Below are 57,671 nucleotides of genomic sequence, written 5' to 3'. Positions count from 1 at the left end.
CGCCGTGCCTGGGTGGATGACGGGCAATTCGATCTCGACGATCTGGAGCGGGTCAGCGGTAACGAGGATGACTATGCCCCGCGGTTCGAAGTGAGGCTGGACGGCGAGGGGCGCCTGCTTTCGTCCCGTAGCCGGTATGGGGATTACGCGGTGGCCTGGCGGCCGCCGGCGGCGAGGGCCGCGCTCCAGTTGCAGGCGTTCGCGGCTGACCGGATCGCAGGGTCACTGCGGATCGACGACCCGGCGGGAAAGGCCATGATCGATTTCGATCTGCCGTTGATGGCCCGCGGTCCTTCGTCGCGGCCGGGAGCCAGCCTCCCGGAAGACGGTGGCGAGCCGGGACGCTGGCTGATGGCGCGCTCGGCGGCAGTATGGGGCGGTGATCTCGATGGCCTGTTGCGATTGATGGCGCCGGCCGAACGCGCGAGCGCGACCGGCACGGTCCGCTTCGACCCGTCTGACTACATCGAGTATGTACCGGGTGACATCGAGACCAGCGGGTCGTCGTTCTTCATGCTCAAGCAGCGCATGTCGACGCCCCGCATCGATCGAATCCTGGGTGGCTCCTGGGACGGCGATGTCGCCTGGATCGATTTCGCCGGCAGCGACGGGGCGATCGCCCACGAGGCGGTGACCGGAACGGCTGTCCTGCACCGCGACCGGCGCGGGCACTGGTCCATGGTACGGATCGACACGCGCGAACCGTCTGCCCAGGTCCATGCCGACCGGTCAAACACGATCGACCGGTCGGCTAAAAAGAAGGAGTCAGGCGGCGGCACCGGGCGCGAGGGCATTCCCGGCAGCGTCTGTTTCGGCCGCAACGTGCTGGTCAACGGGCGACCGGTGGAGCCGGGCTGCTCGAAGTCCGGCAGGGATCTGCAGGGCGGCGACTAGATGCAATGCGTGGCGGTGCCTGCCGGCGCATCCGCGCAGTCATACACCGGTATCAGCTGGCGGCATCCAGTCGCGAGATGATCCAGTCTTCCAGGCGCATCCCGCGTTCGGCGCTGGCCGACTGCCATCGTGCCTTCGTGATGGCCGGGACGCGCAATTGGACGAAGGCGGTGTATTCCAGCGGCAGGCCGCCCGGCGGCTTGCCGGCCAGTCCTTCCTGGAAGCCCAGCGCGCGATCGCCGAAGCGCCCCCGGTCGGAGCGTTCTTCCGGCGTTGGCGGCAGCGGGTAGCCATCGCCGAGCTGGAAGCGGCGCAGGCCCAGGGCGTAGCCGATCGCATATTCGATGGACAGACCCATCGCGGCGAGCATGTACTGCCGGAAGGCGGCCGCCTCCCGTTGTACGCGCGGGCGGATGCCCGGCGCGCTGCAAAATGCGTGGGGACTGTAGCCGTGAGGATGCGGACCGTCACTCACGGAAGATTGCAGGGCCTTTCAAGTCATGGGCGGCTGTCTGGAAGGCGCCGACCTCCCGACACCACTTGCGGTCTGTCATGTTCCGGCCGTTGTCCGGGCGGCACGCGGTGGTGATCCGGGTGTGGTCCGGTTGCCGGATTCGATTTCGTGCCGCGAAGCGGGAACGTGCGGAAAACCGTGTCGATCAAAGTGAGGCAGTGTGCGCAATCGTGAGCTTGGGTTATCCTCGAAACGCGCATCAGGGAGTGGGTCCCGATGGGACGACGACATTCCAGCCGTATGTGTGCCTTTGCCTTCGCGGCGATGGGCACGCTGCTGTCCGCGCTCGCGGCCTGCAGCGGCAGGACCAGTCAGGACCAGCGCGAGCTGCGCATCGGCCTCTACGACAATCCGCCAAAGATACACATCGATGGCCGTAACCGGCCGGCCGGCCTGTTCGTCGACCTGATCGAGGCCGTCGCCCGCGAAGAGGGCTGGCAGATCCGTTACCAACGCTGTGACTGGGAAGACTGCATGCGCCGGCTCGAGAACGGTGGCCTGGACCTGATGCCGGATGTCGCCTGGACACCGGATCGGGCCACACGCATGGCCTTCCACGATGTGCCGGTCACGTACTCCTGGTCGCAGGCCTACCGCCTGCCGGGCACTGATGTCCAGGGCATGACGGGCCTGGAAGGTCGGCGCGTGGCGATCCTCAGTGCCAGCATCCAGGCCACCGAGCTGGCGAAGGTCCTGGCCGGGCTGGGTGTGTCGTGGACACCCGTGTACACCGCGACCTACGACGCCGCATTCGCCGCCGTCCGCGACGGCGATGCCGATGTCGCCGTCACCAACAATTTTTTCGGCAGCCGCATTTCCCGTGACTACGGCCTGACGGAAACCGCGGTCATCTTCAATCCGGTCTCACTGTTCTTTGCAGCGCCGAAAGGGCGGCATGGCGACGTGCTTGCCCGCATCGACCACTGGTTACGGTACTGGCAGACGCAGGAGGGATCGGTCTATTTCAGCGCGATCAACCGCGCGCTGGCGCCGGAACCGATGACGGTGGTGCCGCGCTGGCTGCTGCCGTCACTGGTGGTGGCCGGCGTACTGATCGTCCTGCTGGGCATCTTCGCTGCCGTGCTTCGCTGGCGTGTCCGCGTCGCGAGGGCCGCCGCCAGTGGTGCCCATGCCCGTCTGGTGCACGTGCTGGAAACCAGTCCCGTCGTGCTGGCCCTTGCCGTCGAACGTGACGGTGAACTGGTGGCCGAATGGGTGAGTCCGAACGCGACGCGACTGTTCGGATTCGGCGCCGAGGAGATGTCTGCGCCGGGTTTCTGGATGGGCAGGGTCTATCCCGATGACCTGGCGCCGCTGACTCCCGCCCTTGCTCACCTGAAAGAGCACCCGGCCCTGAGCCGCGAGTACCGCATCCTTGATGCCGGCGGTGCGATCCGCCATGTCCGCGAGGAACTGCGGGTGATGCCCGGTCGCAAGGACGGTCCCTTGCGCATCATCGGGACCTGGACCGACCTCACCGCGATGCGCGCGCAGGAGGCGGAGCTGGTCTATCTCAGCCAGCATGATGCATTGACCGGCCTGCCCAACCGCACGCGACTGCAGATCATGCTGGACGAGTCGCTGCGGCTGGGTCTTCCGCACTGGGTGCTGGTGGTGGACATCGATCGCCTGCGCCGGATCAACGACACGCTGGGGCATGCCATGGGTGACGAGGCACTGCGCGTCGCCGCGCAACGCCTGGCGCGCCTCGTGCCCGAGGACGGCATGCTGGCGCGGATCAGTGGCGACGAGTTCGCCATCGTCGTGCCGGTCGCCGGCCCCCATCCGGAATCCTCCGTGGACCACGTCGTGCACGCCGTGCAGGGCGCGTTTGCGGCACCGCTGCTGGCGCACGAGCACATGGCCGTGCTGGCGGTCAGCATCGGTGCCGCGCGCAATCCGCAACATGGCGATGATGCGGCCAGCCTGCTCAAGCATGCGCAGCTCGCCGCGCATGAGGCGAAGCGTCGCCCGCATGTGCCGTACCTGGAGTTCGACACCTCGCTGTCGGAGGGCGCCACGCGCCGCCTCGTCATCGACAGTGCGCTGCGCGTGGCGATGGCACGCCGCGAGTTCACCCTGCACTACCAGCCGCAGGTGGACCTGCAGGACGGGCGCCTGCTGGGTGTGGAGGCGCTGCTGCGCTGGCAGCATCCGGAACTGGGCCGCGTGCCGCCCGACGAGTTCATCCCGATCGCCGAGGAAAACGGCCTGATCACCGAGATCGGCCTGTGGGTATTGCGTGAAGCCATCCGCCAGTTGCGGGCCTGGGACGATGCCGGCATCGAGGTGCCCATGGTGGCCGTGAACTGTTCGGTCCGGCAGCTGGATCCCGACCGCTTCCCGGCTCAGGTACAGGCGATCCTCGGCACGGCGCGTCTGGATCCTTCACGGCTGGAACTGGAGATCACCGAATCGATGCTGATGCAGGATCCCGACCGCGCGATGTCGGTGCTCAATGCCCTGAAGGCGCTGGGTGTCAGACTGGCAGTCGATGATTTCGGTACCGGCTATTCAAACCTGGCCTATCTGCGCCAGCTGCCCATGACACGGCTGAAGATCGACCGCGCCTTCGTCAACGGCATCGGCCAGCACGGCAATGACGAGCAGATCTGCAGGACGGTGATCGCACTGGCGCACAGCCTGCAACTGGAGACGCTCGCCGAGGGCGTCGAGCATGCGCACCAGGCCGGGTTCCTGATGCAGGCCGGCTGCCTGCTGGCGCAGGGTTATCTCTATTCGCCGCCACTGCCGGTGGCCGCGCTGGAGGCCTGGATCGCCGATGGCGGCGTCCGCTGCGGGCGCGCATCGGCAGCCCCGGTCGGTCCTTGATGGCCCTGTCCTTGCCGCAGGCGCTCAGGGGCAGGAAGGTGCAGTCGGAGTGGCAGCGGTCGATCTGGATGTCGGAGACCGGTGTGTATTGCCGCTGCAGTCGGGGAAACGTGGGCAGGCCTGCGGGGCAGGCGTCGGTATCGGCTGCGGCCGGCGGCGGGGCCGGGTGGGCCCCGCTGCTAACGTCTTCGCGCCCGGTGGAACAGGCTCAGTTGCAGCGGAAGTGGGGGGCTTCGACGGCGGTGCTGAAGTTGCCATCTTCGTCGTACAGCTCGATCTCGCCGGTACGCATCAGGCGGGCGTAGGTGTAGCGCCATGCATTGCCCCCGACCTGGATATGGCCGTTGTCGAGCAGGCGAGCGTTGATCTCGTTGCCGAAGCGGTCGAGCAGGTTGAGCTTGATCATCAGGTTCATCGCAATGTTTTCCGGGAGGTTGACCGGCAGGCGCCGGACGCTGCGAATCATGGGCACGTGGCGTTGAGGCAGCAATATGGCAAATGTGTCAACCATGCATGCACTGCGATGCCAGTCACAGTCCAGTTGAAAACAATTGTCACGCGGCACAGGTCTTCTGGACCGGATTCAGAATGCGGTCAGTTATCGGCGCTCCGCCTGCCAGGGAACTTGCAGGGCACAGGCTGACCGCGTGCCGCGGTATCGCATGCCGGGACGGCCGGAGCGCATGCTACGTTTCCGGCGCCGTCGATGCCGCGGCGGCAGGGATACGAAGGACATCACCATGCAAACCGTCGAACTCCACCGTGGTCGGCTGATCGACCATATCCAGATTGTCGTCCGCGATTTCCAGGCCAGCCGCGCGTTCTATGCCGCCGTATTCGACGCGCTGGGCGTGCCGCTGGTCGATGCCGGTCCCGGCTTCTGCTGGGCGGACGAGTTCTGCATCACGGCGCTGGACAGCGAGGCGGCGCTGGGCGAACTGACGGGACGCGCGCATGTGGCCTTCCAGGCCGGCAGCCGCGCGATGGTCGAGGCTGTCCACGCGGCGGCGCTGGCCAACGGTGGCCGCGACAATGGCTCGCCGGGCCTGCGTTCCTATCATCCGGGCTATTACGCAGCTTTCATGCTCGATCCCGACGGCAACAACATCGAGGTCGTCTATCACGGCGAGGCGCGGCGCAGTGCTGCGTCGGTGAAGATCGCGTTCGAAAGCTGAGTCGGCAATACGGCGTCGGGACGCGGTCCCGTCGCCCGCCGACGCGGCGGCTGGTCGCTACGGATCGCGCTGGTGGCCCTGCGCGGTGCTGTGGTCCGCAGGGTGCTGCGCTGCCATTCGTCCGGGCGGTGACGGTAGATGATCCGCCGATGCAGGCGCGTCATGCCTTCAGGGTCGGGACGCGGCGAGCCGCTTTGCCTGCGAGTCCGGGTCGCGCGGTGAGTGGAGGTTGCCCAGCCATCATTGCGCGGTCTCCATGCCGGCCAGTCCGACGCGCGACCGGGCGCCAGGCCCTGCCTAAGCAGGCCGACCCGGGCTGCCTGGTGGCGTGGCGCCTCAGTTCACGATGCGGCCGTCCACCAGCGTGATCGTGCGATCGCAGGTTTCCGCCAGGCGCGGATCATGCGTCACCAGCAATACCGCGCAGCCATGCGTTTCGTGGAACCGGCGGAACAGCTTGAACACGTCGGCCGCGGTCCGGGTGTCGAGATTGCCGGTCGGCTCATCGGCAAGCAGCAGGGCAGGGCGCGTCACCAGCGCGCGGGCGATGGCGACGCGCTGCTGCTGTCCGCCCGACAGTTCGGTCGGCCGACGGTCGGCGAACTTCTCAAGCCCGACATCGGCGAGCAGGCTGCGCGCGCGATCGCTGGTTTCACGGTCCGGACGGCCGTGGCTGACCATCATCGGCATCATCACGTTTTCCAGCGCGGTGAAGGCGCTGATCAGGTGATGGAACTGGAACACGAAGCCCAGGTGCCGGCCGCGCGCGGCGGTGCGTGCATGGTCGTCCATGCGGCTGGTCGGCTCGCCGAGCAGGTACAGCTCGCCACCGGTCGGGGTATCGAGCAGCCCGATCTGGTTGAGCAGCGTGCTCTTGCCCGAGCCGGACGGTCCGACCAGTGCGGCGAAGTCGCTGCTGTCCACGCGCAGGTCGATGCCGTGCAGCACTTCGACCTCGTTCGGTCGCCCGACATTGTAGGACTTGCGCAGGTTCTCTAGCCGCATGACCTCGCGTGGCTCAGCCATAGCGGATGGCCTCCACCGGGTCGAGTCGAGCCGCACGCGATGCCGGGACGGAGGCCGCGACGACGCCCGCCGCGGTGGCGAGCGCCATCGCCGCCGGCACCAGTGCCGGCGGCATCGGGATGTAGAACAGTCCGGGCCCGAAGTTGTTGAACGCTGCGACCAGGCTCCAGCCGGCCAGTGCGCCGATGGCCGATCCGACCAGCCCCAACACCGCGCCCTGCACAAGGAACACGCGCAGCATCTGGCCGCGACGCGTGCCCATCGCGCGCAGGATGCCGATCTCGCGCGTGCGCTGGCTGACGCTGACGGCGAGCACGCTGGCAATGCCCAGTGCCACCGAAATCGCCACGAAGAAGCTGATCATGTTGGTCGACATGCTCTGCGAGCTGAGCGCGTTCATCAGCTGCGCATTGCTTTCCATCCAGCTCTCGGCATGGACCCCGGTTAGCCCGGCGATATGCGCAGCGACCTGGTCGGCGGCGAAAAGCTGGTCGACGGTGACGTCAATGACGGTGACCCCGCCAGGCAGGCCGAGCAGCGACTGCGCCTGCTTGAGATCGAGATAGACATAACGGGCGTCCAGTTCCCGCACGCCCAGTTCGAACAGGCCGGCGACATTGACGATGGCATCGCGGCCGTCACCCGCTTCCAGGCGCAGCTTGCTGCCCGTGCGCAGGCCAAGGTCGTTGGCGAGTTGTCGCCCGATCACGGCGTTGCCGGAGCCGACGTCGAGACGGCCATCGATCATGTTGCGGTCCAGCGGGATCACGCGCAGGTAGCGCGACAGGTCCATGCCGACCAGCGCCACCGAGGCCACCGCGTCGCCGCGACGTCCGAAGGCAGGGCCGGACACGACGGGCGACACCGCGGTCACGCCCGGAAGGCGTTCGAGGACGTCACGCAGTTGCTGCCAGTTGTTGATCGGACGCAGCGACTGCGCGCGCCGGTCCTCCAGCACCAGCTGCAAGGCGCCGGGTGGCGGCGGTGCAATCCGGTTGACCTCCTCGGGTGCCTCGATCCTGATGTGCGCCTGGGTGCCCAGCGTGCGTTCAATGATGTTCGCCTGCAGGCCGGCGATCAGCGCCACCACGAAGACGATCACCGCAACGCCGACCGCGATACCGACCAGGATCAGCAGCGTCTGCGCCTTGCCCTGGCGCAGGAAGCGCATGGCGATGGTGCTTTCGATCCACATCGCTCAGTCCAGGCGCACGGGCAGTTCGCCGCGCGTCGCATCGTTCGCGGTGGGCGATTGCCGGGCCTTGATGCGCACGCGGCTGCCGTCTTCCGGCCAGGTATCCGCGGCCAGTGCGCCGGCCGCGACCACGACGTCGCCGGCGCGCACCCCTTCCAGCACCTCGCTGCCCGCCAGGCCACGCAGTCCGAGCCGGACGGCAGTCCGTTGCACGCGGCCGTCGCGGACGACCAGCACGCTGGCGCGGTCGCTGCCCGCGCTGGCATCGACCAGCGCGTCATTGGCAACGACCAGCGCCTGGTCGCGCTCGCCGGTGAGGATGGTGGCGGTGACCGTCATGTCCTGTCGCACGAAGTCGGCGCCCGGGTCGATGCGCAGGCGCAGGTCGACCGTGCCGCGTGTCGGATCGATGCCCGGCGCGATGTGGTGGACCGTGGCACGGAACGGACGCTCCGGGAAGGCATCGGCGATGCAGGTCGCCGACTGGTCGACTTCCAGCAGTCCGAGGTTCTTTTCGTCGACCGGGACGAGGATTTCGCCCGGTGCATTCCCCGCGATCACCAGCAGCACGTCGCCGGGATTCACCGTGTCGCCGTGTTCGACATGGCGGCTCAGTACGGTGCCGGAGACGGTGGCGCGGATCTCTGCGCGCGCAAGCGCCGCTTCGGCGGCGGCCAGTTCCTCGACGGCCTGCGTTTCGCGTGCGCCGCCGGCCAACGCGGCGACGGCAAGACGCGCCTGTTCGGCCGTCGCACGTGCGGTAATGACCGCCTGCCCGGCCTGCTCGACGTTCTCGCGCGCAATGACGCCGCGTTCGCCCAGCTCCCTGCGACGCTCGAATTCCTGTTCCGCCTGTGCGAGCTGCGCGCGGGCCTGCCGCAGGCGCGCCTGCGCATCAGGCAGTTCGGCCTCGCGCAGGGCGGCGAGGGCCGCCTGAGCCTGGTCACGGCGCGCCTCCAGGTCGCGAGCGCGCAGGCGCACCAGCAGATCGCCCGGCTCGATGCGGTCGCCTTCGATCACCGTGCGCTCAAGCACGAGTCCGGAGATCTCCGCGCCTACCTGCACGCGCAGCGGCGTCGCGACGCGCCCGGTCGCGACGACATTCTGCACGAGGCGGCCGGTCTGGATCTCGTAGCCGGGCAGCACCGGTCCGCGCATCTTGCCGATGCCCCAGAGCAGGAGCAGCGCAGCGAGCACCGGGATTGCGATGTACCAGCTGCGCCAATGCCTGCGGGACTCGGCCATGTTCGGGGCTCCTGGGACGGTCGCACATTCTTGCGCAAAGCGTTGCCGGGCGGACAGCGTCATACCATCGGCCGCCGGTCGCGTGATCCTGCCCGACTGGATGCCGGGCGCCTCTCCGGACGGGCGGGTCGGAGGCGTTCGCGTAATCGGAAGCCAGGGATTCATCACGCACTGCCGATATGGAGACGCAGCGGGTCCGTTTCCAGCCATCGGGGGGCATCTGGAAGAGCGGCGCACCGGGCTGCGGATCGGATCCTGCATTTCGCATCCGGCGACGTGCCAGACAAAACGCATGCTGAATATTCCGACAGTCTGTCGACCCATCCAGTGCATTCGGCACGACACAGTCCAAAACTTCGCAAACATTGGTGTCGAAAGGGTTTTTCTGTCGACCGATTCCTTGAAAAGGAGAACGGCATCCCCGAAGCTGGAGCGGTGCCTACGCAAACATTGAATTCATTGTGGACAAAAGGTAACTGCAATGGATGACGACAGGCGTTCCCCCGTACGCGTCGGTGACCAGGCCTGCCTGGCGCTCGGACGCCGGGCAATGCGGCGCCGACGCCGGGCCCGGACACGGCCGGCGCAGGCTGCCGGGCTTGCGGCGGGTACGCGGCGGGTATTCCGCCAGTTGCAGACCCGCATGCAGGAGGATTTCCGCCTTGGCGTGATCGCCCTGTGCGGCCTGGTGTCGGTGGCCGCCCTGGGCGGCTTCTCGGTCTACCGTTTCGTGCGCGGCGATATCGCGCTCGGCGTGGTCGACTTTGCCCTGGTGCTGACGATCATCGCCGCGGGTGTGCATGCCTGGCGCAGCGGCGACAGCCGCATCGCAGGCCTGATGATGATCGTCGCCAACACCATCGGCTGCGTCGTCGTGGCGGCACTGGCGGGCTTCACCGGGCTGTTCTGGGCCTACAACGCCGTGGTGATGAATTTCTTCCTCGGCGACCGGCATCCAGCTGTGTTCGCCAGCATGGCCCTGGTCATCGTCATCGCGTTCCTGCCGTTGCCGGGCGTCGAGCCTGCGCAGCGGCTCAGCTTCTGCGCCACCTGTGCGCTGGTGAGCCTTTATGCGTTCGTGTTCGCCGCGCGTGCGAGCCGGCAGGCCGTGCGCCTGGAACGGCTTGCGGTGCGCGATCCACTGACCGGCGTGCGCAACCGCCGGCTGTTCGACTTGGACCTGCCACGCGCGGTCCACGATGCCCGGGCGGGGCGATCGACTCCGGCGCTCGCCGTGCTGGATCTGGATCATTTCAAGCGCATCAACGACCGCCACGGCCATGACGCCGGCGATCGTACGCTGGTTGGGTTCACCCGCATCCTGCAGGCCGGACTACGCCAGGATGATCGCCTGTACCGGGTCGGCGGCGAGGAGTTCGTCCTGCTGCTGAAGGATGTGCAGGTGGCCGGACTGACCGTCCTGATCGAACATCTGCTCACGCTTACGCGCACACGGCTGCGCAGTCCCGACGGTCCGGTGACGGTTTCGATCGGCGCCGCGCTGCTCAGGCCGGACGAAGACAGCAGTGAATGGCTCGCGCGCGCGGACAAGGCGATGTATGAGGCCAAGACGCGGCGGGACTGTGGAGTGATCTCCGGATAGGGCGGCGGTCGCAGTTGCGGTTCGTCGCTGGATTCCGTCTGTCGGGGGACGGCGCGGTGCGTGCGGCTGCCGCGGCTGTCGAGGCGCGGCCAGGGCGATGTAGCATGCCGGCGGGTGCCGGCAATGCCGGTCGTCGTTTCAACGGGCGCACAGCCGTGCGGAAGTTCCGCTGCGTGCGCCCCATTTCAGGTTTTCCCCATGCGCAACGCATTGCAGGAACAGCTGCTCAAGGCCGGCCTGGCCAGCAAGGGCAAGGTGGACCAGGTGGTCCGCGAAAAGGCGAAACAGCGCCAGGGCAAGGCGCCGGCAGCGCCGGATAGCGCACGCCAGGAGGCCGAACGTCGTCGCCAGGAGCAGGTCGAACGCGATCGCGCGCTCGCCGCGGAGCGGAAGGCGGCCGCCGAAGTCCGCGAGCGCCTTGCGCAGGCGCGGCAGATCATCGACCAGAACCGGATCGCCCTCCGCGGCGACGAGCCGTACCGGTTTGTCGATGGCGGCGTGATCCGTTCGCTGTTTGTCGATGCCGCCACGCGGTCGCAGCTCTCACGCGGCAGCTGCGTGATCGTTCGCGACGGAAGCGAGGCCTTCGCAGTCGTTCCACGCGCCGCGGCCGACAAGATCGCCAGCCGTGACGCCGCCCTGATCGTGGTGGACCATGCACGCGGCGAGCCGGACACCGCTCAAGGGCGGAGTGATCCGGACGACGAGCACTACAGCCGCTTCAAGGTTCCCGACGACCTGGTCTGGTAGGAACCGCTGCCAGCACCTGGTCCAGTTTGGAGGGCCAGCATGGTCCCCCGGAGTGCACGGCCGTTCCAGGGCATCACATCCGGTTCGGTCCGAGGCCTGCTTGGAGCAACGATCGCGAAGCGGAGGGTCCTGGAGGACGGTCAGACGGGAGGTGTCGCGGTGATCATCCGCTCGAACTGCGCAAACACGTCCGGGTCGACGCGGCTGCCGCATTCTCCGCGCAGGATGTCCAGCGCCACTTCCGGCGGGCGTGCCGCGCGATAGGGCCGGGTGGTGGTCATGGCGTCGTAACCGTCGACGATGCTGATGAGGCGCGATCCCAGCGGGATGGCGCTGCCGGACAGCCCATCCGGATAGCCACCGCCGTCGAAGTCCTCGTGGTGATGCCTGACCATCCGGGCGATGCGGTCCGCATCCGGGCGCCGCAGGCGACTGCAGACCAGGGCGCCGGCCCCGGCATGCGACTGCATGAGGGCCCGTTCCTCGGCATCAAGCGCGCCTGGTTTGAGCAGCACCCGGTCGGGAATGCCGATCTTGCCGACGTCATGGAGACGCGCCGCCAGGCGCAGGCTCTCCGTTTCATCGGCCGAAAACCCGCAGAGCGCCGCCAGATCGATGACGAGTGTTTCGACCCGGTGGCAGTGCTGGCCCGTGTAGGGGTCGCGAAGCGCGAGGGCCGTGCTCAGCGGGCCGCGCGCGGTAGTGGCTGGATCCGACATCCGCGAATTCTATTCCGCGCCTGGCGATTCCCCGCTCGGCCTTGCGTTGCGTTGCGTCGTAGTGAGGCAATTCCACGACGGGATCCGTCGGCCGGTTGTCGTGGCAGTCGCCCGCTTTGAAAAATTTCCATGCGGTTTTCGATCTTGGGCCGGTACTGATCCACGCGGGCTTCAGCCAGGCGACCCTAGTGTGGGGTTTCTGCCGGAGAGGTTGATCCGGTGCCGGAACGGAGAACCCCATGGTCGCACCACCCGTCGAGCATCGCGTTGGCGATCGCCATGTCGATCACCGCTACGTCATCCGTGTCGGGATGCGACCGCTGCACGCGCTCCTGCTGGGTGCGGCGATGGCGTCTTTCTCCGGCACGCTGGCCACTGACATCGCTTACGCCTCGACCTACGAGATCCAATGGAGCAATTTCGCCGCCTGGCTGCTCGTGGGTGGACTGGTTTTCGGGGCAATGGCGATGGTCTGCGCGCTGCTGGGTCTGCGCCGCGCGCACCGGACACGGTTTGCGGGCACGCATTTCCTGCTGTGGCTGGCGACCTGGGTGCTCGCCTTCTTCAATGCCCTGGTCCATGCCAGGGACGCCTGGGCGATCATGCCGGCGGCGCCGGTCCTGTCGGCGGCAACGCTCATCGCAGGCATCCTGTCGCTAGTGCTGGGTATGGTTGCCCGCACGGGAGGTGAAGCATGAGCGGAATGGCCACCAGGATTCTCGCACTGTCGGCGACCACCCTGCTCGCCGCCTGCAATCCGGAGCCGCAGCCGTTGCAGTACGGCGCGAATCCCGACCTGCCGGCGCCACAGCGCGGGCTGCTGCCGGATATGGTGATCGCCAAGCCGGTCGAGTGGGGGGATCGCCTGCCGGTCGTACCCGATGGCTTCGAGGTGCGGGCGATCGCGCGGGACCTGCTGATACCCCGGCAGACGCTGCTGCTGCCGAATGGCGACATCCTGGTCGCCGAAGGGCGGGGCGGCAACGCGCCGGCCCTGAAACCCAAGGATGTCATCGCAGGGCCGATCAAGGCGGCCGGCACCACCCGCGTGAAGAGCGGCAATCGCCTGACACTGCTGCGTGATGCCGATGGCGACGGCGAGTACGAGTTGCAGACGGTATTCGCCGACGACCTCAACGCACCCTATGGCCTGGCCTTGATCGGCAACCGCATCCATGTCGCCAACCAGGACGCCGTGGTCGTCTTTGACTACCGCGAAGGACAGACCCGCGCGGAGGCCGCGCCGCGCGAATTGACGCGCCTGCCCTCGGAGATCAACCACCACTGGACCAAGGCGATGACCGCCAGTGCCGATGGCCGCCATCTGTATGTCGGTATCGGTTCGAACAGCAACATCACCGAGCGCGGCATGCTCGCGGAAGCGGATCGCGCGATGATCTGGCAGATCGACGCCATGACCGGCATGCACCGGCCTTATGCCACCGGGCTGCGCAATCCGACGGCGATGGCGATCCAGCCCGGAACCGGAACGCTTTGGACCGTCGTCAACGAACGCGACGAGATCGGTCCCGACCTGGTGCCTGACTATCTCACCTCGGTCCGCGACGGCGGCTTCTATGGTTGGCCCTGGGCCTACTGGGGGCAGAACGTCGATGATCGCGTGCGACCTCTGGCGCCCGACAAGGTGGCCGAGTCGATCACCCCCGACTACGCACTCGGCGCGCACGTTGCGGCCCTTGGCCTGGCGTTTTCGGTGCCGGCATTCGGCCCGACCTTCGCGGAGGGTGTCTTCGTCGGCGAGCACGGCAGCTGGAACCGCTCGCAGCCGGTCGGTTACAAGGTGGTATTCGTGCAGTTCCGTGACGGCGCCCCGACCGGAGAGCCGATCGACTTCATGACCGGTTTCCGCGATGACGACGGCAGCACGCGCGGTCGTCCGGTCGGGGTGACGGTCGATCCGCGTGGTGCGCTCATCGTTGCCGATGATCTCGCCAACGTCGTCTGGCGTGTCACACGTGCCGGCGGGATCGGGCCGATGCCTGCACGGCCACCGCGTGCGGAGTCGATCGAAACCGGACAGGCAGAGGGCCAGGGCGAAGCGCTCGGAGCGTTGCCTGACGCCGCAGGGGGGCAGGACGCTGCCGACGAACAGGAACCGGAAGAGGATGGCGCCCCGCGGTCCTGAGGACGAAGGATGGCGTACGTAGGCTGCAAGGCGCGTGGCCCTGGATCCTGGATCGAACGCGAGTGATTGCCCGCCCGATGGCCGCGTAGGCGCGCGGCGGATCATGGTCCGGACTGGCGCAGGCGGTCACTTCTGGAGTCGGTGACGTGTGCCGGGAACTCCGGCTCCTGATCCCGGGTCTCGCGGTCATCGCCTGCGCGGGAGAAGACCATGGCCATGATGCGGATTGCGGCAGCCGGTTTCCTGGTCGTCGGCGCAGGAGGCCTTGCCGCCGAATCCGGCACACCCACGGCGAATGTCGATTACGACGGTTACGCGCGCCTGGTTGCCGAGGTTGAACCGCATCGCGCGCAGCGCCTGGTCGACCTGGATGCGTTCCTGGACCTGGCTTCCCGTCCCGACGTGGTGATCCTGGACAGCCGGCCCGCCTACCGCTTCGAACGGCTGCATATCGAAGGGGCCCAGCACCTGGATTTCTCGGATTTCACCCGCGAATCGCTGGCGGCCGTCATTCCGTCGCCGGACACGCTCGTGCTGATCTACTGCAACAACAACTTCGCCGGCGATGCCCCCGATTTCCCGACGAAGGTCGCGCCGGCCGCCGCCGCTTTGGCCAGCGTGTCCCCCGGCGACTCGCCGGCCCCGCTGATGCTGGCGCTCAATGTGCCGACCTATCTGCACCTTTACGGTTACGGCTACCGCAACGTCTACGAGCTGTCCGAGCTGGTGGCGATGGACGAGACCCGCGCATCCGCTTCGCCGGCAGCAGGGCAGGGCGGCTGGCCGTCCCTGGCGGGCTTTCCCCGGTGTCGGGCAATGTTGGCAGCACGCTCTCCATGCCCAAGAAACCGTGATCGAAATCACATTGAATCGGCTGGGCCGGCATCGGAAACCCGCGTTCCGGCGGTTAATGTGACTTAGCGCACACAAGTTATCGGGAATTGTTTTCAGCGGCGACACAATTGTGTCGGAAATGCTGCTAACGTCGCCGGCGGTCGGGAATGGTTCCGTGTCGGTTCAGGGGCCGCGGGTTTGGGAGAACCCTGGTGTCCCGGCCGGGACAAGGATGGCCTGCGTACCGGCCAGCTACAGAAAGTGGGCCGGAGATCAAGCCACAACTCCGGAGGGTTCACATCAATGCAGCACCTTCATATCCGCGGCGCCGTTCGTGGATGGGTTATTGCCTGCACCCTGACGCTGGGCGGCCCGATTCTTGCCGCCGACCACAACGATTACCAACGTCTCAACCTGGCCGCACTGGAAACCGGCCAGCGCCTTGACGGATTCATTGTCCATTTTCGCGAAAATTCCCGCGCTGCCGCCAGCGAGCAGGCGGTGGCCAGCTATCTGGATTCCACGACGCGTGCGCTGGGCGCCCGGGCGCGACATGTCCGCCGCCTCGCCGCAGGTGGCGACCTGATCGAGTTCGACACCGCGTATGACAGCCGCAGCGCCGTCACCGTGATGGAGGCGCTGGCCAACCATCCCGATGTCGCCTACGTCGAACCGAATGCGTGGATGCGCATTTCCATGACGCCGAACGACACCCGCTACGGCGAACAGTGGCACTACTTCGAGGCAGCCGGTGGCCTGAACCTGCCGCCAGCCTGGGACCTGGCCAATGGCAGCGGCATCGTCGTCGCCGTCCTGGACACCGGCAGTACAAGTCATCCGGACCTCAACGCCAACACCGTGGCGGGTTACGACTTCATCTCCAGCGCAGCCACGGCCCGTGACGGCAATGGCCGTGACGCCAATCCGCAGGACGAGGGCGACTGGTACGCCGCCAACGAATGCCAGGCCGGCTGGCCGGCGTCCAACTCCAGCTGGCACGGCACGCATGTCGCCGGAACCATCGCCGCGGTCACCAACAACAGCAGTGGTGTCGCGGGCGTCGCCTACGGCGCGAAGATCCAGCACGTGCGCGTTCTCGGCAAGTGCGGCGGAACGCTGGCGGACATCGCCGACGGCATCGTCTGGGCATCCGGTGGCACTGTTTCGGGTGTGCCCGCGAACGCCACGCCGGCCAAGGTCATCAACATGAGCCTGGGTGGCAGTGGCACCTGTGGCACGACCTACCAGAACGCCATCAACTCTGCGGTGAGCCGTGGCACGGTCGTGATCGTCGCTGCCGGCAACGAGAACATGAATGCCAGCAATTCGCGCCCGGCGAACTGCAACAACGTCGTCGCGGTGGCTGCGGTCGGCCGCAATGGCGGCCGCGCCTCGTACTCGAACTACGGCGCCGTCGTCGATGTCGCTGCACCGGGTGGCGGTGGCACGGGCGTGCTGTCGACACTCAACACCGGCACGACCGTTCCGGCATCGGCCAGCTATGCCTTCTACCAGGGCACCAGCATGGCGACGCCGCACGTCTCCGGTGTCGCCGCGCTGATCCTCAGCGTCGCCAGCAAGACGCCGGCAGAGGTCGAGTCGATCCTCAGGAGCACCACGCGCGCGTTCCCGGCGACGTGTTCGCAGTGCGGCACCGGCATCGTCGATGCGCTCGCTGCGGTGCAGGCGGTGACCGGCGGTGGCGGTCCTGCGCCGGGTCCGGGCGTGTTGGCCAATGGCGTGCCGGTGACCGGCCTGTCCGGTGCGGCGGGCGCGGAACTGCGCTACACGCTGACGGTGCCGGCCGGTGCCAGCAACCTGGTGTTCCAGACCTCGGGCGGCACCGGTGATGCCGACCTGTACGTGCAGCACGGTTCGGCACCGACGACCAGCAGCTACAGCTGCCGTCCGTATCTGTCCGGCAACAACGAAACCTGCACGGTCGCCAGTCCCGCGGCGGGCACCTGGCATGTGATGGTGCGCGGTTACAGCGCCTTCTCCGGCGTCAGCCTGACCGGCAGCTACGCGGCTGGTGGCGGTGGTGGCACGTCGTTCTTCCAGAACACCACGGACTACCAGATCCGTGACCTGCAGACGGTGGAAAGCCCGATCACGGTCAGCCGCAGCGGCAATGCGCCGAGCAACCTGCAGGTGGCGGTGCGGATCATCCACACCTATCGCGGTGACCTGGTGGTGAACCTGGTGGCGCCGGATGGCAGCACCTACCTGTTGCACAACGGTACCGGTGGCAGTGCCGACGACCTGATCGGCACCTACACGGTCAACGCATCCAGCGAGCTGGCCAATGGCGTGTGGAAGCTGCGCGTGTACGACCGTGCCAACGGCGACACCGGCTACATCGACAGCTGGAGCCTGCAATTCTGACAGCAAGACACGCCGGATTGCGTCGCCGCAGCCGCGGTCCGCACGCCGGCGTCCCGACAACGAGCAATGGAGTCCGTTTCATGGCGAGTTTCCGTATTGCCGCCCCGCTGGTCATCGCCGCCTTCTCGGCGAACCACGCGCTGGCCCAGTCTGTTTCGATCAACGAGTCGCTGGCCGATCCGCAGCTGAGCACGCTGCTGGCCGCGCCCGATTTCGCCAAACTGTCGATGGAAGACAGCAAGAGCGCCGGCGGTCCCTGGCGTTATGGCGTGCAGATTCCGGTCGATGGCGTGCACATTGACGGCAGCAGCAAGCGCGGCCTGGACTGGCAGCGTCTGTCCGACGGGCGCCTGAGCTGGACCTGGCGACTGACCGCGCCGGGTGCCAAGACGCTGGACCTGCATTTCGCCGACCTGCGCCTGCCGGCGCGCGCCGAGCTGGTGCTGCGCGGCGAGGGCGACGACAACGTGCGCCGCATCGCGGCCGAGTCGCTGGCGAAGGATGGTGGCGAATTCTGGTCGCCGTACGTGGCCGGCGAGGTCGTCGATGTGCAGATCATCGTGCCGGCGGAATCCACCGGTGACGTACGCATGCAGCTGGCTTCGGTCACGCACGGCTATCGCGGCCTGTTCGAACACGTCGATCCGGTGCAGAAGTCGGGTTCGTGCAATGTCGATGTCGCCTGTCCGGCCGGCGCCGGCTGGCAAGACCAGATTGATTCGGTCGGCCATTACACCTTCAGCAAGAGTGGCAGCTCGTACGTCTGTACCGGCACGCTGGTCGGCAATACGGCGCAGACCACGACGCCGTATTTCCTGACCGCCAACCACTGCGTCAGCACGCAGGCAGTGGCGAGCACGATCGTGGTGTACTGGAACTACCAGAGCGCGACCTGCCGCACGCCGGGCTCGAGCGCCAGCGGCACGCCGCTGTCGCGTTCCATCGCCAGCCACAGCCAGAGCGGCACCACGCTGGTGGCGAACTACTCCAACAGCGACTTCGCGCTGTTGCGACTGAATGCGAACGTGCCGACCGGCGCCAATCCGTTCTTCTCCGGCTGGGACGCCAGCGGCACGACGCCGACTTCGGCGGTCGGCATCCACCATCCGGCCGGTCATGAGAAGCGCATTGCCGTCGAGAACAATGCGCTCGCCATTACCGGTTACGGAGGCGGCTCCGGTTCGACGCACTGGCGGGTGATCGACTGGGACCAGGGCACCACCGAGGGCGGCTCCTCGGGTTCCGGCCTGTGGAACCAGAACAAGCTGCTCGTCGGCCAGCTGCATGGGGGTTCCGCGGCCTGCGGCAACGACCTGTCGGACTACTACGGTCGCCTGTCGGTGTCCTGGAACGGCGGTGGCAGCAGCACGTCGCGCCTGCGTGACTGGCTGGCGCCCAGCAGTTCGGCGACCACGCTGGCCGGTTACCGCACCGGTGGTGGCGGTACGCCAGGCCCGGGTCCGGGCGTGTTGGCCAATGGCGTGCCGGTGACCGGCCTGTCCGGTGCGGCGGGCGCGGAACTGCGCTACACGCTGACGGTGCCGGCCGGTGCCAGCAACCTGGTGTTCCAGACCTCGGGCGGCACCGGTGATGCCGACCTGTACGTGCAGCACGGTTCGGCACCGACGACCAGCAGCTACAGCTGCCGTCCGTATCTGTCCGGCAACAACGAAACCTGCACGGTCGCCAGTCCCGCGGCGGGCACCTGGCATGTGATGGTGCGCGGTTACAGCGCCTTCTCCGGCGTCAGCCTGACCGGCAGCTACGCGGCTGGTGGCGGTGGTGGCACGTCGTTCTTCCAGAACACCACGGACTACCAGATCCGTGACCTGCAGACGGTGGAAAGCCCGATCACGGTCAGCCGCAGCGGCAATGCGCCGAGCAACCTGCAGGTGGCGGTGCGGATCATCCACACCTATCGCGGTGACCTGGTGGTGAACCTGGTGGCGCCGGATGGCAGCACCTACCTGTTGCACAACGGTACCGGTGGCAGTGCCGACGACCTGATCGGCACCTACACGGTCAACGCATCCAGCGAGCTGGCCAATGGCGTGTGGAAGCTGCGCGTGTACGACCGTGCCAACGGCGACACCGGCTACATCGACAGCTGGAGCCTGCAATTCTGATCGCGGGTTGACTGCACAGGGTGCGGTCCTTTCGACCCTGTCCCGGCCATGCCGGGACAGGGTTTTTTTCTGCGACCGCGTCGCCTTCCGTTTGCTGGCGACAGGTCAGCGCGGCAGTTCGAAGTCGTACCATCCGATCCGGTCGGGATCGCCGGCAAGGCCCAGGATGGCGAAATCCTGGTTGCCGGACTGCTCGACGTAACCACCGGCGAGGATGCGGCCGGAAGGCTCCACGGCGACCGCATGGGCTTCGTCCGTGGGATGCGCGAGGCTGACGATGACGCGGGCCTGGCCATCGCCGAAGCTGGCGTCGGGCGTGCCGTCGGCGTTGACGCGAGCGACGAAGAAGTCCTTCTGGGGCGTCCCGGACGCACCATTGATGGCATAGCCGGCGGCGACCAGGCGACCATTGCCCTGCAGCGCCAGGGCGGCCGGCTCGTCATTGCGCGACGGGTCGCTGAACTTGATGGTCGTGCGGCCGTTGCTGCCGAACGTCGTATCGATGGCGCCATTGGCGGCCAGGCGCATGAACGTAAAGCCACGATCACCGGCCGTGCCGACCAGTGCCAGGCGGCCATCCGGGAGCACGCGCGCGCCGGTGATGGTGTTGAGGCCGCTGTGCACGCCGCCGCTCACCGACCATTGCAGCGTCCTGCGTCCGCCGGTGCCGAAGGTCGGGTCCAGTTCGCCATCGGCGGTCAGTCTCGCGATGAAGGCGTTGTTGGCGGACGCCGTGTAACCGACGACAGTGACGCTGTCGTTGCCGGGCAGGCGGCCGCGCTGGTCGAGCGCGATCGCGGTGAGGTAGTCGCTCTGCTGCTCGCCGGCGAAATGATCCAGCACGACGATGCCGTCATGGCTGGCGCCGAAGGTGGGATCCAGTTGTCCGTCGGTCGTGAAGCGCATTACCGCGACACGGTGGTAGTGGAAGGGGCCGGCGGGGCGAAGCGTCCGGGCGGCGACGATGAGCCGGCCGTCGCGCTGCATGGCCACGGCGATGCCGTCGTCGTGGATGGTGCTGCCGCCGAGGTCGACGATGTTCCAGCCGGTCCGGCCGCCGAGTCCATCCGGTCGCCCGAACGTCGTGTCCAGTTCACCGTCCGGCGTCAGCTTCACGATGGCGGCATCGGCATGGAACTGCGGCGACAGGTTGCCGACCGCGACGATGCTGCGGTCCGGCAGGACCGTGAGGTCATGGGCGGCATCGACGCCGCCGCCGATGTCGAGTTCGAAATGACCGTTGTTGCCGAAGCTGGGGTCGGGGAGGCCACTGGACAGGAAGCGGGCGACGACGAAGTTGGGCGAGCTGCCGGGGCCGCTGATGTTCGGGCCGACGACGTAGCCTGCGGTCAGGAAACGCCCGTCCTTCAAGGGCACGATCGCGTTGGCGCGATCATTGGCATCGTGGAAGTCGTGGATGATGCGGCCGCCGATGCCAAAGTCCGGATCGGGCGTGCCCGGAAGCTGGGCATGAGTGAAGCTCGACGCCAGCCCCAGGACCAGGGCGGCGGCAAATGCGGTGACGGGATGAGCCATGTTGCGTGTACTCCGGGAGGCGGGTGGTTCGGGCATGACGACCGGCTCTTGCACCGGCGCCGTCATTGCTCTCGAATGCGGACTACGGCCCGCGCCGGCTCGGCCTATCCTTCCGCTGCCGTTCCATTCATCCTGTAATTACGTGAGTGACGTGTGAGTGAGCTGACCCGCTGGTTGCGACTGCAGGAACTGTTCGACCGCGCCGCCATGCTCGATGCCGCGGACGTGGCCGCCTTCCTCGAACGCGAGGAGCCCGATCCCGGCATGCGCGCCGAGGTGCAGGCATTGCTGCGGGCGGATCGCGGCGAAGACGCGCTGGAAGGCATCGTTGGCCGCATCGCCGACCATGCACAACTCGACAACCTCGAGTCCGGGACACGGGTCGGCCCGTGGCGGCTGCTCGATGAGCTGGGTGCGGGCGGCATGGGCACGGTGTTCCGTGCCGAACGTGCCGACGGCGCCTACGAGCGCCTCGTCGCCATCAAGTTCCTGCGCGGCCTGCCCACGCGCGATGCGGCCGAACGCATGCGTCGCGAACGGCAGATCCTCGCGGACCTGGATCATCCGAACATCGCCGGCCTGATCGACGGCGGCACCACGGCGGACGGGCAACCCTATCTGGTCATGGACTACGTCGAAGGCGTGTCCATTGTCGAATTCGCCCGCGGTTGCGATATCGACCGGCGCCTGAGGCTGGTCGCCGACGTGGCGCGTGCGCTGCATTTCGCGCACCAGCACCTGGTCGTGCATCGCGACCTGAAGCCGGCGAACATCCTGGTTCGCAACGATGGCACGCCGATGCTGCTGGACTTCGGCATCGCCAAGCTGCTTGAAGCCGATGCCGGCGACGATCCGGGCCGGACCCAGGCCTGGTTCACGCCCGGCTATGCCAGTCCCGAACAGCGGCGCGGCGATCCGGTCAGCACCGCCAGCGACATCTACGCACTGGGACAGGTGCTGGCGGAAGTCCTCACCGGCGTCTATCGCGCACCCGACGCGGATGGCCTGGTCACGCTGCCGGGCCAGCGCGGCCTCAAGGGACTGCCGAAGCCGCGCCTGCGCGAACTGGATGCCATGGTCGCGCAGGCCTGCGCGCCGCGCCGCGCCGCGCGGTACCGATCGGCGGAAGCACTCGCCGACGACATCGACCGTTACTTCCAGCACAAGCCGTTGCGTGCCGCGCCGGCGCGACCGGGCTACCTGCTGCGCAGCTTCCTGCATCGCCATCGGCTCGCCGTCGCCGCCGTCGCCGTCTTCCTGCTGGCGATCGCCACCTTCGCGTGGCGGCTGGTGATCGAGCGCGACCGGGCCTTGCAGGCCGAGGCGCTGGCGCAGGCCAATGCCACCACGGCCGAGCAGGTCGTCGATTACCTGGTGTCATTGTTCGAAGCGGCGTCGCCGGAGCAGGCCGGCAACCAGGCAATCCTGCCCGGCGACCTCGTCGATCGCGGACGCGAGCGCATCCGCGGACAGCTCGTGGACCAGCCGCAGCAGCGTGCGCGCCTTCTCGCCGTGCTGGGTCGCATCGACAGTGAGCTGGGCCGCACCGCCGAAGCGGTCCAGAGCCTGCGCGAAGCGATCGCTATCGAACGCGAAGTGGGCACAGCCGCGCATGTCGTCGACCATTACGTGTCCATCGGGGTGCTGGAAAACCAGAATGAGCGGCCAGAGGAGGCAACGACGGCGTTCACCGAAGCCTTGTCCCTGATCCAGGCAGGCCAGGGGAACGCAGCGCAGCAGGCGAAGGCGCTCGGCGGCCTGGCGCTGGCACAGCTGCGCATGGGGCAGGGCGATGAAGCACGTGCCTCCGCCGCGGAAGCGCTGCGCCTGGCCGAGAGGGTGCAGGGCCCTGACAGCGAGCTGGCGGTCGAGGCACTTCAGGTCGTCGCCGAGGTCGACAGCCGGACAGGGCGCGGAGAGGCCGCTGTCGCCGCGGCATCGCGTGCGCTGGCCATCGTGCGCACCTGGGGCGCAGGGCATGCACAGGATGTCGCGACCGCGATCGGTTTCCTCGCCAACACGCATGTCCAGCAGGACGAATACGCGCAGGCGATCCCGCTTCTGCGGGAAATGCTGGCGATGCGCCTGGAATCGCTGGCGCCGGACAGTGCCTGGGTCATCACTGCGCGGCATAACCTCGCCCACGCGCTCTACCTCGGCGGATCGACCCTGGAAGCGCTGCCGTACATGCAGGAGAACGTCGACCTGCTGCGCGCCCGCGGTGAAGACGACACGCCGTCGTATCTGGTCGCCATCAACAACATCGCTTCCCTGCACGAGGCCACCGGCAACTACGGGCGTTCGATCCCGCTGTTCCGCGAGCTGTACGAAAAGGCGCTGGCGGCATCCGCGGTCAGCCTGGAACCCAGGCTGTACCAGTACCGTCAGAACTACGGCCGCAGTCTGATGCTGGCTGGTCGCCTCGACGAGGCACGGCCGCTTTTGTGGGCAGAAGTGCCCTCGGCCGCGGATCCACAGACGAATGCGCTTGAACGCGGGCGGCGGTTGCTGCACATGGGTGAATGGCTGCGGCGCAGCGGACGCTTCGAAGAGGTGGAAGCGCACCTCGTCCAGGCCGAGGGGGTTTTCGCGACCATCCTGGAGAAAGGCCACCCACGATTCGCCGCAGTGCTGCGCGTGCGTGCGCAGGTCGCGCTGGACCGCGGCCAGCCGGCGCAGGCGGTGCCGATGCTGCGCGAGGTCGTGGATGTGCTGGAAGGCACCATCGGCGCCGATGCACCGGCGACCATGGAAGCGCGCGCGTTGCTGGCCCGCGCGCTGTACGAATCCGGCGCGCAACAGGAAGCGCGCAGCCTGCTTGCCGCGGGTTTCGAGGCGCTCGAGCAGCGCTTCGTTCCGCAGGCGCCGATCCGCGACGAGCTGGCGCAGCTGCGCCAGCGTCTGCGGGGGTAGGCGCGCAATGCGGAGGGTCGCGGCTTCGGCGATGGTCGATCGTCCGCGGATGGACGCGCCGGTTCTGGACCACGCCGCCGCGCGCGCGCTTCACCTGGCAGCGCAGGGCCTGCTGCGGCCCTGGCCACGTCGCGCGCGCAAGGGCGATGTCCTTGCCGCCATCGAGCGGATGCAGTTGTTGCAGATCGACACCATCCAGGTCGTGGCGCGCAGCCCGTACCTCGTCCTGTACTCGCGCCTGGGCCCGTACGATCCGGCCTGGCTGGATGGTTGCCTGGCCGAAGCCGGCATTTTCGAGACCTGGGCGCACGAGGCGTGTTTCGCACCCATGTCGTCATGGCCGCTCTTGCGGCAGCACACGCTGGACAGGCGTCACCACTGGGCCATCCAGGCCGCGCATCGCGCGCAGGGCAAGGCGGATCCCGGGATGGCCGCCGTGCTGCAACGCATCCGAGAGCATGGCGAGATGCGCTCTGCCGATTTCAGGGACGGCGACTGTCCACGCGGCGGCTGGTGGGGCTGGAAGGACGAGAAGCGCTGGCTGGAGGCGTGGTTCGCGCTGGGCGAACTGATGGTTGCGCGCCGCGATCGCTTCCAGCGCGTCTACGACCTGAGCGAGCGGGTGCTTGCCCGGGCCGGCATGGATCCGGCGGCGCATGCGCCGCTGGCACCTGCGGAACTCCGGCGCGAACTCGTCGCCCGCACTGTCCTGGCGCTGGGAATCGCGAAACCGGAATGGGTGGCGGATTACTATCGATTGGGCGGTCGCGTCAGCGCCGGCGAACTGGAGGACCTGGTCGAACGTGGTCTTCTGCGACGGGTGTCGGTACAGGGTGTGCCGGGGACTGCCTACGTGCACGTCGGGAACGAGTCGCTGCTGCAGGCGGCGATGGGCGGGCGCCTTCGCGCGAGCCTGACCACGGTACTTTCACCCTTCGACCCGGTCGTCTGGGACCGTCGGCGTGCGCGCGAACTGTTCGGATTCGATTACCGGCTGGAATGTTACGTACCTGCGGAAAAACGCCGGTTCGGCTATTTCGTGCTGCCGTTGCTGCATCGCGGTCGACTCTGCGGGCGCATGGATGCCAAGGCGCATAGGGCGGATGGCGTTTTCGAGATCCGCCGCCTGGCCCTGGAAGAAGGCGTTGATGCCGATGCGCCCCTGTGTGAAGCCGTTGCCGGCGCACTGCATCGCTTCGCGCGCTGGCATGGTTGTGAATGCATCAGCGTGGCGCGTGGCGCCCTCGGTCCCGGCCTTGCCCGGCCGCTGCGGCAGGCGATCCGGGAATCGACATCGCGCTAGGTACGGCGATCGTCGTCAGCGGTATTTGCTGCGCGATACCCCGCAAGCGCGGGCCGCCCGCATCTTTCGCCTTAGTGTTTCAAACCATCACACCCGGCCTCTGAAACGGCGACGCCGCCCGGGGGCGGCGTCGCTTCGGACCTGCAGGGCAGGTGATGCGGGAGATCAGCGTTCCTGACGCGCGCGGTCGCGGCCCCGGCTGTCGGTGCGGTCACTGCTGTTTCCGCGTGCGGGCGCTGCCGGACGCTCCGGCTCAGGTGCGGAGCGGCTGCGCGGTTCCTGCGCCGGCGCGCTGCGTACTGGCGCCGACGGTGCCGCGCTGCGCGGGGCCGGCGCGGGCGCGGCGCGCGGAGCGCTCGCGGGTGCAGACCGCGCCGCAGGTGCCGGGGTCGAGCGCTGCGCCGGCGGCGCCGACGGTGTCGAGCGCGTAGCCGGTGCCTCGCGGACGGTTGTCGTGGTGCGCGGTGCCGTCTGCGGTGCGGTCGGCGCAATGCCGCGGGCTGGCGCCGCGGTGCGCTCGCGCGCTGCCGGTGCGACAGTGCCGGGCGTGCGCTGGTCGCGTGTCACCGGTGCGCCCTGGCGCTCGTTGCCGGCTGGCGCGCGGGTGCGCGGCAGCGGAACGCCCTGTTCCGGCTGCGCCTGCGGGGTGGCACGCGACGTATCGGCGGCACGGGAGCGCGCGTTCTCCGACGCAGGCAGGCCGCGGCTGCGCGGTTCGGTCGCACCCGGCGTTGCCGCCGGTGCACGCACCTGTTCGCCAGTGCTGCCGGGCGTGCCGCGCGCGGCCGGTGCGGGCGTGCCCTGTCCGGCGGCAGCGGCCGGTGCACGGGACGTGTCGCCGCCCGGCTGCCCGACCACGGCGATGTTGCGGGAACGGGGCTTGGCGTTCTCGGCATTGACGCGGCGCATCTGGTCCGCCGCCAGCGGCTCGCCGCCGTTGCGCACGATGGCGCTCTGGCGCACGTTGAACGGCGCGACCGGTTCGGCGGGACGCGTGCGCGCGATCACGCCGCGCTCGAAGCTGCGTGCCGGCGGTGCGATGTTGCGGCTGGCACCGGCGACCAGGCTGTCGCGTGTCGGCGCAACCGGGGCCCTCGTCAGCAGCTCGGCATCGCCCAGCTGGGCCGGACGGAGGCGGCTGCGCGCCATGGCCTCGGCGGCATTCTGCGCACTGACGAAGCTGTCACGCGGGACCACGGTCATGGCGTTGGCCGCGCCGCGGAAGGTGAAGTCGCGGCGCAGCGGACGACCCTGCACGTAGTAGTCGTTGTAGATGTTGGTGACGTAGGTGTTGTTGATGATGGTCGTGTTGTGCACGTTGACGCGGCCGAAATAGTCGCGGCTGCTGCGGTACCACGGCACATAGACGTCGCGCGGACCCAGCGGGAACCAGCCGATCGGAGGACCGGATGTCACGGTCACGCTCCAGTTCGAGCCGCCCACGAAGGCGACAAGCGCCGGAGCATAGACCGGGCGGACGTTGCGCGGACCGGGCAGCCAGCCCCATCCACTGCTGACGTACACCCAGCGCCCGTAATGGAACGGTGCGAAACCCCAGGGTGCGTTGTCGACCCAGGTCCAGCCCCACGGCTCGATCCAGCTCCAGTGGCCGTCGCGGTAAGGTGCCCAGCCAGCGGCCACGCGGCGCGGGAACCACACATGGCCGTAATCAGCGACATGGCGCCAGCTGCCGTATTCATCGAGGTCGGCATAGCCGATCAGTTCCTCCGACACATACTGGCGCGACGGCGAACGCAGGTAGCGGTCGTTGCGGGCGAAGGCCCAGCGGTCGAACTCGTCGGCGCGCGGCATCGCAACCCGCTCGACATCGCGCAGGCCCGGATCGAAGAACCGCGTGCTGCTGTTCGCGAAGACGCGCTGGCTGCGGCCGTACTCGCCGTAAACCTCGGCGGCGCCGTCGAACACCGTCACCTGCGTCATGTCCGCATTGCCGCTGACATCGAGGCGGTACTCGCCCGGCTGGCTGACCACGAAGGCCAGCGTCGGGGTATCGATCTCGTAGATCTGGCCCGGATGGATGTAGTCGACGCGCAGGTTGATCGTGCCCTCGGTGAGCTGGATCTGCGCCAGCTCGTCGTCGAGGTTCAGGAATTCGAACCCGGTGTTGCGATCCAGCCGCGCGACCGCGCCGCCAAGCTGCAGCTCGACGCGGCCGTTGCGTCCGGTCCACAGGCGGTCGCCATGGACCAGCGGCCGGTTCAGGTGCGCGTCGAACCAGGCGTCTTCGCCGGCGGGTGCGAAGCTGACTTCGCCGCCGAGGTAGGCCAGGCGGGCGACCCGGCCGGGCGGATCGGCCAGGACGACACCGGCGACCACGAACAGCATGGCTGCGATGAGGGCCTGCGAACAGCGCAGACGGAACGAGTTGATCGATTTCATGTGGACCTCCGGACGGGCGGGTCGAATGCCATGCCGGTCGCCACTGCTCGGGGCAGGGCCGTTTCCGGCACGTCCATATCAACCGAATTCGGCTTAATCATGACCCTACCCCCGACGGGCGGGACTCCATGGTTTCGCCATTGTTGCCGCGGGTTAATCTGTGCGCGGCGCGTTCGACCCCGATCCGTGCCGCAGCGGCTGTGCACGCTACCATGACCGGACAACGGCTTGGGGGAACGATGTCCATCCATGACATCAAGGTGCTCGACATCAACGGCAACCCGGTGGCGCTGGCGGACTGGCACGGCCAGGTGTTGCTGATCGTCAACGTCGCTTCGCGCTGCACGTTCACACCGCAGTACAACGGACTGGAAGCCCTTTACCGGCGCTACGCCGGGCAGGGCTTCGCAGTGCTCGGGTTTCCCTGCAACCAGTTCGGCCACCAGGAACCCGGCGACGAAGCCGCCATCCGCTCCTTCTGCGCACTGGACCACGGCGTCAGCTTTCCGCTGTTCGCGAAGATCGAGGTCAACGGGCGTGGCGCGCATCCGCTGTACCGTCACCTGAAGGCGGCTGCGCCCGGTCTGCTCGGCAGCCAGACCATCAAGTGGAACTTCACCAAGTTCCTGGTAGGCCGCGACGGCGCCGTGCTCGGCCGGTACGCACCGACCCGGACGCCGGAATCGCTGGCGGCGGACATCGAGGCCGCGCTGGCGGCCAGGGTGACCGGTACGGTTCATGAAAACGCGCCGCCGACGTCCTAAGATCGGTATGACACACAGGAGAAGGCAGTGGCGACGGGTTGGGCCGGTGACGGCGCAGTGCAGGAACAGATCGACGCGACCGTGCAGGATGCGATCGCGCGTGCGCGCAGCCGGCTGCAGAATGGACCCGGTCTGAGCCACTGCGAGGACTGTGATGCCGCCATTCCGGAAGCCCGGCGCCGGGCCGTGCCCGGCGTGCGCCGGTGCGTGAATTGCCAGGAAGCGGCCGATCGCGACGAACAGACGAACGCCGGCTACAACCGTCGCGGCAGCAAGGACAGCCAGCTGCGCTGACGCCTTTCGGGCGTGTCCGCGGCTTGTTGTCGGCAGGTTCGTCCGCCCAGGCCCCGTACGCCCATCCAACCGGGCTGCCGCCCGGCCTGGTCTGCCCATTGCAGAAACCGCGCTGCCGTCGGCAACAGGCGGACCGCGGAGTGCCCGGTGTCGGTTCCCGCTGCGGCACCACTGCCGGATTCCCGCACGCCCCGGCGTCCGCCTCGGCTCCCGGGCGGGCGGGTCATCCAGCCGCAAGGTCGCGACGGTCCGGCCGAAATCGGCGCCCCTTCGGCATGCGCCCCCGCACACGCGTCGCCGCGTCCAGTCAGGCCGGATCCAATGACCGAAGGTGCACGCGTTGCCGGATCGGTCACAAAAATTTGCGCTCCGGCATGGCCGTTTCGGTCAAATCGCGGGATACTCGGTAAGAAATATTGCATCGGCTCACACGAGTGACAGTTGTCCAGCTGTTCCCAATTCAGCCGGGGGCGAGGTGGAGCGCCTCCTGGCTGGCCCCCGCCGTGGGGCTGGCGCTGGCCCTGTTCATGCCTGCAGCCGGTGCCGAGGATGACCTCCACGTCAGTCTCGAGACTTACGGCATTGACCAGGGCCTCTCCCAATCCGGCATCAACGCGCTGGTCGAGGATGACCTGGGGCATCTGTGGATCGGTACCCAGGACGGGCTGAACCGGTTCGACGGCCACGAGTTCCTGGTCCTGCGCCGATCGCCGGGAGGACTGGCGAGCAGCAGCATTGAAGCCCTGAGCTTCGATTACCATCGCCGCCTCTGGATCGGCAGCAATGACGCCGGTCTGGACGTGCTGCACCTGCCGAGCGGGGCGCTGCGCCATTTCGGTGTCAGCGACCAGCTGTCGCACAGCCGTGTTGGCGCCATCGTCCTTGATGCCGCCGGCGGCGCGTGGCTGGGCACCGATGCCGGCATCGACCATATCGACGACGCCCTCGAGCGCATCCGGCCGCTGGGACGTACCGGCGCCGTCGTCGCGCTGGAGCAGCGACCCGGCGATACCGGCCGGGCCTATGCGCTCGACCGTGACTGCCGATTGTGGCGCGCCGGCGTAACCGACCTGACGCCGATTCCACTGCCGGTGCACATGGGTGGCTGCATCGCGCTGGTGGTGGAAGCGGATGGCCTGTGGATGGCCAGTCGCGATGATGGCCTGCTGCGGGTGGATTTCGAAGGCCGCCTCTTGCAGCACGTCGAGCCGCGTCGCCTGCGCACCGGTGGCATCGCACTCAGTGGCCTGGGCCGACTGGCCGATGGCCGGCTGCTCGTCGGCTATGCCGATGGCGCTGTCCTGCAACTGGATACGCAGTCGCGGTTCGAGGCCCGCACCCTGCGCTTCGACCGGCCGCCGGACAGCGCCGTGTCCGGTTTCTTCGAGAGTAGCGGTGGCCTGCTGTGGATAGGGACGTACACCAGCGGTCTCCAGCGCGTGCGCCCGCTGTCCGGCGCCGTGCGCACCGAGTGGACGGAAGGCCATGGTCGCCCGCCCTGGCGTGATCGCAGCGTCAGGGCCATCCGTCGCCAGGGCGACGGCCTGTTCGTCGGAACCGATTCCGGCCTCATGTACCGCCATCGGCCCGGGGCCCCGTGGCAGCGCATCGAGACCTTCGATGGCATGAGCGTGCGCGCCATCGAGCCGGCCGGCGCGCGGCAGTTCTGGATCGGCACACAACAGGGACTGTGGCGATGGCAGATCGGTGGTCCACTGCAAGGCGTCGATGGCCTGCCCGACCGTCGGGTCGACGACCTGCTCACCGTCGGCGACACGCTTTGGGTCGCGACGCGGGGTGGGCTGGCGCGGGTCCGGAACGGTGTTGTCGATGACGAAGGCGCGCATCGCCAGCTCGAGGGTCGTTTCATCACCACGATGCTGCCGGATGACGCCGGCGGTCTGTGGATCGCCACCAATGAGAGTGGCTTGTGGCGACTGCAAGCGGGGGGCGAACCGCGCCGCTACCAGCCGTCGGAAGGCGGCGAGCTGCATCACTCGCTCTGGGCGCTGCACATTGCAGGGCGGTCACTGTATGCCGGCAGTTTCTCCGCCGGACTGTTCCGCATCGATCTCGATACCGACGAGGTGGCCTCCATCAGCGAGCGCGATGGACTGTCCAGCGATGTCGTCTATCGCATCGTTCCCGATCGGGACGGACGACTCTGGCTGAGCACCAACAATGGACTGTCGGTCCTGGATCCTTCCACCGGCATCATCCAGACACTCGGACGTCGCGACGGACTCAACAACATCGAGTTCAACAGCAGTGCTTCGTGGGCGGATGACGCCGGCGTACTCTACTTCGGCGGCACGCAAGGCCTGGATGTGCTGCAGCCCAGCCGCCTGCGCCATACCAGTCCGCCCGCGCGACCGGTCATTGCCGGTGTACGGCGACTTTCGGGTGCAACACTCGCCCGCGGCGGCGTGACCGAATTCGACCACCAGGTGGTGTACGCGAACGAACTGGAACTGGCGCGCGACAGCGACCTGCTTTCGGTCGCCATGACCGCGCTGGATCTCAGTGCGCCCGGTGCGGCACGGCTTCGCTACCGCCTGGGCGGTTCCGAGGATGACTGGTTCTATCCGCGTTCGGCGCGCACGGAACTGTCGATCAGCCGACTGCCGCCGGGCACCTACAGGCTGGACGTCCAGGCCGCAGGCCGCGACGGCCAGTACGGCGAAACCCGCACGCTGCGCATCCGCGTGCCGCCGCCGTTCTGGCGGCACCCGTTCGCCTACGTCGTCTATGCGCTGCTGGCGGGTGCGCTGGCGGTGTGGTTGCGCTCGCGCATCGGCCGCACCGTGCGCAAGGAACGCGAGCGCGTCGCGCTGCTCAACCGCACCGTCGCCGAGCGCACGCGCCAGCTGGAACAGGCCAACCGGCTGCTGCGGCAGAGCAACGAACAACTCGACGTGGCGACCCGGCGCGACCCGCTGACACATGTGTCCAATCGCCGCGACCTTGGCGACTGGCTGGAACGCCACGAACAGTCCATCCTGGACTCGCCGGAAGCGGTGCGCGAGCGACTTGTGTTCTTCATGATCGACGTCGATCACTTCAAGCGCATCAACGACGACTACGGTCATCGGGTCGGCGACCACGTGCTGGTGGCGTTTGCCGACCGCCTGCGCCGCCTGTCCCGTGACCAGGATCTGCTGGTGCGCTGGGGTGGCGAGGAGTTCCTGCTGGTCGTTCGTGGCATCGGCGTCGAGGCTGCGGCCACGGTCGCCGAGCGCGTGCGCAAGGCGATCGCCGACCGTCCGGTGTCACTGGAAGACGGGCTCAACCTGTCGATCAGCTGCTCCATCGGCTTTGCGCCGTGGCCGTTCCATCTGGAATGGCCCGACCTCGGCGACTGCGAGCAGAGCATGCATCTGGCCGATCGCTGCCTGTATGCGGCGAAGTCGGGCGGCCGCAATGCCTGGGTGGGTGTGGTGCCCGGCATCGGACCGGACCGCGACGGCGTCCAGGCCTTGCTCGCGGGGGCGCGTCCTGACGACCTGCCGCCGGCCTGCGTCCGCATCCTGCATTCGTCTCCGCGCCGGCCGCGTTTCGAAACATGAGCGATGCGCACAGGTGCGGGCGCCCTGCGGCGCCCGTACCCGTTTGCGATCGGTGTACCTCCGGTTACCGCGGCACTTCGAATCCGTCGGCGAAGATGCGGTCTTTTTCAAGCGTGGTGCAGGCCTGGATGCGGATGTCATCCAGGTGCCAGCCTTCGGCGCCGACCGAGTTGTCGGTGCCGAGCCGCCAGCGGAACTGCACGGTCTGCCCCGCAAAGGCAGCCAGGTCCACGACGTAGTTTTCCCAGTCCCGGTCGCCGCACCAGGCCGGCTGGCCGGCCAGGGCATTGCCGAAGTTGCCGGCCACGGGATCGTCATAGGCGCGGTGGATGATTTCCGGCTCGTCGATAAGCGTCCACGTGCCGCCGCCGTCGCTGGAGATTTCAAGGATGCCGGCGTCGTAGCAGGTGTCGATGCCGGCCTCCAGCGCCTGGTGGTTCCAGAACTGCAGAGTCAGCGGCGCACTGCCGGGCGGCAGCGTGACGGGCGGTGACATCAGGCGCTGGTCCGAAGCGGTGTGCAGGTCCACCGCCAGCACCGCGTTGCCACCGGAGGGTGATCCGGCCGGTGCCGCCGCGGTGATCGCCCATGTCGAGCTGCCCGTGCTTCCCACGGTGCTGAAGGCGCCCATGCCCGCGCTGAAGTCCTCGCGCATCAGGTCGACGGCGAGTTGTCCCGATCCGCACGCGCCGGGTTGAACGCCGGTCCGGAACGTGTACACGCTCGATTCCGCACCGGTGCCGCAGGAATTCGATGCGCTGACCCGCCAGTAGTAGTCGCGGTCGAAGTCGAGCACGCCGGCATCCAGTGCAAGGCTGGAGGAGGTGACGAAGATATCGACCAGTGGCGACGAGAACGCGGCGTTGTCGGCCAGCTCGAAGCGGTAGCCCTCCGCGGCACCGACGGCCTGCCAGGAGAACAGCGGCGCCAGCGGTTGGCCGGTCGCCTGGTTTTCCGGCGACAGCAGCGTGGGCGAACCCGGGGAAGCCGGGGCGATGGTGAGGTGAAGCTCCAGCGTCTGGTCCTCACTGCCTGCGGCCTCGCCCTCGACCATCAGCGTGTGCGTGCCGGTTGCCGAGCCAGTGCCTGTCGTCACCGTGAGCACGCTGTCGCCATCCGGGATTACCGGATTGGCGCTGAAGGCGGCGGAGGCGCCGGCCGGCACGCCGCTGGCCGCGAGGGTGACGGGACTGCTGAAGCCGTTCACGCCGGTGGCCGAGATCGTGTAGTCGGCGCTTTCGCCGGCGCAGATGGCGGCCTCGCGTGGCTTGGCCTGGAGTGAGAAACCGGATTTGCCGGACTCGGTACACGCCGGGCGTGCACCGCAGGCGATGCCATGGGCGTTGAACGCATCCCAGATGCGGCATGCATTCGGGGTGCCGTCGGCGAGATTGCCGTTGTCGTCATCAATGGCCAGGTAGACCGTGTACCAGTTGTTGCTGTTGCAGCCGTCCACCGCCGCGGAAGCATTGCACTGGCCGCCACTGGCGACACGGTAGGCGCTCTTGGAGGGCACCAGGCTGCCGTACCAGATGTTGTCCATGCGCTGCCAGCCGGCTTCGCCGAATTCGCTGACCAGGGCATTCTTCAGGTCCCAATTGGCGGTGCTGGCGATATAGCTTTCGCAGTGGCCTTCGTACCCCATCGGCCCGCGGTAGGGACTGATGCCGTTCTGCAGGTAGGGGCAGGCCAGGCGGTCGCAATTGAGGCCGGCATCGGCGGTGACGTTGGCGGGACTGGCAATCGGCCGGGTGCCTTCGAGCGAGAAGTCGGCCAGGTCGCGCACGCCTGTGCAGCTCGTGCAGTTGTAGCAGATGCCGCCCGGGTTGGTGAAGAAGCCCGGGCCGATGCACGAGTCGCGCGTCTCGAGGAAGGCGAAGGTGTCGCCCACCGCTTCGCCGCTGCCGTTCTCGTTGGCGGCGCCGCCGGTGTTCTGGTCCATGCCGTGGCCCCATTCGTGCAGGAACACGGCGGCGATCTCGCCGGTATTGCCGCAGGTCGTCGTCGGCTGGCTGGCGGAAGCGCCGGACTTGAAAAAGCGGGCCTGTCCGCCGCCCCACGAGGCATTGCAGGTCTGGTTGACGTTCATGTTGGCGGTGACCTTGGTCTGCAGCCAGCTGTTGGCCGGCAGGATCGAGCGCGCCTTGGTGTTGATCAGCGTCAGGTGGTAGAAGCCGGTCCGCGATGCGTTCGTGTTGCCGGCGCCGCCGGATCCGGGCGTCGCGCAGTTCGTGCCGGTGTTGCCGCCCAGGTCGAGGATGCCATTGCTGCTGTTCGACAGCGAGATCGAGCCGCAGGTGTCCGCCATGCGGAAATACTTGCCATCCAGCGTCACGGTGGCGGTGCCGCCGCTGTAGTCGTAGATGCCGTCGATGTCGGTGACCTTGGCGCCGTTGTTGTTGACGGCGGCGAAGGGGAAGGTGACTTCGATCGACGGTTCCAGGTTGGTGGTCGGGTAGACGTGGCCCTTCACGACGGCGTCGACATGCAGTGTCAGGTCGCGCAGGTCGATCACGCGTCCGCTGCCGGTGTCGTACAGCACCTGCCACACCGCATGCTCGTCGACCCGGAACACGAAGCGCCAGGCCAGTACATGGTCGTAGCCGTTGCCGCGCAGGCCGCGAAGCGGCTGCGCCAGGGATTCGCCGGCCGGCAGTGTCGGATAGATGCGCAGTTCGCCTTCCTCCAGCCACTCGCTCACCTGCGTGCCGTCCGGAAAGTCCAGCTGACGCCAGGCGTCGGCAAATACCGCTTCGCGTGTTCCCTTGCTGGACTTGGTGACCGGCACCGAGACATCGGCGATGCGTTCGCTGCCGAACTGGATGATGTTGCCGTGGGCGATGCGCACGAAGGCATAGGCGCCATCGACCGGGATGCCGTCATGGAACTGCTGGAATTCCAGCAGCCAGTGCGTGTGGCCCTCGCCATAGGCGGTGCTGCGTTCGCGGTCGAGGCGAAGGTCGAGGCCATCAAGGGCGAGCAACTCCGGCATCGAGTCCAGGAAGCGGCGTGCCCGGTCCGCGACCACCGGCAGGTCCTGTTCCATCGAGCCGGCGAGGACGACGTCGCCTGCTGTCAGGCGGTTGCCCCGTCCGGGGAGCAGGGGAATGCCGCTGCCCTGCACGAGTGCGGCGCGGTCGTTGCGCTCGTCCCAGCGGATCTGCCACGCCGAGCCATGGCGTTGCAGGAACGGTTGCGTGCGGGCGGACAGGCTGAAGTCGCGCTCGGCATCGAGTTTCAGGCTGGTGGCCACTTCCAGGCCGTCGTGCACGGCGCGCAGTGCCGGCAACCGTTGCCCGGGGGGCGGAGGATCGCCGGGCAGGACGGCGAAGGAAAGTGCCGGGACAAGAACGCTGGACAGCAGCAGGCAGGTGGCCGCCTGGCGGAAACGCTTGGACATGATTCTCCCTCTGTGCGGGCCGCAAAGCCCCGGTTGCCGATCCACACGGCCTGCAGCCTGGGTGCCTCCCTGGGATCGGCAGCGAAACTAGCACATGGCGCGGCCGCCCGAGGACGCGGCCCTCACGTCATCAGCGGGTGCTGGACGGTTGCCCTGGATGCCGGCAAGTCGGCGGGTCGATCGGGCCGCGGGCGGCCGGCATCGACAGAACCTCGCCGGCAGGAGCGTGGTCCGGCATCGCATCGCTGGCGACGTGGGGGCGCGGGTCGGAGGGGCGCGGGCTTCGACGTGGTCGCGGCCGCGACAACCGGGTGTGGATTCCGGAAGCCGCTTCGCCCACGCCGGCGGGACAGCGAAGGTGGCGTCGCGATCCGCTCAGCCGGCGTCGAGGACGGCGTAGCTCTTCTTGCCCTTGCGCAGCAGCAGGTAGCGCCCGAACAGCAGGTCGCCGGCCGCGACCATGCGCATGGCATCCTGGCAGCGCTGGTTGTTGACGTAGATGCCGCCTCCGTCGATGTCCTTGCGAGCCTGGCCCTTCGACGGACACAGGCCGGCATCGACCAGCAGTTCCACCAGTGCTGCGCCGTCGCCTTCCAGGCGCTCTGGCGCCAATGCTCGCGTCGGGACTTCGCCGACCACGTCCTGGAAAGTCGCCGAGTCGATGTCGCCGATTTCGGCGCCGAAGAGGATCGCGCTGGCCTTCACCGCCGCATCCAGTGCGGCCTGTCCATGCACAAGGCGCGTGACTTCCTCGGCCAGGCGGCGCTGCGCCTGGCGGGCGCCGGGGTTGGCCGCGTGTTCGACTTCCAGCGCTTCGATCTCCGCCCGGTCGAGGAACGTGAACTTGCGCAGGTACTCGCCGACCTTCGCGTCCTCGGTGTTGAGGAAGAACTGGTAGAAGCGGTAGGGACTGGTGCGTGCCGGATCCAGCCAGACGGCGCCGGATTCGGTCTTGCCGAACTTGCTGCCATCGGCCTTGGTGATCAGCGGGAAGGTCCAGCCCCAGACCGGCACGCCGAGCTTGCGGCGCACGAAGTCGGTGCCGGCGGTGATGTTGCCCCACTGGTCGGAGCCGCCGATCTGCAGTTCGCAGCCCATCTCCCTGCGCAGGTGGTAGAAGTCATAGGCCTGCAGCAACTGGTAGCTGAATTCGGTGTAGCTGATGCCGGCTTCGCCTTCCATGCGCGTGCGCACCGAATCCTTGGCCAGCATCGCCGTCAGCGGGAAGTGCTTGCCGACGTCACGGAGGAAATCGAGGAAGCCCATTGGCGCCGTCCAGTCGGCGTTGTCGACCAGCCGCGCCGGGTTGTCCGTGGCATTGAAGTCGAGCAGGCGCGAGAGCTGGCCCTTGATCGCGGCGACATTGTGCTGCAGCTGCTCGCGGGTGAGCAGATTGCGTTCGGCCGACTTCCCGGAGGGGTCGCCGATCATGCCGGTGGCGCCGCCGGCGAGCGCGATCGGATGGTGGCCGGCGCGCTGGAAGCGGCGCAGCGTCAGCTGCCCCATCAGGTGCCCCACGTGCAGCGAATCGCCGGTCGGATCGAAGCCGCAATACAGCGTGATCGGCCCTTCCTCCAGGCGCTTTTCCAGTGCCTGGATGTCGGTGCAGTCGGCCAGCAGGCCTCGCCACTTGAGGTCTTCGATCAGGTTCATCGCAGTTCTCGGCACTTGCGCCGCTGGGCGGCGACTCGACAGGGGCGGGCATTCTAGCGGGAACGCCGGGTTTCCACCGCTGCGGCCGGGTGTCGATGACCCGGTTGGATGGGTTGGTTATGATCGGGCCCTTGTCGAAGGGGACACACGCATGCGCGGAGCCGGTGGCACCGATGGTGGATTGATCCTGTTTTTCATCGGCCTGGCCTGCGCCGTCGCGGGGGGCTGGCTGCTCACCAACCAGGTGACGGTGACCGGCGGGCACTGGTCGCTGTGGGGCTACAACAGCTTCGGGCTGTCCTTGCTGCCGTTCCTGGTCGGCACCGCCGTCCTGTTCTTCGACGGCCGTTCGAAACTCGGCTGGCTGCTGCTGGTGGCCGGGCTGGTGATCATCCTGGCGGGCGTGCTGGTGAACCTGCGCATCTACTTCCAGCCGACCAGCCTGTTCAACACGTTGATGATGCTGGGACTGCTGTTTGGCGGTATCGGGCTGCTGCTGCGCTCGTTGACGCCGGGACGCTAGGTCCCGGCGTCGTTCCTGCGTTGCCCGTCAGCCGAGTCGGAACAGACCGCGGTTCTTCTGTTCGCTGGTCGTGTACTGGCGGGGCAGTGCGTATCCACTGCTGCGGCCGTAACCGGTCCCGGCGACACGGGGCTGGTAGCGCCGGCTGGAGCCGGTGTCGGACATCCGGCGCAGGTCTTCGCGTTGGCTGTTGTCCTGACGTTTCATGGTGCGTTGCTCCTTGGTGGTGGAGCCACCTTAGGGAGCGACAGGACAGCGGCCATGCGCCGGAAGTCATTGCCCGCGTGGGAAACGTGATTCCATTCAACTGCGGTTTGGATCACTGGGCCGGAAGTCATGCAACGCGGCCGCACCTGACCGCGTTGCAGGCAGGCCCGATGTCAGTTCGCCCCGGCTTTCGGCCAGCGGAACGCCGACATGCGTTCCAGTTCCTCGGTGGAGAACGCCTGCTGGTACTTGCGACCGCGGATGATCCACGTCGGGAATCCTTCGATGCCGGCATCGGTGCAGGCGAGGGCGACCGGGCCACGCTGCCCCTGTGGGCTGCATTCGACGTAGGGCAGGTGCTCGCCGGCGCGGCCGAAGGCGGCCTTCTGATCGCGACAGGCCGGACACCAGGACGCGCCGTAGAACTTCGCGCCGGTGCTGGTCAGGTGCTCGGCGAGCGCGCGCAGGCGCGGGCTCTCCGGCGCGGTGAGCAGGCCGCCCTGCCATACGCCGATGACCAGTACGATCGCCGCCGCCAGCGCGCCATTGTTGATCCACCAGGTCGACCAGCCGGATGCGGGTGCGCCTTCCGGGGGACGGACGCTGAGCAGCACCAGGATGGCCACGAGGAGGGCCAGAGACAGCAGGCACCAGGCGCAGAAGGCGTCCAGCGCCAGCCAGCCGGCGGTGGTCAGGTACAGGCTGATCGCCACGCCGATGAGCGCCAGTCGCGACTGGCGCTGCCAGCGCGGCACCGGGCGACGCACGGGCTGCACCGACACGATGAGCAGCAGCAGGTACAGGCCGAACCCCCACCACGCCATCGGAACGCCCAGCAGCGTCGACCAGGCGCTGGACTGGATCAGGTCGCAGCTGCTGCCCGCCGTACAGAAGGCCGGCTTGCTGCCGGACAGCGCGACGATACCGAGGTAGGCGGTCAGCAGCAGGCCCAGGCCCGCGAGGATGGCGACCGGCCCGTCCGGTTTCAGCCGGTTCGCGTTGACAGGCTTCGTGGCGGGTTTGGCTGGCTTGACTGCCTTGCGTGACATCGTTGTCCTCCCTTGGATCCGATCAGTCATTATTGCAATCCCGGCGACCTCTTGGGATGTGCAGGCCTGCGGATAGACTGGCGGCCATGAATTCCGAGACTTCCCGGACCTGGTACGTCTATCTGCTGGAGTGCCGTGGCGGCTCGATCTACACCGGCATCGCCGTGGATGTCGAGGCGCGCTTCCGCGCCCATTGCGAAGGTCGCGGCGCGCGCTATACGCGGGCGTACCCGCCGATCCGCATCCTCGCCCGTTTCGCGCACCCGGACAGGTCCGCCGCCAGCCGCGCGGAAGCGGCGATCAAGCGCCTCGATGCGCGGCGCAAATGGCTGCTCGCCGGCACCTCGGACACGGATGCCGTGCCGCCGGAACGTCCCGTCGAAGCTGGCTAGTTCCCGTGCCGCGAGGAACCCGGATCTCAGGCGTTCTCGCGTGCGCGCTCGTGCAGCCAGCGCGCGAACAGCGCCGCCGGTTCGCTCAGGCGCCGGTGCGCGGGATGCACCAGGTAATAGGCGAAACGGCCGGGCAGCACCGGACCGGGCAGGCGCACCAGGCGGCCGTCGGCCAGCCAGGGGGCGACGATGCGCTCGCGCGCCAGCGTTGCGCCCAGTCCACAGACGGCTGCCTGCAGGGCATCGGTGGAATCGACGAAAGTGTGCATGTCGGCCAGTCGGACGCCGCGATGGCCGGCTGCACTGAACCAGTCGCGCCAGCCCTGGCGCGCCATGTCGGCAATCAGCGGCAGTCGCGCGATATCGCCCGCCTCGCCGACTTCCTGCACGCCCGGAAGGTCGGGGGAGGCGACAGGAAACAGGGTTTCGTCGAGCAGGTGCTGCGCCGACATGTCGGGCCACTGTCCCGGTCCGTGGCGGATCGCCAGGTCGGGACCGTCGTCGTCGAAGCGGGCAAGGGCGATGTCGGTCTCGACGCTGAGGCGGATGTCCGGATGTTGCCGCGTGAAATCGCCCAGGCGCGGCAGCAGCCAGCTGTGCGCAAAGGAATGCAGCGTCGCGATGCGGATGCGCACGACGTCACTGCGCGGCCGCAGCGCGCCGAATATGCCGTCGAGGTCGGCCAGCGCATTGCCGGCGGCGTCCGCCAGCATGCGACCCGCGGGCGTGAGGCTGACGCCGCGGGCATGGCGCTTGAACAGGGTGACGCCGAGCAGCGATTCCAGCTTGCGCACCTGGTGGCTGACCGCGCTGGCCGTCAGGTGCAGTTCGGCGGCGGCGTGCGCGAAATTCTGCTGCCGGGCGGCCGCTTCGAATGCGGCCAGGGCCGACAGCCAGGCTGACCGGGCAATGCTCATAGACACAAATCCTGTTTGGGGCTGGCCTCGGAACAATGCGCTTGTCGCTTTCCGGGGCCGGACGGATAGTGGCGCACCTCGCCACGAGTCTAGTGCCATGTCCAGCAACCCGGCAGCCATCGAGTCACCGCTTCCTCCTGCCACGCGCACGGCCGAGTGGCGCAACAGCCTGGACCTGCTGGTCCTTGGCGCGATCTGGGGCGGTTCGTTCATGCTCCAGCGCGTCGCCGCGCCGGAGTTCGGCGCGCTCGCGCTGGTCGAGCTGCGGGTGTTGTTCGGCACGCTGGTCCTGCTGCCGTTCCTGGTCGCGGCCTGGCCCCGACTCAAACCATATCGCTGGCGGCTGGCGTTGATCGGCCTGCTCAATTCGGCGGTGCCGTTCGTGCTTTTCGCCTGGGCCGCCGGACGTGCGCCGGCCGCCATCGGCGCGATCACCAACAGCATGGCGGCGTTGTTCGCGGTCCTGGTGGCGGCGCTGATGTTCCGCGAGCGCATCGGTGCCCGACGCGGTATCGGCCTGCTCGCCGGTTTCGCCGGCGTCATCGTGCTGGTCGGCGGCCGCAGCGTCGGCCTGGATACGGTCTGGGCCGGTATCGCCGGCACGCTGGCCGCGCTGTGCTACGGCGTTGCCGGCAACCTGGTGAAGCGCTGGCTGACGGGACTGCCTTCGACGGCGACCGCGGCGGCGACGCTGGCCTGGACAACACTGCTGCTTGCGCCGTGGGCGATCGCCAGCTGGCCGCAGGCCCGGCCGGGCACCAACGCGTGGGTGTGCGCGATCATCCTCGGGCTGGTCGCCACCGGCGCCGCCTATGCCATGTATTTCCGCATGATCGAGCGCATGGGCCCGTCACGGGCGGCCACGGTGACCTATCTGGTGCCCCTGTCCGGCGTCGCCTGGGCCTGGGCGCTGCTGGGCGAGGCGGTCACCCCGACGATGGTCTTCGCCGGTGCGCTGATCCTGGGCGGCGTCGCGCTCAATCAGGCGCGGCCGGCGGTGGCATCGCGCAGCGGCCAGTCGGCATAACCGTCAATGACCAGCTGGGTCTCGCCGCCGACCCAGATCGCGCCATCCTCGATGCGGATCAGGATGCGGGCATCGCGACCGATCTCGCGCCCCTGACTGACCCGGTAGCCCCGGCCGAGACCGCCCAGCGGCTCGCTGTCGGCGACGTAGGCGGCGATCAGGCCGTTGGCTGCACCCGAGGCGGGATCCTCGACGATGCCGACGCCGGCGGGGAAGGCGCGCACCACCAGGTCGTAATCGGAATTGTCGCAGCGCGCGAACACACACAGGCCGAGGCTGTCGCTGGCATGGGCCAGCGCGGCGATGGCGGCATGGTTGGGATGCCAGCCGCGCACGCTGGCTTCGTCGGCCAGTTCCGCCAGCCACCAGCGCCGCCCACCTTCGATGAAGGCGGGCGCCAGTGCGCCCAGGCGTACGTCGGCAAGAATGGCCGACAGTTGCGGATCGGCGTCGAGGCCCCGGCGCAGCACCGTTGCACCGGGAGACTGCACAAGCAGGCGGCGGTCCGCCCCTTCGCCCTCGACCAGGATCGGCAGCAGGCCGGCTCCACATTCCTGGACCAGGCGGCCATCGCCGGCGGTCACGAATCCGGTGGCCAGTGCGGCGTGGGCGCTGCCGATCGTCGGGTGGCCGGCAAAGGCGATCTCGCGCGTCGGCGTGAAGATGCGCAGCCGATAGGAGGCCTCCGCCGTGGCAGGCGGCAGCAGGAACGTGGTTTCCACCAGATCCGTCCAGGCGGCGAAGCACTGCATGTCCTCGCCGGTCCAGTCGTCGGCGCCGAGGACCACGCCCAGCGGATTGCCACCACCGGGACGGGCGGCGAAGACATCCAGTTGCAGGTAGCGGACTCGGCTCATGACATCACCTGTTCAGCGGGGCGCGCATTGTGACGCCTGCCGTCGCGCAATCACAGCGGCGCCGCTGGCGCCGTTCAAGTTGACCCCGTTGTCGCTGCCGGTGCGTTTGATGTCCTGTCCACTGCAAGGAGCGGGAATATGAATGCTGTCGTCCAACGTGCCGGCGCGGCCTGAGCCGGACACGGCCTGGTGAGGTCGATGTCCGCCGTATCGGCGCCGTCACCCGCGCCTGCGCTCCGGTGGCGCGGGCTCGACTTGGCGCGCTCGCCAGCGGCCCTGGCCGCGGCCCCTGCAGGGTCCGCTGCCGGGCCGGCGCTGCCGGAATTGCTTTACGCTTGCCGGATGACCGCGGAGCCCAGCGACGAAATCCTCATGCAGTCCTACGCCGCCGGCGATGCGGCCGCGTTCGAGACGCTGTATCGCCGGCACCGCAACACGCTGTATGGATTCCTTCTGCGCGCGCTGGGACGTCGCGACCAGGCGGACGACTGTTTCCAGGAAGTGTGGAGTCGCGTGATCAATGCCGCGCCACGTTACCGCCCCGAGGCGAAGTTCAGCACCTGGCTGCTGCAGATCGCACACAACCTGCTGATAGACCGGCACCGCCGGCAGCGGCCCGAGCAGCCGCTCGATACGGCCGACGGCGACGGGCCGGTCATCGCGGCGCTGGTGGAGCATGAGGCGACGCCGGAAAGGCAGTTGTCCGAGTTCCAGGCACAGCAGCGCCTGCGCCAGGCCATCGCCGCGCTGCCCGCCGAGCAGCGCCACGTCGTGCTGCTCCGCCTCGACCAGGAGCTGTCGCTGGAGGAAATCGGCTTGATCACCGGCGTCGGACGCGAGACCGTCAAATCGCGGCTGCGCTATGCCATGGACAAACTGCGGGAACGGCTGGCATGAGCGAGCGTGAGCCCCTGACCGCGCAGGAACGCGAACTGGCCGACCGCCTGACGGTCTGGAAGACCGGCGCGCCGCCGCCCGCTGTCGAGCAGGCGGTCCTGGCGCAGGCCCGTTCGGCGACAGCCGCCGTGGCGGCTCGCCGCTCGCGTCGACCGCCATGGCTGGTGAGCCTGGCCAGCGCGGCCGTCCTCGTCGTGGCCGTCGGTGTGGTCTGGCGGGTCGTGGAGATGCCCGGCCATGAAGAACGGCTGCTGGAATCCATGCCGACGGGCGCGCCGCCTTCGCCGGAAGCAGGCGCCCGTGGATCCGATGCACCCGGGTTCGCGCCGGCAGAGGTCGGCGCGTCGGGGGCCGAAGGGGAGGGCGCGGTGCGCGATGCGGAGCCACCCGCCGCACGGACTGGGACCTGGGAGAAGGCGGGGGAGGAAAGAATCCGGAACCAGGCGGATGCCAGGCCGTCGGTCGACACGGCGCCAGCCCGTTTCGAACAGGCGGCGCCGCGGTCGGATACACCGGCGAAGAAGGAAGCGCCCGCCGGAGGAACGCGGGCAAGATCGCTGCGTGCGCCGCAGCCGGCGCAAGGGTCTTCCGCCCCGACGCCGGCCACGCCGGTACCGCCGCCTGCGACCGCGCCGGTTGCGGCCGAGCCTTCGCCTGCATCCTCTGCTCCAGGGCGTTCCGGGCAAATCGCGCCGCAGGCGGCGTCGCCTGCCACACCGGCAGCCCGCAGCGTGTCGCCCCCATCCGGCATTTTGCCGGCACCGGCAAAGGCACCCGTTCCCGCGCCACCGCCGGCGGCAGCCCTGCCGGCACCATCGCCTGTACCTGTACCTGTACCTGTACCTGTACCTGTACCTGTACCTGTACCTGTACCTGTACCTGTACCTGTACCTGTACCTGCGCCTGTGCCGGCGCCTGTGCCGGCGCCTGTGCCGGCGCCACCACCCGCGCCCGTCGTCGAGCGGGCACCCGTCCCGGATACATCCTCCGGCATCCCGGATGCGCGGGAGGCCGGCACCGACGCCGGCAAGGCGTCGGCCGAATCAGCCGGAGGCGCCGACCAAGGCGAAGTCGCCCGGGACATCGCCCGCGTCCGTGAACTGGTCCGACAGGGCAGGCGTGCCGAGGCGGTGCGCGAGCTGGAAAAACTGCGCCGGCGTTTCCCGCAGGCAACACTGCCTGACGATCTGCAGGCACTGCTTGCGGAGCGCCGCCGCTGAACGATGTCGTATCGCTTCCATATCGGGCTTGCGGCAAGTCCCGCAACTGATTACAATGCGCGCTCGCTGATGCGGGGTGGAGCAGTCTGGCAGCTCGTCGGGCTCATAACCCGAAGGTCGCAGGTTCAAATCCTGCCCCCGCTACCAGGTTTGAAAAAAGCCTCCTCAGCGAGGCTTTTTTCTTGGCCGCACGACGGGAATGCTCCAACGTCGTCGGCTGGCTCAGGATGGCCGCTTGCGGCCATTTTTTGTTTGTGATTTTTGCAGGAAGGCATGGACAAGGCTCAGGACATCGCAAGGCTGGTGGAATCCACGATCTCCGCGCTCGGTCTCGAGCTGTGGGGCGTGGAATATGCGCCGCGCGCGAACAATTCCCTGGTGCGCCTGTACATCGACCACGCCGGGCGCGAAGTCACGGTTGACGACTGCGAGTCGGTCAGCCGCGAAGTCAGTGCGCTCTTCGATGTCGAGGATCCGATCAACGGCCACTACACCCTCGAGGTGTCCTCGCCTGGCCTGGACCGTCCCTTCTTCAAGGCGGCGCAGCTTCCGCGCTATGCGGGCGAAACCCTCGAAGCCAGCCTGCATGCGCCGGTCAACGGGCGGCGCCGGATCCAGGGGCGCCTGGAATCGGTGGACGGCGAGCGCGTCACGCTGGCCGTGGACGGCCAGCCGTTCTCCTTTGATTTTGCACAAGCGGCGAAGATCCGGGTCAAGCCGGACTACGCGAAACTGTTGGCACAGCCTGGACGCGCGAACGGCAAGGCCGGCGCACCTGGAGACACGGAATGAGCAAGGAACTGTTGCTGGTCGCCGAAGCCGTGGCGAACGAGAAGGGCGTCGAGCGCGCCGTGATCTTCGACGCCCTGGAAGCCGCGCTCGCCTCGGCCGCAAAGAAGCGCTACGAGGAAGACGTGCTGATGCGCGTGAGCATCGACCGCGCGTCGGGCAACTACCAGACGTTCCGGCGTTGGGAAGTCGTCGCCGATGACGTCGTCATGGAATCGCCGGACCGCCAGCTGCGCCTCATGGACGCCCTGGACATCAACCCGGACGCCCAGGTCGGGGACTTCATTGAGGAGCAGGTCGAGAACGCCGAGTTCGGCCGCATCGCCGCGCAGGCCGCCAAGCAGGTCATCCTGCAGAAGGTGCGCGAAGCCGAGCGTGCCCTCGTCGTCGAAGCCTACAAGGATCGCGTGGGCGAACTGCTTACCGGTACCGTCAAGCGTGCCGAGCGCGGCAATATCATCATCGACCTGGGTTCCAACGCCGAGGGTTTCATCCCGCGAGAAAAGGGCATCCAGCGCGAGAACCTGCGCGTCGGCGACCGCGTGCGCGGCTACCTGTATGAAGTCCGCTCCGAGCCGCGCGGGCCGCAGCTGTTCATCTCGCGCACCGCGCCCGAATTCATGATCGAGCTGTTCCGGATCGAAGTGCCGGAAATCGGCCAGGGCCTGGTCGAGATCATGGGCTGCGCCCGCGATCCGGGCGACCGCGCAAAGATCGCCGTGCGCGCCCACGACAACCGCACCGATCCCATCGGCGCCTGCATCGGCATGCGCGGTTCGCGCGTGCAGGCGGTGTCGAACGAGCTCAACGGCGAGCGCGTCGACATCATCCTGTGGAGCGAGAACCCGGCGCAGTACGTCATCAACGCGATGGCGCCGGCGGAAGTCCAGTCGATCATCGTCGACGAGGAAAAGAACAGCATGGACATCGCGGTAGCCGAGGACAAGCTGTCCCAGGCGATCGGTCGCGGTGGCCAGAACGTGCGCCTGGCCAGCCGCCTGACCGGCTGGCACCTCAACGTGATGACCGAGGCGCAGGTTCGCGAGAAGTCCGAAGCCGAGCAGGAAGCGGCCCGCCAGCTGTTCCAGGACAAGCTGGAAGTGGACGGCGAGATCGCCGGCATCCTGGTCCAGGAAGGTTTCTCGACGATCGAGGAAATCGCCTACGTGCCGGAAGCCGAACTGCTGGCCATCGACGAATTCGACGCCGACATCGTCAACGAACTGCGCGCCCGCGCGCGTGATTCGCTGCTGACGCAGATGATCGCCGAGGAAGAGGAGATCGAGGCGCACAAGCCGGCCGACGACCTGCTCGATCTGGAAGGCATGGACGAGTTCATCGCCTATGCCCTGGCGGCGCGGGGCATTGCCAATCGTGAGGACCTGGCCGAGGCGGCGATCGACGAGATCTCCGACATCGACGGCCTGGACGAGGAGCGCGCCGGCAATCTGATCATGGCTGCACGCGCGCACTGGTTCGAGGAAGCCCAGGATTGAATCTTTTCCTGTCCCGCCGCCGCGCCGATATCTGACCCAGGAGTTCTAAAGGCATGTCCGAAACAATCCGACAGCTCGCCGCACTGGTGGGTACTCCGGTCGACACCCTGATCGAGCAGCTCGCATCGGCGGGCATGTCCTATTCCAATGCGGACGAGCTGGTGAAGCCGTCCGACAAGCGCAAGCTCCTGGAGTTCCTGCGCTCGCAGCACGGCAAGGGCGCCGCCCCGGCCGTCGAAGTCGACAAGACGCCGGCGAAGATCACCCTGCGGCGAAAGACGGTGACGGAACTGACCGTGTCCGGCCCGCAGGGCCGCGGCAAGACCACGGTGCCCGTCGAAGTCCGGCAGAAACGCACCTACGTGAAGCGCGCCGCCCTGGACGAACAGCAGGCCGATCCGGCGGACAGCGAGCGTGAGGAGGCCCTGCGCAAGCTGGAAGCCTCGCGTGCGCAGCAGGCCGAAGAGCTGAAGGCGCTCGAGGAATCCGATCGCAAGCGCCGCGAAGAGGAAGCCCGTCGCAAGGCCGAGGAGGAAGCGCGCCGCGCCGCCGAGGCCGAAGCGCAGCGCCTGGCTGACGAACAGGCGCGCGCGGCCGCCGCCGCGCCTGGCGCGAAGGCGCCCGAAGCCGCTGCCGATGCGCAGCGAAAGCCCGATGAAGCGCGTCCGCCGCGCAAGGACCTGCCGCCGAAGGCGCCGGAAAAGGCGCGTGAGGAGCCGCGCCGGCACAAGCCGGGCCGTGGATCGCATCGCATGGCCGAAACCGAGGTCAGCGAGGATGTGGCGGCACCGCCATACATTCGCGGCGAACTGCACCTGAGCAACGAACGCCGGTCCGCGCCGGGCAAGCGTCGCGGCGGCAAGCCGCAGCGCCACGGCGACAGCGGTCGTGGCGGCAGCGGTGGCGACCGCCACGGTTTCTCGCGTCCGACCGCACCGGTGGTGCGCGAGATCGAGATCGGCGAGTCCATCGTCGTCGGCGACCTGGCCCAGAAGATGGCCATCAAGGCTGGCGAACTCATCAAGGCGCTCATGAAGATGGGCGTCATGGCCACCATCAACCAGACGCTCGACCACGACACCGCGGTGCTGGTCGTCGAAGAACTGGGACATTCCGCAAAGCGGGCCGAGGAGCGCGACCTGGAACAGGAACTGCTGGCGCACAGCGAATTGCAGGGCGAGGCCTCCGTGCGTCCGCCTGTCGTGACCATCATGGGCCACGTCGACCACGGCAAGACATCGCTGCTGGACTACATCCGTCGCACCAAGGTGGCCTCGGGCGAGGCGGGCGGCATCACACAGCACATCGGCGCCTACCACGTCGAAACCGACAAGGGCGTGATCACGTTCCTGGATACCCCGGGCCACGCCGCGTTCACGGCGATGCGCGCGCGCGGCGCCAAGCTGACCGACATCGTCGTGCTGGTGGTGGCCGGTGACGACGGCGTCATGCCGCAGACGATCGAAGCCGTGCAGCACGCCCGTGCCGCCGGCACGCCGCTGATCGTCGCGGTCAACAAGATGGACAAGCCGGCGTCCAACCTCGACGCGGTGAAGCAGGAACTGATCCAGCACGAAGTCATCGCCGAGGACTTCGGTGGCGACGTCGCGTTCGTGCCGGTGTCGGCGAAGACCGGCATGGGCATCGACGACCTGCTCGACGCGATCCTGGTGCAGGCCGAGGTCATGGAGCTCAAGGCGGTCGCCAAGGGCACGGCCTCCGGCGTTGTCGTCGAATCGCGCCTCGACAAGGGCCGCGGTACGGTCGCCACCGTGCTGGTGCAGCAGGGCACGCTGAACAAGAGCGATTTCGTGGTCTGCGGCGTCGAGTACGGCCGCATCCGCGCCATGTTCGACGAGGCCGGCCGGCCGGTGCAGGAAGCGGGCCCGTCGATCCCGGTCGAGATCCTCGGCCTGTCCGGTTCGCCGAACGCCGGTGACGATTTCACCGTCGTCGCCAACGAGCGCATGGCCAAGGAAGTGGCGCATACGCGTGCGCAGAAGCTGCGCGAGGCGCGCCTGGCCAAGACGCAGATGGCGAAGCTGGAAGACATCATGGCCAACATGGGCCAGACCAGCGAGCAGCAGACGCTGAACATCCTGATCAAGGCGGACGTGCAGGGTTCGGTCGAGGCCCTGCGCGATGCGCTGACCGGCCTGAGCAACGAACTGGTGCGTGTCAACGTGATCGGCGCCGGCGTCGGCGGCATCACCGAATCGGATGCCACTCTGGCAGCCGCGTCGAAGGCACTGGTGATCGGCTTCAACGTCCGTGCCGACGCCACCGCGCGTCGCGTCGTCAACGATGCCGGCATCCAGGTGCTGTACTTCTCGATCATCTACGACGTGATCGACCAGGTGAAGCAGGCCGTTACCGGTCTTCTCGGTACGGAGATCCGCGAGGACATCATCGGCATCGCCGAGGTTCGCGAGGTCTTCCGTTCCTCGAAGTTCGGCCAGATCGCCGGCTGCATGGTCGTCGAAGGCATCGTCAAGCGGAACAAGCCGATCCGCGTCCTGCGCGACAACGTCGTCGTCTTCCAGGGCGAGCTGGAATCGCTTCGCCGCTTCAAGGAAGTCGTCGAGGAAGTCCGCAACGGCATGGAGTGCGGCATCGGCGTGAAGGGCTACGACGTCAAGTCGGGCGACCAGATCGAGTGCTTCGAGCGCGTCGAAGTCCAGCGTACGCTGTGACCCCATTGATCGGGCTGGCCGGCGTCGTCGTCGGCCCGTCCTGCAAACGGTAGCTGCCATGGCACGTTCCTCCTTCAAACGCACCGACCGCGTCGGCGCCGAGCTGCGCCGCGAAGTCGGCCTGCTGGTCCACCAGGCGGTCCGCGACGCACTGCTGCCGGAGATCAGCGTGTCCGATGTCGAAGTCACCCGCGACTTCGCCCATGCGACGGTTTATTTCACCGCTCTGGACAACGCCGCCGCCGAGCCGGCGCTGGCCATGCTCAAGGAGCTGGCGCGCGACATGCGTCGCCAGCTCGCGCAACGGCTGCGTCTTCGCATCACGCCTGAGCTGCACTTCCGCTACGACCGTTCGGTCGAGGAAGGCGAGCGCATCGAGCGACTGCTGCGCGAAGCCGGGCTGGGCAACGATCCTGCGCCGGCCGAAGGCGGTGATGACGGTGGGCCGGTCGACGACCAGGAGGGATCGGGCCCCTCGGCCTGATCGCTTCGGCGCCGCCGTTTAGCGCATGGATGTCCAGCAATATGCGGCCGGCACGCGGCCGGCCGGTGGTGCCGTGAACGGGATCGTCCTGCTCGACAAGCCGGAAGGCCTCAGTTCCAACACCGCACTCCAGAAGGTCAAGCGCCTGATCGGTGCCGCCAAGGCCGGCCATGCCGGCACCCTCGATCCGCTGGCCACCGGCATGCTGCCGATCCTGCTCGGCGAGGCGACCAAGCTGGCCGGCCACCTGCTGCACAAGGACAAGGCCTACAGCGTCGGTTGCCGGCTCGGCCAGACCACAACCACCTACGATTCCGAAGGCGCGGTCACCGCCGACCGTCCGGTGCCGGCCCTCGATCGCGCGGCGCTGGAGGCGGTGCTGCGGCCGTTCACCGGGCGCGTCCGCCAGCGTGCGCCGGTGTATTCGGCGATCAAACAGGGCGGACAGCCGCTGTACCGGCTGGCGCGTCGGGGCCAGGACGTGGTGGCGCCGGAACGCGAGGTCGCGATCCATGCCATCCGCATCGACGGCCACGAGGGCGACCGGGTCGACCTGACCGTCGAGTGTGGCAGCGGTACCTACATCCGTTCGCTGGTGCACGACTTCGGCCAGGTGCTGGGTTGTGGAGCGCACGTGACACGGCTGCGCCGGCTGTGGGTCGATCCCTTCCGCGGCCGTTCCATGGTCAGCCTGGAGGACATCGAAAACGGCGCCGACTGCCTGTTGCCGCTGGAGGTCGCGGTGTCGGGCTGGCCGGTGCTCAGGCTCGATGCCGGCCAGGTCCTCGCGATCCGGCAGGGCAGGGGCGTGGCCATCGACGATATTCCGGACGGCGTGCTGGCCGGCTTCGATGGCGACGGCCGGCTGGTCGCGCTGCTGGGAAAGGCTGCGGATGGCCTCCTGCGTCCGCAGCGGGTGATCAATCCGACCTGAAGCCGGCGGTTTCAGGCTTGTTGCGGCACTGGCGCTACCGTTAGAATGGCGGCTGCCTTCGCCTCATGCAAACCATTGATTCGCGAAACCTGGGGCGGTTCATCTCGAACCGCGGGGTTCGCTTCGTACATCAGGACATTTCCACATGACACTCAGCGTCGAAGATACCGCCCGCATCATCAGCGAGCACCAGCGTGCCGCCAACGACACCGGCTCCCCGGAAGTGCAGGTTGCCCTGCTGTCGGCCCGCATCGAATACCTGACCCAGCATTTCGCCGAGCACAAGAAGGACCACCACTCGCGTCGTGGCCTGCTCAAGCTGGTCAACCAGCGCCGCCGCCTGCTTGATTACCTCAAGCGCAAGGATGACGAGCGCTACAAGGCGCTGATCGCCAAGCTCGGCCTCCGCCGCTAACCGCCAGTACGAAGGGATCCAGGCTCGTGACCAAGCACACCAAGCAGTTCCAGTACGGCAAGCACCTCGTCACCCTGGAAACCGGCGAAATCGCGCGGCAAGCCAGCGGCGCGGTGATGGTTAGCGTCGATGGCACCGTCGTCCTCGTGACGGCGGTCGGCAATCGCACGGCGCGGGAAGGGATGGACTTCTTCCCGCTCACCGTCGATTACCAGGAAAAGTTCTACGCCGGTGGCCGCATCCCCGGCGGCTTCTTCAAGCGCGAAGGCCGTCCGACCGAGCGCGAAACGCTGACGTCGCGCCTGATCGACCGTCCGATCCGCCCGCTGTTCCCGGAAGGCTTCCGCAACGAAGTGCAGGTCATCGCCACGTTGCTGTCGCTGAATCCGGATGTCCCGGGTGACATCCCGGCGATGATCGGCACCTCTGCCGCACTGGCCCTCTCCGGCATTCCGTTCGCCGGCCCGATCGGCGCCGCCCGCGTCGGTTACGCCAACGGCGAGTACATCCTCAACCCGTCGAACAGCGAGCTGGCCGACTCCAAGCTCGACCTGGTCGTCGCCGGCACCGCGAACGCGGTGCTGATGGTGGAATCCGAAGCGCAGCTGCTGAGCGAGGACGTGATGCTCGGCGCGGTGATGTACGGTCACCAGCAGATGCAGGCCGTGATCAACGCGATCAACGAGCTGGCCGCCGAAGTCGGCGTGCAGCGCTGGGACTGGCAGGCACCGGCACGCAACACCGCGATGGTCGACGCCATCAAGGCCGCCACCGGCTCCCGTCTTGCCGAGGCTTTCCAGATCCGCGACAAGCTGGCGCGGCGCGACGCGATCGCCAAGCTCAAGGCCGAAGTGCTGGAGCAGCTGAAGGAGCAGGCCGAAGCCAATGGCTGGCTGCCCGGCGAGCTGTCCGGCGAATTCGGCGAACTGGAATACCAGACCATGCGCTCCTCGGTGCTCGACACCGGCCTGCGCATCGACGGCCGTGACCTGAAGACCGTCCGCCCGATCAACGTGCGCGTTGGCGTCCTGCCGCGTACGCACGGCTCGGCGCTGTTCACCCGCGGCGAGACGCAGGCGCTGGTCGTGACCACGCTGGGCACCGGTCGCGATGGCCAGGTCATCGACGCGGTCGAAGGGGAGAGCAAGGACAACTTCCTGTTCCACTACAACTTCCCGCCGTACAGCGTCGGTGAGGCTGGCCGCATGGCCGGCCCGAAGCGTCGCGAGATCGGCCACGGCCGCCTCGCCAAGCGCGGCGTGCAGGCCGTGATGCCGGCCGAGGGCGAGTTCCCGTACGTGATCCGCGTCGTTTCCGAGATCACCGAGTCGAACGGTTCCTCGTCGATGGCTTCCGTCTGCGGCTCCTCGCTGGCGCTGATGGATGCGGGTGTGCCGATCAAGGCGCCGGTCGCGGGCATCGCGATGGGCCTGATCAAGGAAGCCGACCGTTTCGCCGTGCTGTCCGACATCCTGGGTGACGAAGACCACCTGGGCGACATGGACTTCAAGGTGGCCGGTACCGCCGAGGGCATCTCCGCCCTGCAGATGGACATCAAGATCGACGGCATCACCGAGGAGATCATGAAGGTGGCGCTGGCCCAGGCCCGCGACGGTCGCCTGCATATCCTGGGCGAAATGGCGAAGGGCCTGTCGGCGCCGCGCACCGAGATGAGCGAGTACGCGCCGCGTCTGCTGACCTTCAAGATCCATCCGGACAAGATCCGCGAAGTCATCGGCAAGGGCGGCAGCGTCATCCGCTCGATCACCGAGGAAACCGGCACCACCATCGACATCGTCGACGACGGTACCGTCACCATCGCCTCGGTCAACCGCGCCGCGGCCGATGCCGCCCGCAAGCGCATCGAGCAGATCACCGCCGATGTCGAGCCGGGTCGCATCTACGAAGGCAAGGTTGCCAAGCTGATGGATTTCGGCGCCTTCGTGACGATCCTGCCGGGTCGTGACGGCCTGGTGCATGTCTCCCAGATTTCCTCCGAGCGCGTGGACAAGGTGTCCGACAAGCTGAAGGAAGGCGACATCGTCAAGGTGAAGGTGCTGGAAGTCGACAAGCAGGGCCGCATCCGCCTGTCGATCAAGGCCGTCACCGAGGACGATACGGCCAACGCCTGAGTCCGGGCCGGGCACGTGACAGGAAACGGGGCCGAAAGGCCCCGTTTCCGTTTCCGCGTCGGCGGTTGCATTTGACATGCACCCGACGTCCTCACGGCGCGCAAACACCCGCCGTCCGCCTGCTAGAATCGCGAACGCAATGGAGAGGTGGCCGAGTGGTTTAAGGCAGCGGTCTTGAAAACCGCCGTGGCAGCGATGTCACCGTGGGTTCGAATCCCACCCTCTCCGCCAGAAACGAGAATGGGCCCGCAAGGGCCCGTTTTCGTTTCTGGTCGAGCGGGAAGGGCGAGAAGCCACGCGGGGTTCGACACGAAGGCAGGATGCCGTAGTGGACGGCGCAGCCGCCCGCAGGGCGCGGTCCACGGATGGACCGCGTTCATCCCACCCTCTCCGCCACAGACGGGAATGGGCCCGCAAGGGCCCGTTTTCGTTTCTGGTCGAGCGGGAAGGGCGAGACGCCACGCGGGGTTCGACACGAAGGCAGGATGCCGTAGTGGACGGCGCAGCCGCCCGCAGGGCGCGGTCCACGGATGGACCGCGTTCATCCCACCCTCTCCGCCACAGACGGGAATGGGCCCGCAAGGGCCCGTTTTCGTTTCTGGTCGAGCGGGGCGGCGGGAAGCCACGTGGGGTTCGACACGAAGGCCGGATGCCGCAGTGGACGGCGCTGCCGCCCGCAGGGCGCGGTCCACGGATGGACCGCGTTCATCCCACCCTCTCCGCCACAGACGGGAATGGGCCCGCAAGGGCCCGTTTTCGTTTCTGGTCGAGCGGGGCGGCGGGAAGCCACGCGGGGCTCGACACGAAGGCCGGCTGCCGCAGTGGACGGCGCAGCCGCCCGCAGGGCGCGGTCCACGGATGGACCGCGTTCACCCCACCCTCTCCGCCACAGACGGGAATGGGCCCGCAAGGGCCCGTTTTCGTTTCTGGTCGAGCGGGGCGGCGGGAAGCCACGCGGGGCTCGACCGAAGGCCGGCTGCCGTAGTGGACGGCGCAGTCGCCCGCAGGGCGCGGTCGAGGCGCCACCGCGTTCAACTCTCCGCGGCCCGACACGATTCCATGGGCGGACCGCTGCGGCCGGTCCACTTGGCAGCCGCCTGACCAGCAACTAGAATTGCCGCTTCGTGTGGGGCGGTAGCTCAGCTGGGAGAGCGTCGCGTTCGCAATGCGAAGGTCGGGAGTTCGATCCTCCTCCGCTCCACCACGATTTCCAACGCCCGACCTTGCGGTCGGGCGTTTCCGTTTTCAGCCGCCGCACCCCCGCCGGCCCTGCAGGCTTCGCGATTTCGCATCCGCGGTGCGCAGCGGAATAAGCCGGGACGCCAGGCAGCCTGACGGGTGTCCGGGGCATGCACCGTACGATGTCGGTGCACTACGCCGACGGGATGCGAACCCAGTGCCCGGATGTCGCCGGGACAGCGGGGGGCGAGTCTCCACGCCGGCCAGTCCGACAGGACGTGGTATGGCCTTTATCGCCCGCTTCCCATGTCGTGTTTGCCGTCTCCGGCGTCGCTCCAGGTTGCGGGAGCCGCCAACGCGCCAAGTCCTGCCCACCGCCAGTCGTGTGCGAAGCCGTTCGGGCGACAGGCGGGCGATCAACCCGTCGATGTTTTCGCGCGCACGCAAAAAGGAGCCCCGGGTGTCGGGGCTCAATCCGTCGCACCGGCGGGTGCTGTGTCCGAATTGCCGCGCTGCGATTGCCAGGGGAGCCGGCCCCGCGGGACGCTACGTCCCGCGGACGCCATGCTGGCGAAGTCACCGCGGCGCGATGTTCCCCAGGTCAAGCTCGACAGTCCCGCTCTCCGAAGACAGCAGCATCCCGACCTGACCGCCGCTGGTGTACGGCGCTGCAAGAACCGGTTCGTCCGGCTCGATCCGCAGCCAGCTGCTCGCTTGCCCGGAATGCCCGTCGCTGGCCGCCAGGCGCACGAGGGTTGCGTCGCCGTACTGCAGCTGGTCGATCCGGATGACGGTGTTCGCCGGGCCGGCGACCTGCAAGAGGGTCACGATGCCATCGTCTTCCATGGTGACCGGATCGACGGCCACGTCTCCGATACCGTGGAAGGCCGGGCCGGACAGATCGGGAGCAGAGTCGGGCACGGCCTTCGCGCCATCATCCATCTCCGAGTTGAAGCCGTTGCGGAAGATGACCAGCGTGGTCGTGTCTTCGGCAAAGGCTGACAAGCCCGGTGCCGTGATGTCCACGCTTGCAGTCGTCGCGGGCAGGTCGGTGTCGGCGGCAACCGCCACGGTCACCACATAGCCGGCCGCCTCGCCCACGCCGAGCACCAGCCCGCTGTCCTGCAACGCGCCGGTGCCGCTCGGGGTGCATCCACTGACCGCTGTCAGGCACTGCCAGGTGGCGGATGAAACGTCGAGGCTGTCCGCCAGTGTCATGGCGATCGACAGCCCGGTGACTGCGTCGGGACCTTCGTTCAACACCTCGACGAGATAGTCGACCACCTGGCCATGGCGTATATGGTCGCGACCATCGCTGACGCTGACCGACAGATGCGCGTCTGCAAGCCGGTTTTCCAGTGCGAACGTCACGCCGGCCGCGGCGGCATAGGCGGGCGCACTCGCGCTGACGGCATACGTGCCTGGTGTCATGTTGGCCATGACGCCGAGAGCGGCGATGCCATCGCTGCCCGTCGTGACGGTTGCCTGGGCGGGCAACAGGGAAGGGCCGCTGGCAGGTGGCATGAAAGTGATCTCGACACCGGACACCGGCTCGGCGTCGATATCGAGCACGAGCACCCGTAATGCCTGGTCGAAAGGCATGCCGATGACGGCAGACTGCGCGTCGCCGGTCACGATGTGCAGTGAAACCGGCGCAACGAAACTGGCGTCGACGGTGCAATCGCCGATGACGGGCGCGGTGACATAGGTGTTGCCGTCGAGCTCTCCGCCACAGCTGCCGCCCACGACCGCGACGAACCCGGGATCCGGGGAGACCTGGAACGATATGTCCGACCCGTGCTCAACGGTCTGCGCACCCGTGGGTGACAGCGTGCCGTTGCCACTGGACGAGGCGGTGACGGTGTAGGTGTTGATCGCAAACGCCGCGGACACGGCGAAGTCGGATGTGACAGCCATATCGACCCGCGGGTTGTCGTCGCGACCATCGCTCCATTGCAGGAAGTGATACCCCTTTCCCGGCACCGCCGTCACGGGTGCGCCGTCTTCGCCGTGTTCAACGGTCTGCACCGGCTCACCATCGATGCTGCCGTTGCTGTCGGCCGAATAGGCCAGCGTGTAGGTGTTGATGGCGAACTGCGCTTCCACCGTGATGGCCGCCACCACATTGGCGTCCAGGCGCGGATTGTCGCTACGGCCATCACTCCACTGCACGAAGTGGTAGCCCTCGTCCGCCACCGCCGTCACGGCCGAACCCGATCCGCCGTGGTCGATGCTTTGCACGGTGTCGCCATCCACCTTGCCATGCGCTCCGGCGAAATAGGTCAGTAAGTAGTGGTTCAGTGCGAATACCGCCGTCACGCTGCAGTCGGCGGCAATTCCCGCGGTGTTGAAGACCAGGCCATCGAGCGTGCCGCCGCAGCTGCCTTCAACGTCGGCCACGTGGTGACCCTCGGCAGGCGTCAGCGAGAACGCGACGTTGTCACCGATGGCCGTCAATTGCGGCACGTCGGGCTGGATGCTGCCATTGCCCTGGGCGCCTGGTGTCACCCACGCCGAGGCCAGGCCGCTGCCGGACAACTGCACCTCGACCGGATCGGGAATGCCGTCACTGATGATCGTCATCACGGCAACGTGGGGTCCCGCGGCCTGGGGCCGGTAGTCGATGCTGAAACTGCAGCTCGCGCCGACCGCGATGCTGGCGCAGTCGGCGATATCGATGCCGAAATCGAAGTGCATCGCATCGTCACCCGACAGGTAGGCCAGCTCGATCGCCAGCGGACCGTGTTCGCGGTAGTTGGTGATCGTGACCGTCCGCCGTGAACCGTCGTCGACGAGGACGTCCCCGAAGTCGAGCACATCGGTATCCATGGCGATTTCGGCCATGAGACCCGTGACGCGCATGGAGAACACGGAGGTGAGGTTCAGCCAGCCCGGGAACTGCGGTTCGTAGCGCAGGGTGGTCGGGACGATGACGCCGTCTTCGAGGTATACCAGGTAGATGGCGCCGTCGGCGCCGAAGCGTCCACTGCCGACGATCATGCCGTAGTGGCCCGGTGGCAGCTCGATGCCGCCAAAATCGGCGAACAGCTCCTCGGTGAACGACTGGCTCGTGATCAGCGCACTGGCCAGCGCCTTCTGCTCCAGCAGCGGATCGTTAGGATGCGGAGGCAGGTCGTTGGCGCTCTGGAGCGGGAAGATCGCCACGAAGCCGGTGCCGTGGCCCATG

The 57,671-nt window shown here is 67.8% G+C and carries 42 protein-coding genes, 3 tRNA genes and 1 pseudogene (2 of these 46 running past the window's edge); 31 read left to right on the top strand and 15 right to left on the bottom strand.

What is annotated here, in order from left to right; genetic code table 11:
• A protein-coding gene (locus EDC25_RS01590; RefSeq protein WP_132577172.1) for a hypothetical protein crosses the window boundary here: on the top strand, positions 1 to 894 show its 3' portion. Its footprint begins 42 nt before the window's first position; the window shows 894 of its 936 coding nt (coding positions 43-936); the start codon falls outside the window, past its left edge; the stop codon is at positions 892 to 894.
• A 52-nt stretch (positions 895 to 946) separates the two neighbouring features.
• On the opposite strand, the gene EDC25_RS01585 is transcribed toward EDC25_RS01590, so the two are convergent.
• A complete protein-coding gene (locus EDC25_RS01585; RefSeq protein WP_132577171.1) occupies positions 947 to 1,252 on the bottom strand; it encodes a hypothetical protein in 306 nt (101 codons plus the stop codon).
• A gap of 372 nt (positions 1,253 to 1,624) precedes the next feature.
• Between EDC25_RS01585 and EDC25_RS01580 the strand changes: the two genes are divergently transcribed.
• Positions 1,625 to 4,240: an EAL domain-containing protein gene (locus EDC25_RS01580; protein WP_123522911.1), complete on the top strand. Its 2,616-nt coding sequence runs from the start codon at positions 1,625 to 1,627 to the stop codon at positions 4,238 to 4,240.
• A gap of 208 nt (positions 4,241 to 4,448) precedes the next feature.
• Here EDC25_RS01580 and EDC25_RS01575 read toward each other — a convergent pair whose 3' ends face one another.
• The gene (locus EDC25_RS01575; protein ID WP_164484160.1) at positions 4,449 to 4,655 is read right to left on the bottom strand and encodes a hypothetical protein; all 207 of its coding nucleotides are present in this window, start codon (positions 4,653 to 4,655) and stop codon (positions 4,449 to 4,451) included.
• 325 nt (positions 4,656 to 4,980) lie between these two features.
• On the opposite strand from EDC25_RS01575, the gene EDC25_RS01570 reads away from it, so the two are divergent.
• Positions 4,981 to 5,415 (top strand): VOC family protein, encoded by a 435-nt coding sequence (locus tag EDC25_RS01570; RefSeq protein WP_123522913.1) that lies wholly within the window; start codon positions 4,981 to 4,983, stop codon positions 5,413 to 5,415.
• Positions 5,416 to 5,751: 336 nt separating this feature from the next.
• Here EDC25_RS01570 and EDC25_RS01565 read toward each other — a convergent pair whose 3' ends face one another.
• The 3 genes from EDC25_RS01565 to EDC25_RS01555 are packed head-to-tail and all read right to left on the bottom strand — an operon-like array spanning position 5,752 to position 8,881.
• On the bottom strand, positions 5,752 to 6,441 hold the full coding sequence (locus tag EDC25_RS01565) for an ABC transporter ATP-binding protein (RefSeq protein WP_123522914.1): 690 nt from the start codon (positions 6,439 to 6,441) through the stop codon (positions 5,752 to 5,754).
• Positions 6,434 to 7,636, bottom strand: coding sequence for an ABC transporter permease (locus EDC25_RS01560; RefSeq protein ID WP_123522915.1), 1,203 nt, complete (start codon positions 7,634 to 7,636; stop codon positions 6,434 to 6,436). Before EDC25_RS01560 ends, EDC25_RS01565 begins: the two co-directional genes overlap by 8 nt.
• A gap of 3 nt (positions 7,637 to 7,639) precedes the next feature.
• Positions 7,640 to 8,881, bottom strand: coding sequence for an efflux RND transporter periplasmic adaptor subunit (locus EDC25_RS01555; RefSeq protein WP_123522916.1), 1,242 nt, complete (start codon positions 8,879 to 8,881; stop codon positions 7,640 to 7,642).
• Between the two features lie 643 nt (positions 8,882 to 9,524).
• On the opposite strand from EDC25_RS01555, the gene EDC25_RS01550 reads away from it, so the two are divergent.
• Both EDC25_RS01550 and EDC25_RS01545 read left to right on the top strand, forming a co-directional pair.
• Complete coding sequence (locus EDC25_RS01550; protein ID WP_164484163.1) at positions 9,525 to 10,484, top strand: GGDEF domain-containing protein; 960 nt, start codon at positions 9,525 to 9,527, stop codon at positions 10,482 to 10,484.
• A 198-nt stretch (positions 10,485 to 10,682) separates the two neighbouring features.
• On the top strand, positions 10,683 to 11,234 hold the full coding sequence (locus tag EDC25_RS01545) for a DUF2058 domain-containing protein (protein ID WP_123522918.1): 552 nt from the start codon (positions 10,683 to 10,685) through the stop codon (positions 11,232 to 11,234).
• A gap of 140 nt (positions 11,235 to 11,374) precedes the next feature.
• Here the strand turns inward: EDC25_RS01545 and EDC25_RS01540 are convergent, their stop codons facing one another.
• Complete coding sequence (locus EDC25_RS01540) at positions 11,375 to 11,953, bottom strand: HD-GYP domain-containing protein (protein WP_123522919.1); 579 nt, start codon at positions 11,951 to 11,953, stop codon at positions 11,375 to 11,377.
• Positions 11,954 to 12,192: 239 nt separating this feature from the next.
• Here EDC25_RS01540 and EDC25_RS01535 point away from each other — a divergent pair, with 239 nt between their 5' ends.
• The 6 genes and pseudogenes from EDC25_RS01535 (at position 12,193) to EDC25_RS14850 (ending at position 19,444) form a co-directional block, all read left to right on the top strand.
• Complete coding sequence (locus EDC25_RS01535; RefSeq protein WP_123522920.1) at positions 12,193 to 12,651, top strand: DUF2231 domain-containing protein; 459 nt, start codon at positions 12,193 to 12,195, stop codon at positions 12,649 to 12,651.
• Positions 12,648 to 14,099 carry a PQQ-dependent sugar dehydrogenase gene (locus EDC25_RS01530; protein WP_123522921.1) on the top strand — a complete coding sequence of 484 codons (1,452 nt, stop codon included), beginning with the start codon at positions 12,648 to 12,650 and terminating at the stop codon, positions 14,097 to 14,099. Before EDC25_RS01535 ends, EDC25_RS01530 begins: the two co-directional genes overlap by 4 nt.
• A gap of 210 nt (positions 14,100 to 14,309) precedes the next feature.
• The gene (locus tag EDC25_RS01525; RefSeq protein WP_123522922.1) at positions 14,310 to 15,020 is read left to right on the top strand and encodes a rhodanese-like domain-containing protein; all 711 of its coding nucleotides are present in this window, start codon (positions 14,310 to 14,312) and stop codon (positions 15,018 to 15,020) included.
• A gap of 216 nt (positions 15,021 to 15,236) precedes the next feature.
• Positions 15,237 to 16,958 (top strand): annotated as a pseudogene (locus EDC25_RS01520) (S8 family serine peptidase); the annotation flags it as partial.
• A gap of 72 nt (positions 16,959 to 17,030) precedes the next feature.
• The gene (locus tag EDC25_RS14965) at positions 17,031 to 17,318 is read left to right on the top strand and encodes a proprotein convertase P-domain-containing protein (RefSeq protein ID WP_243695091.1); all 288 of its coding nucleotides are present in this window, start codon (positions 17,031 to 17,033) and stop codon (positions 17,316 to 17,318) included.
• An 80-nt stretch (positions 17,319 to 17,398) separates the two neighbouring features.
• Positions 17,399 to 19,444: a proprotein convertase P-domain-containing protein gene (locus EDC25_RS14850; RefSeq protein WP_207905695.1), complete on the top strand. Its 2,046-nt coding sequence runs from the start codon at positions 17,399 to 17,401 to the stop codon at positions 19,442 to 19,444.
• A 105-nt stretch (positions 19,445 to 19,549) separates the two neighbouring features.
• Here the strand turns inward: EDC25_RS14850 and EDC25_RS01510 are convergent, their stop codons facing one another.
• Positions 19,550 to 20,980, bottom strand: coding sequence for an NHL repeat-containing protein (locus tag EDC25_RS01510; protein WP_164484164.1), 1,431 nt, complete (start codon positions 20,978 to 20,980; stop codon positions 19,550 to 19,552).
• A gap of 153 nt (positions 20,981 to 21,133) precedes the next feature.
• Between EDC25_RS01510 and EDC25_RS01505 the strand changes: the two genes are divergently transcribed.
• Positions 21,134 to 23,893, top strand: coding sequence for a serine/threonine-protein kinase (locus tag EDC25_RS01505; RefSeq protein ID WP_123522925.1), 2,760 nt, complete (start codon positions 21,134 to 21,136; stop codon positions 23,891 to 23,893).
• A 31-nt stretch (positions 23,894 to 23,924) separates the two neighbouring features.
• Positions 23,925 to 25,196, top strand: coding sequence for a winged helix-turn-helix domain-containing protein (locus EDC25_RS01500; RefSeq protein WP_243695090.1), 1,272 nt, complete (start codon positions 23,925 to 23,927; stop codon positions 25,194 to 25,196).
• 165 nt (positions 25,197 to 25,361) lie between these two features.
• On the opposite strand, the gene EDC25_RS01495 is transcribed toward EDC25_RS01500, so the two are convergent.
• Positions 25,362 to 27,596, bottom strand: a complete 2,235-nt coding sequence (locus tag EDC25_RS01495) for a DUF6600 domain-containing protein (protein ID WP_132577170.1) — start codon at positions 27,594 to 27,596, stop codon at positions 25,362 to 25,364.
• 239 nt (positions 27,597 to 27,835) lie between these two features.
• Between EDC25_RS01495 and EDC25_RS01490 the strand changes: the two genes are divergently transcribed.
• From EDC25_RS01490 to EDC25_RS01480, 3 genes are all read left to right on the top strand, one after another.
• Positions 27,836 to 28,360, top strand: coding sequence for a glutathione peroxidase (locus tag EDC25_RS01490; protein ID WP_123521344.1), 525 nt, complete (start codon positions 27,836 to 27,838; stop codon positions 28,358 to 28,360).
• A 27-nt stretch (positions 28,361 to 28,387) separates the two neighbouring features.
• Positions 28,388 to 28,654, top strand: a complete 267-nt coding sequence (locus EDC25_RS01485) for a DksA/TraR family C4-type zinc finger protein (RefSeq protein WP_123521343.1) — start codon at positions 28,388 to 28,390, stop codon at positions 28,652 to 28,654.
• Positions 28,655 to 29,088: 434 nt separating this feature from the next.
• The gene (locus EDC25_RS01480) at positions 29,089 to 32,220 is read left to right on the top strand and encodes a ligand-binding sensor domain-containing protein (RefSeq protein WP_132577169.1); all 3,132 of its coding nucleotides are present in this window, start codon (positions 29,089 to 29,091) and stop codon (positions 32,218 to 32,220) included.
• A 64-nt stretch (positions 32,221 to 32,284) separates the two neighbouring features.
• Here the strand turns inward: EDC25_RS01480 and EDC25_RS01475 are convergent, their stop codons facing one another.
• Both EDC25_RS01475 and tyrS read right to left on the bottom strand, forming a co-directional pair.
• Positions 32,285 to 35,620, bottom strand: coding sequence for a hypothetical protein (locus tag EDC25_RS01475; protein WP_123521341.1), 3,336 nt, complete (start codon positions 35,618 to 35,620; stop codon positions 32,285 to 32,287).
• A 375-nt stretch (positions 35,621 to 35,995) separates the two neighbouring features.
• Complete coding sequence (gene tyrS / locus EDC25_RS01470; protein ID WP_123521340.1) at positions 35,996 to 37,273, bottom strand: tyrosine--tRNA ligase; 1,278 nt, start codon at positions 37,271 to 37,273, stop codon at positions 35,996 to 35,998.
• A 151-nt stretch (positions 37,274 to 37,424) separates the two neighbouring features.
• Here tyrS and EDC25_RS01465 point away from each other — a divergent pair, with 151 nt between their 5' ends.
• Positions 37,425 to 37,796, top strand: coding sequence for a hypothetical protein (locus tag EDC25_RS01465; RefSeq protein ID WP_123521339.1), 372 nt, complete (start codon positions 37,425 to 37,427; stop codon positions 37,794 to 37,796).
• A gap of 27 nt (positions 37,797 to 37,823) precedes the next feature.
• Here EDC25_RS01465 and EDC25_RS01460 read toward each other — a convergent pair whose 3' ends face one another.
• Together EDC25_RS01460 and EDC25_RS01455 are read right to left on the bottom strand one after the other, a co-directional pair.
• Positions 37,824 to 38,003 carry a hypothetical protein gene (locus EDC25_RS01460; RefSeq protein WP_123521338.1) on the bottom strand — a complete coding sequence of 60 codons (180 nt, stop codon included), beginning with the start codon at positions 38,001 to 38,003 and terminating at the stop codon, positions 37,824 to 37,826.
• Between the two features lie 173 nt (positions 38,004 to 38,176).
• Positions 38,177 to 39,052 (bottom strand): vitamin K epoxide reductase family protein, encoded by an 876-nt coding sequence (locus EDC25_RS01455; RefSeq protein WP_123521337.1) that lies wholly within the window; start codon positions 39,050 to 39,052, stop codon positions 38,177 to 38,179.
• 86 nt (positions 39,053 to 39,138) lie between these two features.
• On the opposite strand from EDC25_RS01455, the gene EDC25_RS01450 reads away from it, so the two are divergent.
• A complete protein-coding gene (locus tag EDC25_RS01450; RefSeq protein WP_123521336.1) occupies positions 39,139 to 39,444 on the top strand; it encodes a GIY-YIG nuclease family protein in 306 nt (101 codons plus the stop codon).
• Positions 39,445 to 39,470: 26 nt separating this feature from the next.
• Here the strand turns inward: EDC25_RS01450 and EDC25_RS01445 are convergent, their stop codons facing one another.
• Positions 39,471 to 40,361, bottom strand: coding sequence for a LysR substrate-binding domain-containing protein (locus tag EDC25_RS01445; RefSeq protein ID WP_123521335.1), 891 nt, complete (start codon positions 40,359 to 40,361; stop codon positions 39,471 to 39,473).
• Between the two features lie 97 nt (positions 40,362 to 40,458).
• Here EDC25_RS01445 and EDC25_RS01440 point away from each other — a divergent pair, with 97 nt between their 5' ends.
• Positions 40,459 to 41,388: a DMT family transporter gene (locus EDC25_RS01440; protein WP_123521334.1), complete on the top strand. Its 930-nt coding sequence runs from the start codon at positions 40,459 to 40,461 to the stop codon at positions 41,386 to 41,388.
• Here the strand turns inward: EDC25_RS01440 and EDC25_RS01435 are convergent.
• Entirely contained in the window at positions 41,343 to 42,245 is a 903-nt protein-coding gene (locus EDC25_RS01435; RefSeq protein ID WP_123521333.1) for a PhzF family phenazine biosynthesis protein, read from the bottom strand. The genes EDC25_RS01440 and EDC25_RS01435 overlap by 46 nt on opposite strands.
• 342 nt (positions 42,246 to 42,587) lie before the next feature.
• On the opposite strand from EDC25_RS01435, the gene EDC25_RS01430 reads away from it, so the two are divergent.
• From EDC25_RS01430 to EDC25_RS01375, 12 genes are all read left to right on the top strand, one after another.
• The gene (locus EDC25_RS01430; protein WP_164483959.1) at positions 42,588 to 43,142 is read left to right on the top strand and encodes an RNA polymerase sigma factor; all 555 of its coding nucleotides are present in this window, start codon (positions 42,588 to 42,590) and stop codon (positions 43,140 to 43,142) included.
• A 917-nt stretch (positions 43,143 to 44,059) separates the two neighbouring features.
• On the top strand, positions 44,060 to 44,362 hold the full coding sequence (locus EDC25_RS14615) for a hypothetical protein (RefSeq protein ID WP_165910858.1): 303 nt from the start codon (positions 44,060 to 44,062) through the stop codon (positions 44,360 to 44,362).
• Between the two features lie 70 nt (positions 44,363 to 44,432).
• Positions 44,433 to 44,509 (top strand) — tRNA-Met (locus tag EDC25_RS01420).
• 126 nt (positions 44,510 to 44,635) lie between these two features.
• Positions 44,636 to 45,154: a ribosome maturation factor RimP gene (gene rimP, locus EDC25_RS01415; RefSeq protein WP_123521329.1), complete on the top strand. Its 519-nt coding sequence runs from the start codon at positions 44,636 to 44,638 to the stop codon at positions 45,152 to 45,154.
• The gene (nusA, locus tag EDC25_RS01410) at positions 45,151 to 46,647 is read left to right on the top strand and encodes a transcription termination factor NusA (protein WP_123521328.1); all 1,497 of its coding nucleotides are present in this window, start codon (positions 45,151 to 45,153) and stop codon (positions 46,645 to 46,647) included. The genes rimP and nusA overlap by 4 nt, the downstream gene beginning before the upstream one ends.
• A gap of 53 nt (positions 46,648 to 46,700) precedes the next feature.
• Complete coding sequence (gene infB, locus EDC25_RS01405; protein WP_123521327.1) at positions 46,701 to 49,340, top strand: translation initiation factor IF-2; 2,640 nt, start codon at positions 46,701 to 46,703, stop codon at positions 49,338 to 49,340.
• A gap of 58 nt (positions 49,341 to 49,398) precedes the next feature.
• Entirely contained in the window at positions 49,399 to 49,824 is a 426-nt protein-coding gene (rbfA, locus tag EDC25_RS01400) for a 30S ribosome-binding factor RbfA (RefSeq protein WP_123521326.1), read from the top strand.
• 25 nt (positions 49,825 to 49,849) lie between these two features.
• Complete coding sequence (truB, locus tag EDC25_RS01395) at positions 49,850 to 50,758, top strand: tRNA pseudouridine(55) synthase TruB (protein WP_123521325.1); 909 nt, start codon at positions 49,850 to 49,852, stop codon at positions 50,756 to 50,758.
• 145 nt (positions 50,759 to 50,903) lie between these two features.
• Positions 50,904 to 51,173: a 30S ribosomal protein S15 gene (gene rpsO, locus EDC25_RS01390; protein WP_123521324.1), complete on the top strand. Its 270-nt coding sequence runs from the start codon at positions 50,904 to 50,906 to the stop codon at positions 51,171 to 51,173.
• 26 nt (positions 51,174 to 51,199) lie between these two features.
• A complete protein-coding gene (pnp, locus tag EDC25_RS01385; RefSeq protein WP_123521323.1) occupies positions 51,200 to 53,305 on the top strand; it encodes a polyribonucleotide nucleotidyltransferase in 2,106 nt (701 codons plus the stop codon).
• Between the two features lie 141 nt (positions 53,306 to 53,446).
• Positions 53,447 to 53,536: transfer RNA gene (locus EDC25_RS01380), tRNA-Ser, on the top strand.
• An 897-nt stretch (positions 53,537 to 54,433) separates the two neighbouring features.
• A tRNA-Ala gene (locus EDC25_RS01375) sits at positions 54,434 to 54,509 on the top strand.
• Between the two features lie 551 nt (positions 54,510 to 55,060).
• Here the strand turns inward: EDC25_RS01375 and EDC25_RS01370 are convergent.
• On the bottom strand, positions 55,061 to 57,671 hold the 3' portion of the coding sequence (locus EDC25_RS01370) for an InlB B-repeat-containing protein (protein ID WP_123521322.1). 809 nt of this gene lie beyond the right edge of the window; the window shows 2,611 of its 3,420 coding nt (coding positions 810-3,420); its start codon lies off the right edge, out of view; its stop codon occupies positions 55,061 to 55,063.

Source organism: Pseudofulvimonas gallinarii, assembly GCF_004343305.1.
Lineage (GTDB): Bacteria > Pseudomonadota > Gammaproteobacteria > Xanthomonadales > UBA2363 > Pseudofulvimonas > Pseudofulvimonas gallinarii.
Note: the sequence above shows the minus strand (reverse complement) of the source record. Positions and strands in the feature narration are given on the sequence as shown.

What these genes read in the sequence shown, in the direction of transcription:
- EDC25_RS01535 (WP_123522920.1), top strand. Translation starts at nt 12,193, where the DNA reads ATGGTCGCACCACCCGTCGAGCATCGCGTTGGCGATCGCCATGTCGAT.
- EDC25_RS01560 (WP_123522915.1), bottom strand. Translation starts at nt 7,636, where the DNA reads ATGTGGATCGAAAGCACCATCGCCATGCGCTTCCTGCGCCAGGGCAAG.
- EDC25_RS01440 (WP_123521334.1), top strand. Translation starts at nt 40,459, where the DNA reads ATGTCCAGCAACCCGGCAGCCATCGAGTCACCGCTTCCTCCTGCCACG.
- EDC25_RS01540 (WP_123522919.1), bottom strand. Translation starts at nt 11,953, where the DNA reads ATGTCGGATCCAGCCACTACCGCGCGCGGCCCGCTGAGCACGGCCCTC.
- EDC25_RS01510 (WP_164484164.1), bottom strand. Translation starts at nt 20,980, where the DNA reads ATGGCTCATCCCGTCACCGCATTTGCCGCCGCCCTGGTCCTGGGGCTG.
- EDC25_RS01455 (WP_123521337.1), bottom strand. Translation starts at nt 39,052, where the DNA reads ATGTCACGCAAGGCAGTCAAGCCAGCCAAACCCGCCACGAAGCCTGTC.
- EDC25_RS01545 (WP_123522918.1), top strand. Translation starts at nt 10,683, where the DNA reads ATGCGCAACGCATTGCAGGAACAGCTGCTCAAGGCCGGCCTGGCCAGC.
- EDC25_RS01575 (WP_164484160.1), bottom strand. Translation starts at nt 4,655, where the DNA reads ATGAACCTGATGATCAAGCTCAACCTGCTCGACCGCTTCGGCAACGAG.
- EDC25_RS01530 (WP_123522921.1), top strand. Translation starts at nt 12,648, where the DNA reads ATGAGCGGAATGGCCACCAGGATTCTCGCACTGTCGGCGACCACCCTG.
- rimP (WP_123521329.1), top strand. Translation starts at nt 44,636, where the DNA reads ATGGACAAGGCTCAGGACATCGCAAGGCTGGTGGAATCCACGATCTCC.
- EDC25_RS01585 (WP_132577171.1), bottom strand. Translation starts at nt 1,252, where the DNA reads ATGGGTCTGTCCATCGAATATGCGATCGGCTACGCCCTGGGCCTGCGC.
- truB (WP_123521325.1), top strand. Translation starts at nt 49,850, where the DNA reads ATGGATGTCCAGCAATATGCGGCCGGCACGCGGCCGGCCGGTGGTGCC.
- EDC25_RS01580 (WP_123522911.1), top strand. Translation starts at nt 1,625, where the DNA reads ATGGGACGACGACATTCCAGCCGTATGTGTGCCTTTGCCTTCGCGGCG.
- EDC25_RS01450 (WP_123521336.1), top strand. Translation starts at nt 39,139, where the DNA reads ATGAATTCCGAGACTTCCCGGACCTGGTACGTCTATCTGCTGGAGTGC.
- EDC25_RS01465 (WP_123521339.1), top strand. Translation starts at nt 37,425, where the DNA reads ATGCGCGGAGCCGGTGGCACCGATGGTGGATTGATCCTGTTTTTCATC.
- EDC25_RS01445 (WP_123521335.1), bottom strand. Translation starts at nt 40,361, where the DNA reads ATGAGCATTGCCCGGTCAGCCTGGCTGTCGGCCCTGGCCGCATTCGAA.
- infB (WP_123521327.1), top strand. Translation starts at nt 46,701, where the DNA reads ATGTCCGAAACAATCCGACAGCTCGCCGCACTGGTGGGTACTCCGGTC.
- EDC25_RS01570 (WP_123522913.1), top strand. Translation starts at nt 4,981, where the DNA reads ATGCAAACCGTCGAACTCCACCGTGGTCGGCTGATCGACCATATCCAG.
- EDC25_RS01525 (WP_123522922.1), top strand. Translation starts at nt 14,310, where the DNA reads ATGGCCATGATGCGGATTGCGGCAGCCGGTTTCCTGGTCGTCGGCGCA.
- nusA (WP_123521328.1), top strand. Translation starts at nt 45,151, where the DNA reads ATGAGCAAGGAACTGTTGCTGGTCGCCGAAGCCGTGGCGAACGAGAAG.
- EDC25_RS01550 (WP_164484163.1), top strand. Translation starts at nt 9,525, where the DNA reads ATGCAGGAGGATTTCCGCCTTGGCGTGATCGCCCTGTGCGGCCTGGTG.
- EDC25_RS01430 (WP_164483959.1), top strand. Translation starts at nt 42,588, where the DNA reads ATGACCGCGGAGCCCAGCGACGAAATCCTCATGCAGTCCTACGCCGCC.
- EDC25_RS01490 (WP_123521344.1), top strand. Translation starts at nt 27,836, where the DNA reads ATGTCCATCCATGACATCAAGGTGCTCGACATCAACGGCAACCCGGTG.
- EDC25_RS01475 (WP_123521341.1), bottom strand. Translation starts at nt 35,620, where the DNA reads ATGTCCAAGCGTTTCCGCCAGGCGGCCACCTGCCTGCTGCTGTCCAGC.
- EDC25_RS01495 (WP_132577170.1), bottom strand. Translation starts at nt 27,596, where the DNA reads ATGAAATCGATCAACTCGTTCCGTCTGCGCTGTTCGCAGGCCCTCATC.
- EDC25_RS01565 (WP_123522914.1), bottom strand. Translation starts at nt 6,441, where the DNA reads ATGGCTGAGCCACGCGAGGTCATGCGGCTAGAGAACCTGCGCAAGTCC.
- rpsO (WP_123521324.1), top strand. Translation starts at nt 50,904, where the DNA reads ATGACACTCAGCGTCGAAGATACCGCCCGCATCATCAGCGAGCACCAG.
- EDC25_RS01435 (WP_123521333.1), bottom strand. Translation starts at nt 42,245, where the DNA reads ATGAGCCGAGTCCGCTACCTGCAACTGGATGTCTTCGCCGCCCGTCCC.
- EDC25_RS01460 (WP_123521338.1), bottom strand. Translation starts at nt 38,003, where the DNA reads ATGAAACGTCAGGACAACAGCCAACGCGAAGACCTGCGCCGGATGTCC.
- EDC25_RS14850 (WP_207905695.1), top strand. Translation starts at nt 17,399, where the DNA reads ATGGCGAGTTTCCGTATTGCCGCCCCGCTGGTCATCGCCGCCTTCTCG.
- EDC25_RS01500 (WP_243695090.1), top strand. Translation starts at nt 23,925, where the DNA reads ATGGTCGATCGTCCGCGGATGGACGCGCCGGTTCTGGACCACGCCGCC.
- tyrS (WP_123521340.1), bottom strand. Translation starts at nt 37,273, where the DNA reads ATGAACCTGATCGAAGACCTCAAGTGGCGAGGCCTGCTGGCCGACTGC.
- rbfA (WP_123521326.1), top strand. Translation starts at nt 49,399, where the DNA reads ATGGCACGTTCCTCCTTCAAACGCACCGACCGCGTCGGCGCCGAGCTG.
- EDC25_RS01555 (WP_123522916.1), bottom strand. Translation starts at nt 8,881, where the DNA reads ATGGCCGAGTCCCGCAGGCATTGGCGCAGCTGGTACATCGCAATCCCG.